The following is a 57,671-nucleotide window of genomic DNA, read 5'->3' on the forward strand; positions in this document are numbered from 1 at the left end:
GAATCTATCCTGATAAACATGGCATAGCTGAGAAAGTTGTTCCACTGTTTTACCATCTTGGGTACTTAAATATAATGGTGCTTTGCTGTCTACAAAAGCAAATAGTGCATTCGATTTACGATAGGCTGTAACCATTTCCAATGACATTATTATTCTCATATTCAAATTTTTAAATAGATTGAGTCGCCTGATTTTTGAATCGATTGGGTTAGTGGATATACCCTAAAATCTCAAGCTAACTTGAGGTCAAGTAATATTTATCTAATTACATCTAATATTTTTTGTCATGTATTAAATGCTTAGTTGTTGGATAACATAAAGAACCTTGGAGTACTTACGCATTCACAGGTCACCTGGATTTCAACCGCGAGCCGCTACATTTATTATTCCGGTGCCTTGTTATATATGATGAAATTATACTTAATTAGATGTATTTCATTTAATATCAATGCGATACATAATTAATTCTATTTAAAGAAGAGGGAATTATATATATTTAGATACCGACTAACTATCTGAATCCACAGATTAAACGATAGCTTACCAATTTACTATACAATAATTAAATGATATATAAGGAGCCACTTTATGAAAAATGAAAGAAGACTTTTTCTGAAAAAGGCGAGTGTGACTGGTGCAATATTTTCATTATTACCTCTGGTTCCGGCAGGAGTTTTCGCCTCTTCACATAGTCAACCAAAGAAAGAGGGTGATATTGATATAGGGGTTTGCGAGATGACCCCAGAGGAAATGTCAGGGCCATATTTTATAAATAACAAATTATTGAGAAGGAATATAACAGAGGATGAACCCGGAATACCTCTTTTATTGACAATGAAAGTCATTGATTCTGTAACCTGTAAACCTTTACATGATACCCTTATTGATATATGGCATTGTAATGCAATGGGAAAATATTCAGGTTGGAAATACATAAACCCAGACCTTGAGGCTCCATCTAGTGATATAGGGACGATTTCAAGAACTGATGAAAGCACATTTCTTCGTGGGGCACAAAGGACAGACAAAGAAGGCATAGTCAGGTTCACCACAATTTTCCCCGGTTTTTATGCCGGAAGAGCCATACATATTCATTTATCAGCAAGAAATGCGAACGTACAAAAAAGACAGGAAGATAAATTCTATTTTGTAGGTCAGTTATATTTCCCTGAGGGTATATCTAAAGAAGTCATGAATAACGATATGTATTCTCCAAGGGATGTTAATAGGCTTAAAAATGAAGATGACTCCATCTTTTCTGGAGTTAAAAACAGAGCTGCAATTTTGACAGTAAAAAAAATAGGTGATAATCCATTGGATGGATTACACGGAAAGATAGTTTTATCTATTAATAAAGACAATGTGTCCAAGAAAATAACCCCTAAAGACTTGGCTAAATACACTGTGTAGGTGTAATGACCTTATTCATGCGATAACCGCCAACATTTAATCTATTGATTTGTTGGTGTTTTTATTCATGTGTCAAAAACGGTCGTTTTCGGCACATCTGATAGGGTTTCCACTTTTTCGTGAAAGGTGGTTTAAGCGGGCGTGGGGTGGTTATTTGTAATATGGTGAGAGTGGTTCAGGTACATTTGAATAAACTAGCGGCGATGGGTTTACAATGAGTAAACCCACCGCCGTCATGAAAATAAAAATTTATTATAAAACAACTATCTTGCTGTGCCGTAAAATAAAGGCAATATCATCAATAATAAAATAATTATTTTAATGCTGATAATGCACTGTCATAGTCAGGTTCATTAGTGATTTCATCGACTAACTGACTATAAATAACTTGGTTATTTTCATCCAAAATAACAACGGCACGTGCAGTTAAACCACCCAATGGGCCTTCGGTTATTGCAACGCCGTAATCTTCCTGAAACTTTCCACCACGAAGTGTAGAAAGAGTAACAACGTTAGACAAACCTTCAGAACCACAGAAACGAGACTGAGCAAAAGGCAAATCTGCTGAAATGCACAATATAACAGTATTGTCCAACTCACTGGCAAGTTGATTGAATTTACGGACAGATGTGGCACAAACACCGGTATCGATGCTTGGGAAAATGTTAAGCACTTTACGTTTGCCTGCATATTGGCTCAATGCAACATCGGCAAGATCTTTAGCAACTAGAGTGAAGTCTTTCGCTGTCTGGCCTGCTTGTGGAAAATCTCCGTTAACGGTGATATCACTACCTTGGAACTTGACTGTTTGTGTCATGGTTTTCTCCCTCTATAAAATAAACTGCGCCGTCAGTGTAAAGGACCGCCAGTGTAAAGGAATAGTGCGATCTTGCCCACAAAAATAGACACAATATTCATGAAATCTTCAGGCTCCCGTTAATTAACAATGCCTTATAATATATTTTTAGGATAATTATTAGACTCATAAGGCAAAAGAATCATGCATCGTTTTTCGTTACTCTCCTCTGTATTACTGATGACCGGGCTTTCTTTTTCTGTTTCTGCCGCCCATGTTCCTGCCGGCACTCAACTTGACCCTCGGCAGGAATTGGTTCGTCAATTGAAAGATGAACCTGCATCGCTAGACCCGATAAAATCTTTCGGTTTAACTGAGGCACAAATATTGCGTGATCTGTTTGAAGGTCTGGTAAATCAAGATGCTCATGGTCAAACCATTCCGGGCGTTGCTACTGACTGGAAAACAACAGATAACAAAACATGGATATTTACACTTCGTCATGATGCCCGTTGGTCTAATGGTGACAGTGTCACAGCCTCTGATTTTGTTTATAGTTGGCAGAGATTGGTCAATCCTGCCAATGCCTCTTCTTTTTCCTGGTTTGCTGCCTTATCAGGTATTCAGAATGCACAAGAAATCATTGATGGAAAATTACCGCCGGAAAAATTGGGTGTAGAAGCCATCGATCCTTACACGTTAAAGGTGAGTCTGGATCGGCCTGTGCCTTATTTTCCCTGCATGACAACCAACTTTAGCCTCTATCCGGTCAATAAGCAGAGCGTCGAAAAATATGGCAATGATTGGACCCGGGTAGGGAACTTGGTTGGTAATGGTGCATTTATGTTAACGGGGCGGGTTGTGAATGAAAAAATTGTCCTGAAGCCAAACCCCTATTATTGGGATAACAAAAATACGGTACTGACAAAAGTTACCTTTATGCCCATCAATCAGGAATCTCATGCAACCAAACGCTATCTGGCGGGAGATCTGGATATTACGGAATCTTTCCCTAAGAACATGTACCAGAAATTGTTGCGGGAACTTCCGGGACAAGTTTTCACGCCGGATCAGTTGGGAACATACTACTATGCTTTTAACACAAAACGGGCACCAACAAATGATGTTCGGGTGAGACAAGCACTTTCCATGGCAATAGACAGGAACTTGATTGCGAAAAAAGTAGTGGGTACGGGAGAAAAATCGGCATGGCGTTTTACCCCTGATGTGACGGCAGGCTTCCGGCCAGAGAAAAGCCGGCAGGAAACATTCACTCAACAGGAACTCGATAATCAGGCGAAGGCATTGTTGAAAGCAGCCGGATATGGCCCTGAAAATCCATTAAAAATATCATTACTTTATAACAATCTGGAAAACAACCAGCGGATAGCGATCGCCATTAGCTCAGAATGGAAGAAAAAATTGGGCGTGGAGGTGAAATTAGTTAATCAGGAGTGGAAAACCTACGTTGATAACCGTAACACGGGTAATTTCGATGTGGTCAGGGCATCCTGGACCGGGGATTATAACGAACCATCAAGTTTCCTGTCTCTTTTGACATCCGCTCACAGTGGCAATATCGCGAAATTTCACAATGCTGATTATGATGCGTTGCTTAAAGGCGCAAGTTATGAAACTGACGATGTAATCAGGAACCGCGATTACAATCAGGCAGAAAAAATGATCGCAGAACAAGCGCCCATTGTTCCGATTTATCAATATACCAATGGTCGGTTGATCAAAACGTGGTTAAAAGGATACCCGATCACCAATCCTGAAGATGTGGCCTATAGTCATAACATGTATATCATCAAGCACTAAACTAAGTACCAAAAGATCAGTACGAACAAGGAGCAGATGTGGAAACGATCTATGGCTCAGTATTCAAAGGCTCAAATGCCATTTATTCCTGCCAGTTGAATGGCAAAGGGGGGATGGTGACATTTGGGGAAAATTCACTCGCCACCACAGAACAGCCATTTTGGCAACATCTTGACTATAAAAATCAGGATAGCCATCAATGGCTGATGAATACCACGTTGTTAACGCTTCCTGTCAAGGAAGGATTAATGAATGAAAGTATTCGTCCGAAGATGCTGCGCACGGGTGAAGGCACTTTGATTACGTTGAGATCGGTGAACCGTAATGATAATGCGCGGCCTGATCATTTAGTTTCGTTCCGCATCTATGTTAATGACAGAATTATTATCTCCAGTCGTCATCGGAAAATTCATTCCATTGATCAAGTTTTGGATGATTTACACAACGGCGTTGGTGCAAAAAGTACGGGTCATTGGTTGGTTGAAATCGCCGGAGCAATGACTGATGAAGTGAATGATTTTATCGAAGAGCTGCATGATAACCTGATTGAACTTGAGGATAATATTTTAGAGCAAAAAGTGCCGGGTCGTGGGGAGTTGGTATTGCTGCGCAAACAATTAATCGTCCTGCGCCGATATATGGCACCTCAACGTGATGTTTTCATTCGTTTAGCCAGTGAGCGGTTACCGTGGATGAGTGACGAAGAACGTCGCTTAATGCAGGAAATTGCCGATCGCTTGGGGCGAGGTTTGGATGATCTTGATAGTTGTATCGCCCGGACTGCGGTTCTTGCGGATGAAATAGCATCTATGATGGCAGATGCCATGAATCGTCGCTCTTACATAATGTCTCTGTTAGCAATGATATTCTTGCCAACAACTTTTTTGACAGGGTTATTTGGTGTCAATCTGGGTGGGATACCCGGCAATACCTATCAGTTTGGGTTCGGCTTATTCAGCCTTTTCTTATCTGTATTGATAGTCATTTTCGCTTGGTGGTTAAGGCGCAGTAAGTGGTTATAAGTGTTTATAAATCATGTAGTTATAAAGAATCTGGTTATAGATAATTGCTGTAGGAAAAAATAGAGTTCTGTCGCATTAAAGGGAGATCAGGTAATATGTGACCTTTTGCAGAGTGAGCCGTGTCTTTAATTCGAAAAGCTTTCAAACGTTTACATTATCCCGTTGATATCATCGCTCAGTGTGTCCGCTGGTACCTATTTTATGCGCTAAGCCTGCGCAATCTCGAAGAGATGATGACTGAGCGCGGTATTGAGGTCGACCATTCCACTCTGTATCGCTGGGTTATCAGGCTTACCCCATTGCTGGGTAAAGCTTTTCGTCGACATAAACGTCTTGAGGGTCGTCGCTGGCGCATGGACGAAACCTATATCAAAATCAAAGGACAATGGAAATATTTGTACCGAGCAGTCGATACGGCCGGGCAAACTATCGGCTTCCTGCTGACGGCTAAGCGGGATGCTCCCGCCGCGTTGCGCTTCTTTCGCAAGGCGATCCGCCATCACGGTGAGCCTGAGGTCGTGACCCTTGATAAAAGTGGAGCGAATACCACTGCACTGGCGACGCTCAACGCCGATAGACCCAAAGAGGAAACCATCACTATCCGACAGAGTAAATATCTGAACAACTTAGTGGAGCAAGATCACCGCAATATCAAACGTCGGATATGGCCAATGTTAGGTTTTAAATCGTTTCGCCGGGCCCAAACGATTTTAGCGGGGATAGAACTCGTTTCGATGCTGCGTAAAGGACAATACTCACAATCAGAAGATAAGGCATTGTTACCGGCAGAGACGTTTTATCGATTAGCTGCATAAAATACAACCAATCCCACATTGACTCAGATTTTCTCTGTTAATACGACAGAACCTTTGCAAGTTCGTTCACAACGGCTTCTATCGTCTTGCCGCAAATCTCTGGAGGAAATGGGAAGATTAAAAGGTGAGACAGAAACATTACGAACACAGTTAACAGAACTAATAGCAACACTGAAAAAATAAATATTAGGTTCGCAATCCATTTTTTATGGACTCACGCTAATTGAATATGAATTTTCATAAATGATACGAGCCAAGAAAGACGACTGGCCGTGATAGGCATGAATTGCGGCATCAATCAGGTTTTCAGGGTCGATTTGATCCCAGCGTATCGTAAACCCTGCATCATGAGCCAGTTGCCGAACATATTCCCGCAACGTGCGCCCGTTGCCTTCTCGGAAGGGATGCAAGACGTTCAATTCGCCCATGTAGAACCCGACACGGCGGGAAAATTCTTCCCTGTCAAGTCCCTTGAGATAATGCTCGTCGGCCAGTTGGCGCGTGAGCCGTTGCGCTTCCCTTTTGATGGTTCCATGATGGGCAAAGCGTGTATTGCCCTTTGAAATGTCGATGGTGCGCACCTGTCCCGCCCATTCGTACACGTCACCAAACAGTTTTTTATGAATGGCTTGCAGATGCTCAAGGGTATAGGCACATTCACTTGAAATTGTGAGCGGACGATAGGCGAGTTCGATAGAGCGTGTCGCCACATAGGCGGCTTCGGCCTTGTCGAGTTCGTCCTGATTGGTCAGGCCGAGCCTGTTTAACAAAACGCCCGTTTTCGGATCGGTGTAGGCGTCTTCAGTTATGTATTTCGACACGTCGCGTTCTTTCTTGCAATCGAAACAGTACATCGGAAAGCTCAAGATCGCCAGAGGCGAAGCGGTTCAGGTCTTCAAGGGTCTGAATGTCTGGCTCAATGCCTTCAAGCCGTTGGCTGGCTATGGCATTGGAAACATGGTGCTGGCGTTCTTCAATTTCACTTTGTGTCAACATGGTTCATTTCTCCTCACTGGCCTTGTTTTTGAGCGTGGCTTTTGCCTCGGTTTCCATCTGGCGAACCTGTCTTGCCAGCTCTGGCGGGAGCCAAACTTCCACGCGTTGCCAACCCGTTGGTATTTCAGAAGCCGCAGTCAGGACACGCGTAACAATCTCATTCACGCGCTGCCGTGTCAGGCCGTAAGTCCGTGCAACATTTGCTTGATCGTGACCGTGCACAAGCACCTGTTCTGCCACCTCAACGTTTTTTGGGGTCAAGCGTCCGAGCCGTGGCCTCAAGGCATGAAATTCTGTTTCATTCATCATGGTCTGTTCGGTGTTTTGATGTTTTCAAGGAAAAATGATAGGATGAATGTAAAGGGATGTCAAGGCTTTTAAAAAACAGAGCGAGTTTTCTTTAAAAACGCATAATCGTATTTCTTCAATTACGATCATACGCTTTTACGGCAATGTATCTTTCCTTAAAAGACGATGGATCATGAAAGTTTGCCTTGATTTCCGAGGGCGGGAGCGGGTGGCGGTCATTGACCGCCAAAAAAAGCAAAGGCCGAACGACCTTTTTCCTTAATGAAGCGCAATGGAAGACACATGGTAGAGAAGGAGTTGTTTACCCGTCATTCGTCGGTTGGTCGCGGTAACCCTTCCTTGGTTTGATATGGTCATCTTTCTCATACGATCCCAAAAAATCGGATAAATGCAAGTCCGACCGTTTTCGATTGCAAGCCGTTACATGTAGACATCCGGAACCGACCCCTTAATTGTAGTGGCTCGCAATTAATATTTCCTACTGGGTACAGTACTGGATGTAACCTTTCGCGAGGATAATTATCAGATATTGATACTGCTAGCACTAAATATGATGAAACAAGAAAGCACCAAATTAAGTATAAGAATGAAACGCAAATAGCATGAATGAAAAACCAATTTCTGGAGCAAGTCTTACAGGCCGAATTGTCCACTCAGGATACTATTTAATCATTCATGTGGTTGTCCTAAATTAGACCCAATTATTAATATAATTGGGTAATACTTATTATTAAATAACACATAATGAAATGTAATATTTAAAAAACCAATAAATAAAAACACATATTCATTGATACATCAATTACATAATTAGAAATTTACATCCCTCCCCAAAAAATATCATTTAACCCAATAGAAAGATAATGCAGGTTTTTTTAAAAAAAACGACTTCATTCCTAAATGAGAAAATGTTCATTAACAATAAATACATCCTAAATTTAAAAACTGGAGATTTATACTATGAATATGAATAGCAATCATGAAACAATACTTCTTAGTAAGAGCAAAATATTAAATGTTTAAGTAAAAGATAACAATGCAATAATTACTCTCACTAATCAAGAATTAGGAATTATCTCAAAAAATTTCACACTAAAATATGATTTTGATCACTCCTCTTTAGGAAATTATTCATTGGCTGTATATATGTCACTTTTAAATGCTTATCTACAAAAGAAATCTGTGCATGTAAATGTAACTGACCTGAATAGCAACACTATTGAAGATATTACTATTACCAATGATATTATTAACTAGTAAATAAAGATCATTTACTATTAACTGTATTGATGATTATCCACTCACAAAAACAAAAATAAAGGCGTTACCTTTGGTAATGCCTTTAGCAGTTTTCCCTTAAGGGAAAACTGCCCCCTAATACGCCGCCTTCTGCCGATACACAAAATCCAGTTTGCTTTTGGATATCTTCCCTGAAAATTTAGGGCATTTGATATAATCAATCAAACTGGCCTCGATCATGAAGCTTAAAGTTTTTGGCACTTCGGCATTCACTTTATGGAGCACGAGGTTTTCAAGCTTGCCCTCGTGATAGCTTTGGTCGTTCAGCTCGCGCCTGTAAATCTCAAGTTTGTTTTTAAATACCCATCTAAAATAAAAAAGCGCGATTTAGAGAATATAGAGACGCTTGAGAAAACGTCAATCGGTCAATCGGTTAATCGTTTCACTGTTCTTCTTCGGTTTTCTGTCGGATTGTTATATCGTTTACTCCCGCCAGAAATGTTTCCATATCGAGATCCCGATGGTACATGAACAAAATCGGGCTTTCCATTCCCTTCTTTTCAACCAGAATGTATTCGGGTAAGTCATTGGTCTTGATCAACGTTCTCAACATGCGGGTTTTTCGACTCGACGACCTCACGGTAAATCCATTGCGGGAGTTCGATTTCAACCATTACCAAACGCCCCGTATCTTCATAGGAGATGGTACGGTAATTGCTGATCAGTCCTTCGGCTTCGGCCTCGCGTATGGTTCTTTGCCCCTTGCCTTTTCTCGTAGGGGTCAAGGGCGGCTTCTATTTCGAGATATTGCCGTCCCCCTTTGCTGCGCCGACAGAATTTAATGATCTCGCTGACATGGGGGCGAAAGATGCGGCTAGGTATTGCTTCGTCCCGCCCGTCCAGATATAGCAAAATCAGCATAACATGGCATATTCAATATGCTCTGTAAACAGCTCATCAACTGAACATCTCTTTTGTCTTCTTATTGCTTTTGCTCCACCCCATTTGTGTTCTATCGGATTCAAATCAGGGCTATAAGCAGGAAGCCATTCCAGTTGACATTCGCTATCAACTATCGCTTGTATCGTGTCATTTCTTTTGTGGAAAGACGCATTATCCATGACTATCACGGCACCGTGCGGGAGCTATTGTTGAGAATGGCCCCAATCACGTTAATACGGCCTTTCGCATGCCAGTCGTGTGTACCAAAACAGCGCTGTCCTTTTTCAGCATACCCATGTGTACGTGGCATGGATTGAGCAAAACCACTTTCATCTAAGTAAACAATCGGTTTGCCTGCCTGTTCATAGCCATTGATCCGCTCGACAAACGCTTGACGAGCCTGAGGGTCAGCGCGAGGGTGTTCTAGCGTTTTTTTTATGCGTGAGCCGAAGTCGTTTCAAGGCGTAATGAATAGCCGACTGCGAGACACCTAAACGTTTTGCTCTTTCCCACTGATAATCGTCGGGAAATTTTTGGATATCCGCGATAAGCACCTCATCAGGAATTTTCATGGGAGGCTTATCACGCGTCATGCAAGGTTCTATTTTATGGCTCCACCGGAACAGGGTACGAATAGAAATCTCAAAATGGGCACGCGTTTGCTCGAAAGTCAACGAATGTTTATCTTTGTAAGCCAGGACTCTTTTTCGAAAATCTAAACTGTAACCCATTTCACTTTATGCCTTGTCATGTTGGATCTGGATATTATGCCATATTAGTGTGATTTAGCTATACATTCCAACCGAAAAAACCGAGCTTGAATTTACGAGATACTGATATTGCTATTTTTAAACAAATCTGAGGTTAGAATACCTTGAGACAAGTCCCTCCCCTATTACTAATGGCGAAGCCCTCCGGCTTTTAGGGTTTGGTACATTACGGATCTTTTTTTGTGTCTTTTTTATTTACAGGGGAAAACTGATCCTTATTGATCCGCAACGCTCGCCGCAGCATTGACTAGCGAAGTCTGTCAATGTGAGAAAGCGTCATTTCATCCGATGTTCAAATGAGCATCGTTCACACTTTACATTGATCTAGGTTACGTGGACAAAGCTTGCCTAGGCCTTGAAAAACCGGAAAATTCTGTCAAATGCCAACTTGAAGGGAACCAAGTCCAGATTCAGCGTTTAATTGCCCGTGTTGCCAAAAAAGTTGGCATGAAGCGGTCGACCAGAAAACGTGGGCTAGTACTACAGTCGTAATCGTTCTGTAATCATAAGGCTATTTCGCCGACGATAATGGCATTGTTGTGCGCGATACTGATGTCGTCGTCGCCAGGTTGACCAATATAAAATCTGCTTTAGGGTTTCTCCTGTTTTTCTCATCAGTTTTGACAGGAGCTTACGCAGTTCCGCTACACTCAGGGCTATCAGTCCCGCCGGCGTTTTTTTCTCCTGTATCCGCAAAGCCGCCAGAACCGCATGCGCCAATAATGACAGCGTAATATGCCGATACCAACTCTGCCACTGCCGGACTTCGTAATGATCCAGACCGCACTCGCCTTTTGTTTCCTCAAAACCGCTTTCGATTTCCCAGCAATGTCCGGCCACCTGAATCAGCGTCTTGAGATCGGCCTGCTCTTTAAGAGCATAGACAACATAGTAGGCCAGTTCCTGCTTCTCATCCCGGTTACGCCGGATCAGCAGATAATGGCCATAACGCCGTTCCTCTTCACTCACTTGTAAGCGACAGAACCAGTTTTTCTCATACTGAGCTTTATACAGAATAATTGACCATTATTATGCCGATGTTTAGTGTTAGCATCGGCTATTTTTTCTGTCCTCAGCCTTATACCCTTAACTGACCAAATCCTGTAGCGTTTGCCAGAACGGGCTTTGTAGCGCGAGCTGTCGCTGTTCCTCAAGCATATCTTCAAGTATTTCCGGGGTCGTCAATGGATTTGCCAGTACAACACGCAAAACGGTTGTTGGTTGTCGATTCCATTGCGCCGGGTTGATAGAGGTGCGGGAGACAAAGGTTTTTCCCGCAGTCCACTGCATAGCCTGAATGTTTTGGTTAAGTGCATTAAGCATATCATGCAGTTTTTGTTTCGCCGATTCCGGGCCTTCGCGTAATGCTTGTAACACCATTGATGGCACGTATCGGTAGGTCAGAAGACAAAGTTGGGGTTCGCTGATTAACTCGAAATCTTCCTGCTGGCGGATGAGATCCGCAAATTGCCGTGCTTTCTCGATGCTTGCATCTATCAGGTGAGCGAATCCCCGTCTGCCGAGCAGATGGAAGTTACTGTGCAGCATAAGCGACATCGCGCTGCGTGAGCCTTCTAAAGTATGGCGTCCGAGATCTTTCGAGTCCTTGCGGACAATATAATTAGCATGCTGGGCAATGGCGTCGGTCAGGGTAGGCTGACGGAACAGCACCACACCGGCTCCCATTGGCACATACATTTGTTTATGCGCATCAATCGTCACAGTATCGGCACGTTCGATACCATCGAATAAATGCCGATAGCGTTCTGACAACAAACTCGCTCCACCCCAAGCGGCATCAACATGAAAATGACACTGTTCCTGTTCAGCAATATCCGCCAGAACATTCAGCGGATCGATAGAACCGGTTTCTGTGGAACCGGCTATCCCGACAATAGCCATGGGCTTGATATTGCGTTGACGCAAATTCTGCAATTGCGTGAGCAGGGCATCAATACAGATCCGGCCATTTCTGTCGGTAGCGACTTTTACCAGCGCATCTTGTCCCAAACCGAGCACATCCACGGTTTTTTTCAGTGAATAGTGTCCCAATTCCGAAACCAGAATCGCGAGTCCGTTATAACCATAATGAATGAGTCCTCTGGCTAAACCTTCACGGGCAAGGCCGGCAAAATCGCCATTGGCTGGCATAAGCTGGTTTCGGCATGCCCACATGGCAGTCAAATTAGCCAGCGTTCCCCCAGAACAAAAGGTTGCCAGCGCATGATTGCCGTTATGGAGCCACTGTTGATAGAAATCGTCGTCGCGGTTGTATACCAATTTGTGCATCATACCCAGCACTTGACGCTCCAGCGCGGTTAAAACATGCGATGTTTCCAGTTTGACCAGATTCTGGTTGAGAGCTGTCAGGATTTTGCCAAGCGCAGGTAAGTGCTTAGGCAAAGCCGACGTCATGTGACCAACAAATGTTGGTGAGGATACGGGCACGACATGATTAAGCACGTCTTCGCTCAAATGCCGGACGTATGTCCCGCTATCAACCGGAAGTTCAGGAATAATCACCGAAGTAAACTGTTTTTCAAGCTCCGCCAATTCGTGTACTGGCTTGTTTAACTCGTGCTGACAATAAGTGACAGGGTCACCAGCAATACTGGTTTCCAGTTCGAGCAGTTCTTCCTCACCGGCATGGGGGATAAACTGGTCGAGCAGCGCTTGCCATTCTTGTCCATCAGGACAGGAAGTGTGAAGAGCACTCTTATCCGCCTCGTCGGGATTCAGACCGTCAAGAAAATACAGCATAGTTTTCCTCTTTAGCGTCACTAATAATATCGTTCATGTTTTGCTCATACATACGGTTCAGCAACTTCGCCCCGGTTTTAACCGCCCTGACTCAGGGCGGTTTGAATAAATCAGTAAGGTTTTCTCTTTCCGAACAAGAACGCAGAATTTGGGTTATTCGTGTAATCCAATGTCTGCCATAGCTGAGTCAGCCAGTGCTCAACCTGTGGTGTGGACAACATGGTCATATGATTGCCGGGAGCAAGCATCGTGTTCAGTTTAGCAACATGAGTACTCCACTGAGTTTCGCGGGTTTTTCTTTCATCGGTATCCCCGTTTTCTGCACTGATCAGGTGAACAAGTCCCTCATAACGTGTACGGGGAATATAGCGGGTGTTCAGGTTGGCCTGCATAACGCGGATGACTCCCTGTAGCAGTGATATCGGCGTTTTGACCGGGAAGAGACCGGCTTTCACCAAGGCACTGTGTAAAAATTGGATCTGTTCATCCGGCGCCAGATTATCAAAATCTTGTCTGGTGAGCGGAAGGGGCTGATTTAATATCATATCGTAGATATCGATCAACTCCATTATCGTTTCAATATAATTGGTTGACTTGCGGGCGCTGCCTTGCTGGTCAGGTTCATCAGTATCGATAAGAATGAGATCGGAGACTTGTTCCCCTTCAGCCTGCAATTGTAAAGCCATCTCAAAAGCGATCCAGCCGCCAAAAGAATGACCTAACAGATGATAAGGGCCATGAGGCTGGGTTTCACGGATAACCTGAATATAGGCACGGGCAGCGCCCTCAACGCTGGTATAAGGATAATTATGCTCGACGGTAAAGCCACGTGCCTGTAAAGCGTATATCGGGAGTGACGGTGGGAATGACAGCGCCAGTTCGAGCAAACTAGAAGGGCTGGCCCCCGCGCCGGGCATGCAGAATAGCGGCGATACCGATTTAGATCCCAGTTGAATGATAACGCGTGGGTCGAAAGCAGGAACGGCTCGCACGTGTTCGGTGATTGAATCCGCTATCTGATTGAGCAGAGGAGGATGCATCATGGAAAAATGCGTCCCACCGATCATGTGGCGTTCTGAATTCTGGCCGGAAATATCGTGCCAACCCCGCCAAATATCCCCGTTGTTTAACTCATCTGCTGTATAGAGATGGATAGGTAAGGATGATTTCGGCGCGATATAATCTTGCCCAAGCTGCGTAATCAGCTCAGCAGTATATAAACGAATGAGGACATCCTCTCGTGTGATATTAGCCGGCAACCATTGGTGTGCAATACAGTGATCAATCACCTGCTCCAATTTGCTGAATTGGTACAGTTCTGCCAATACCTGTTCGTCTTTAACACTTTCGTGAGTACGCAGTGAGTCAATGATGAACTCAATTTGTCTTGCTTCCTTATCTACAGGCTGGTCAGTAATCATTGACAGTTCATCACTCTTTTCAGAGGAACCGTTATTGGCATGATGATAAGAATCAATCAGTCCGAGGAACTCTACCGTTTCTCCGTCACTCGTAAGTTGTTGAGCTATTTCATAGGCAATCAAACCACCAATTGACCATCCGGCCAGACGATAAGGCCCTTGTGGTTGGAGACGACGGATTGCCTGAATGTGACTGGTCGCAAGTTCCTCAATTGACACAGGTGGATGCTCAAGTGTGTGAATGCCAAGCGCCTGCAACGCATAAACGGGGAGTTCTGGTGGCAGTAAAGTCGCCAGTGGTGAATAAACCAAAGGATCGCCGGAAGTTTCATGCACCAGAAATAGAGGTAGCAAAGAGCCTGCCGGACTTAATGGTACGGGGTTCGCATCAAATGGCGATACAGGTATAGCAGCTAGGTGTTCACTGGCAGCCAAGGCCAGTGAGCACAACGTCGGATGTGCGAACAAAGCGGTCAGCGGAACTTCCATGTCTTGTTCACGCATACGATTCAATAGTTGTACCGCGAGCAATGAGTGACCGCCAAGCTCAAAGAAATGATCATAGCGGCCGATTCGTTCCAGTCCCAATAAATCTTGCCAAATCTGAGCCAGCGTTGTCTCAGTTTTACCAATCGGGGCGGCATAGCCACGTACTACAATCGCGGACGAGTCTGGCGCAGGGAGCGCCTGACGATCAAGTTTACCGTTGGATGTCAATGGGAAAGCCTCTAACGTTACAAAGGCGCTGGGTATCATGTACTCAGCGAGATGTTGGGTGAGTTGCTGGCGCAGTTCGGCCGGCACTAATTTAATACCTGACTGAGGCAGCAAATAAGCGACCAACCGTTTCTGCCCCCCTGTTTTTTCATAACCTGTTTTCTCATAACTTGTTTTCTTATAAAAAGCATCTTCGCGGGCAATAACCACGGCTTCGCGCACACCGTGACATTGTGTGAGCCGGGTTTCTATTTCACCGAGTTCAATTCGGAAGCCACGCAGTTTGACCTGAAAATCATTGCGGCCGAGATATTCGATATTACCATCGGGTAGCCAACGGCCGAGATCGCCGGTCTTATACATGCGTGCATCCGAATCTGAAGAAAATGGATCGGCCAGAAAACGTTCGACGGTAAGTTCAGGGTAGTTCAGGTAGCCACGGGCAACCCCTGCACCAGCGATATGGATTTCACCTGTGACACCAAGGGGAACCGGTTGACCATACAGATCAAGGATATAAATCTGGGTATTGGCAATTGGACGTCCGATCGGAATAGAGCGGGTAACATTAACGGGTGATGCAATAGTATAAGTTGCAGCAAACGTTGTAGTTTCTGTTGGGCCGTATCCGTTAATGAGATGTGCGGGTTGTGACTCAGCTAACTGCACACGTTGGATTTTCTTCGGATCGAGAACATCGCCACCGACAAGCAGATAGCGTAACTGTCCAAATAAAGGGGTGAGCATATCGAGATACTCGTTGAATAAGCCTGCGGTTAACCATAGGGCGGTCACTTGCCCCTTGATAAGTGAATCACAAAAACGCACCGGATCAAGCAGTACGGATTGTGAAACCACATGCAAACGCCCACCGTTTAACAGGGCTGACCAAATTTCCCAGGTCGATGCGTCAAAAGCAATATTGGCACAATGGGCTACGCAGTCACTCACACCGATATCCGCATAAGCGTTATTGATAACCAACCGGTTAACACTGCGGTGCTCAACCATTACCCCTTTGGGTTGTCCTGTCGAGCCGGACGTGTAGATCACGTATGCCAGATGGCGTGAAGTCAGCCCCAACATTCGGGCTTCCGGATTGTGCTCCGGTTGTCCCTCCAGAGAAATGTCTTGTGCATCAAGTAATAACATAGACACAGTGTCATGCAGTCTGTCGCTCTGTGCTGCCTGAGTCAGTAATACTACGGGGGCAGCATCTTTGAGCATATATACCAGCCGTTCAGTGGGATAGGCCGGATCAAGCGGAACATAGGCCCCACCCGCTTTAAGGATGCCAAGTAAACCCACAATCATTTCGGGGCTGCGTTCGAGACAAATGGCGACCCGATCATCCGGGCGCACACCCAATGCAATCAGATGATGAGCCAGACGATTGGCGCGACGGTTGAGTTCGCCATAGCTAATGATTTGATCGCCAAACATCATCGCAATAGCGTCAGGGCGTTGTGCCGCCTGAGCCTCAAATAGCTGGTGGATCAAGGCATCCTGTGGAAAATGCGTCTGAGTGGCGTTGAAGTCCACCAACAATTGTTGTTGTTCTGATTTCGGTAGCATTGGCAGAGTGGCAATGGCTTGCGTTTCATCAGCCGCCATCGCTGTCAGTATATTTGTCAGATAACCAACCATACGCTCAACGGTAGTAGAGTCGAACAAATCAGCGGCATAGGCCAGAGCACCAGCCAAACCAGCTTCAGTTTCGGCTAATGATAATGTCAAATCAAAGTGAGTGCTATGGTGCATTTGTTCAAATGGTGTGAACTGTAGTTCAGGTAAAGCCAGTTCTTGAGCCGGCGTGTTATTTAAGGCCAGCATCACCTGAAAGATTGGGCTGTAACTGAGGCTGCGCTCAGGCTGTAGTGCTTCCACCACCTGCTCGAAAGGCAAATCCTGATGGGCATAGGCCGCGAGCGCCTGTTCCCGGACCTGTGCAAGCACATCAGCCACACTGAGTCCATCATGGAATTTGATACGCAGGGCCAGCGTGTTGACAAAGAAACCCATTATTCCTTCAAGTGCATGATGTGGGCGATTGGCCACCGGCGTACCAATCACAATATCATCCTGACCACTGAGTCGGGCAAGTACGATGCTCCATGCACTCAGCACAGTCATAAACAAGGTGGTGTTATGGCGTTGTCCCAGTCCTTTAAGTGATGCCAATAATGTGGCATCAAGATGGAAGGAAACCTGATCGCCAACATAAGTTTGTACCGATGGACGTGGGCGATCAGCAGGCAGTGTCAGTAACGCTGGTGCGCCCTCAAGTTGGGTACACCAGAAATCACGTTGTTCAGCGAGGGCCGCCCCTTGCAATTGTTCATGTTGCCAGACGGCATAATCAGCATACTGAACGGACAAGGGCGGCAAAGGATCATCGTGGTTATACAGGGCAGCACGGTAGAAGATACCCAGTTCGCGTACTAATACACCAATAGACCAGCCATCAGTGATAATGTGATGCAGGGTGAGCAGTAACACATGCTCCTCATCGGTCAGTTGCAGCAGTTGACCGCGAATAAGTGGCCCTTGAGCAAAATCAAAGGGCGTTTTCGCCTCAAGATCAGCAAGTTCAGTCACATGGCGGGTATGAAGAGCCGGATCAAGCTGACGCAGGTCATGGCAGGACAGGGCGAAGCCGATATCAGCAGGATCGATGTGTTGGCAGGGTTGACCTTCCACCAGAACAAAACGGGTACGCAAACTCTCATGGCGGGCAACCAGACGATCAAATGCGATGGTCAAAGCCTGACGATTGAGCGAACCGGTCAGGCGCAGTGCGGAAGGAAGATGGTAAGCCAGGCTCGCCGCCGGATCGAGTTGTCCCAGAAACCACAAACGCTGTTGGGCAAAAGACAAAGGTAATGGTTGGTTCCGGTCAGCAACAGGAATCATGGCCTGAGTGGTTGCAGCCGCGTCAGTAATGGTATGGGCCAAATCCATCAGGACAGGTTGGGCAAAGAGTTGTTGTAACGGCAACTCCCGGGCCAGCGCCTGACGTATACGTGCAACGAGCTGAACGGCCAGCAGGGAATGACCGCCGAGTTCAAAGAAATGGTCATGGCGTCCAACCCGTTCCAGTCCCAGCAACGCTTGCCAGATCTGCGCCAGAACGGTTTCGGTTTCACCGACAGGTGCTGCATAACCACGCGTCACTACGGCAGATGAATCCGGAGCAGGAAGCGCTTTACGGTCAAGTTTCCCGTTAGGTGTTAACGGGAAAGCCGCTAACATGACAAAAGCACTGGGCAGCATATATTCGGCAAGATGTCGGGTGAGTTGCTGACGCAGTTCAGCGGGAACCAGTTCAACCCCCTCCTGTGGACGCAGATAAGCGACCAGACGTTTCTGATCCGGCTCATGTTCGCGGGCAAGAACAACCGCATCACGCACCCCGTGACACCGCATCAGTTGGGCCTCGATTTCACCCAACTCAATACGGAAGCCGCGTATTTTGATCTGAAAGTCATTGCGGCCGAGGTATTCAAGATTGCCGTCAGGCAGCCAGCGTCCGAGGTCGCCGGTTTTGTACATACGGGCATCGGGGATCGTGGAGAACGGATCGGAAAGGAAACGACTGGCAGTGAGTTCAGGGCGGTTCAGATAACCACGGGCAACCCCCGCGCCAGCGATATGGATTTCCCCTGTTACGCCAAGGGGCACAGGCTGACCAAATTGGTCAAGAATATAGATTTGTGCGTTGGCTATCGGGCGACCGATGGGGGGCAACGTTGGCCAGTGGTCACTCTCTTTGCCCAATATATAGGATGTTGCAACATGGCTTTCCGTCGGGCCGTAGTGATTGTGTAACTGGCAGTTGCCAGCCCGTTGCAGGAAACGCTGAATGGCGGGTGTAATGCGCAATTGCTCACCGGCAGTAATAATATGAGCCAGACAGGAAAAGTCGTCATCACTGTTGCTGGCGGCTTCCGCAAGATGCTGGAGGGCGATGTAGGGCAGGAAAATACGATCTATTCGTTTTTGCTGAATTAACCGGAGGAGCTGCTGAGGCTCCCGACGCATGGTTTCATTAATCAGAACCAGACCGCCGCCTTCACACAGGGTGGTAAATATTTCCTGAAAAGCGACATCAAATCCCAGCGCGGCAAATTGCAGGGTCTTGCCGGTTCCAGCGGGATGTGAAGGCGCCTGACGATGCCATTGCAGCAGGTTTGACAAGGCCGCCAGCGGCATTTCTACTCCTTTGGGTAATCCGGTCGAGCCTGATGTGTAGATCACATAGGCCAGATGATGTGATGCCAGCTCCAATGACTGTGTGTCCGGGTTATGGGTTGGCTGTTCAGACAGACAGACTTGGGGGGCATCGAGTAACACGGTAGTGTATCCGGCGGCAGGCACGGCATGGTTCAATGTATCAGCAAGCGTTGTCTGGGTAAGTAAAGCTACCGGTGCTGAATCCCTGAGCATATACGCCAGTCGTTCGGTCGGGTAGGCGGGATCGAGCGGGACATAAGCACCACCGGCCTTGAGAATGGCGAGTAACCCCACTACCATCTCCGGACTGCGTTCAACACAAATCGCCACCCGTTCATCCGGCCTTACACCCAGCGCAATCAGATGATGCGCCAAACGGTTAGCGCGGCGGTTGAGTTCGCCATAGCTCATAGTTTGATCATCAAACATCACGGCTGTCGCATCAGGCTGCCGGGCGGCCTGAGTTTCAAACAGTGAGTGAACTAAGGTGTTTTGTGGTCTGTCGGTCTGAGTGGCATTGAAATTCACCAACAATTGTTGTTTTTCCGATTCCGGCAGCATCGGCAGAGCAGCAATCGCCTTCGTCTCATCAGAAGCCATCTCAGCCAGTATATTTGCCAGATAGCCAGTCATACGTTCGGCTGTTGTGAAATCAAACAGGTCAGCGGCATAAGCCAGAACGCCAACCAAACCAGACTCAGTTTCGGTCAGTGATAACGTTAAATCAAAATAGGCACCATGATGTGCCTGCTCAATTGATGCAAGCTGTAAACCGGGTAATACCAGCCGCTGGGCCGGCGTGTTATTTAAAGTCAGCATCACCTGAAAGATTGGGCTGTAACTGAGGCTACGCTCAGGTTGTAATGCTTCCACTATTTGCTCAAAAGGCAGATCCTGATGAGCATAGGCCGCGAGTGCCTGCTCCCGGACCTGTGCAAGCAAGTCAGCAACGCTGAGTTCGTTATTGAATCTGACACGCAAAGCCAGCGTATTGACAAAGAAACCAATCAATCCTTCAAGTTCATTATGTGGACGGTTGGCAACGGGTGTGCCGATAACAATGTCATCCTGACCACTGAGTCGGGCAAGTACAATGCTCCATGCACTCAGCACAGTCATAAATAAGGTGGCATTATGACGCTGTCCCAGTCCCTTAAGTGATGCTAATAATGTGGCATCAAGATGGAAGGAAACTTGGCCGCCAACATAAGTTTGTACTGATGGACGCGGGCGATCAGCAGGCAGTGTCAGTAAGGCCGGAGCACCCTCAAGCTGAGTACACCAGAAATTGCGTTGTGCAGTCAGTGTAGCTTCTTGCCGCCAGCCACGTTGCCAGACGGCATAATCGGCGTATTGAATGGGCAGCGGTGGTAAGGGAGCATCATGACCGTCAAGTGCAGCGCGGTAGAAAGCCCCCAGTTCGCGCACCAGCACACCAATAGACCAGCCATCAGTGATAATGTGATGCAGGGTGAGCAATAACACATGCTCCTCATCGGTCAGTTGCAGCAGTTGACCGCGAATAAGTGGACCCTGAACAAAATCGAAGGGGGTTTGGGCTTCAACATCGACAAGTTGAGCAACACGACTGGCGTGCAAATCGGGAGCAATCTGGCGCAGGTCATGACAGAACAGAGAAAAACCGATATCGGCAGGGTCGATGTGTTGGCAGGGTTGCCCTTCAACCGACACAAAGCGGGTACGCAAGCCTTCATGACGGGCAATCAGACGATCAAGGGCAGTAGTCAAAGCATGACGATCAAGCGAACCGGTCAGGCGCAGTGCCGCAGGGATGTGATAGGCCAGACTGGCTGCCGGATCGAGTTGTCCCAGAAACCACAGACGCTGTTGGGCAAATGACAGAGGCAGCGGCTGGCTGCGATCAGCGACGGGGATAATGGCTTGCGTCGTTGTGGCAGCCTCAGTAATTGTGTGAGCCAGCGCCATCAGGATCGGTCGGTCGAAGATCTTCTGTAATGGCAACTCTCGCGCCAACACTTGACGAATGCGTGCTACAAGCTGGACGGCCAGCAGGGAATGACCTCCGAGTTCGAAGAAATGGTCATTGCGGCCAATTTGCTCCAGTCCCAATAAGTCTTGCCAGATTTGTGCCAAAGAGGTTTCTGTTTCACCGACTGGCGCTGCATAGCTGCGTGTAACCACCGCAGATGAATCCGGGGCAGGGAGTGCCTTTCGATCAAGTTTACCATTGGGCGTTAATGGGAAAGCTTCAAGCATCATAAAAGCACTGGGTAACATATATTCAGCGAGGTGCAGGGCGAGTTGCTGACGCAGTTCAGCGGGAACCAGTTCAACGCCATCCTGTGGACGCAGATAGGCAACCAGCCGCTGCTGATTCGGTTCATCTTCTTCGCGGACAATTATTTCTTCTCGGACAACTATTTCTTCTTGGACAACAACGACAGCTTCACGTACTCCGTGACACCGCATCAGTTGGGCCTCGATTTCACCCAGTTCAATCCGGAAGCCGCGTAGTTTGACCTGAAAATCATTACGACCGAGATACTCGATATTGCCATCAGGCAGCCAACGGCCGAGATCGCCGGTTTTGTACATGCGGGCGTCCGGATTTGCAGAGAAAGGATCGTTAAAGAAACGTTCAGCGGTCAGTTCAGGACGATTCAAATAGCCACGGGCAACCCCTGCACCAGCAATATAGATTTCACCTGTTACGCCAAAAGGAACAAGCTGACCGTGAGTATCGAGAATATAGCTTTGGGTATTGGCGATGGGGCGGCCAATCACCGAAGCCTCGGGTATGCCGGGCGTCGCGCTGTATTCATACCATGTAGCATCACCATTAATTTCAGACGAACCATAAAAATTCAGCAGCCGAATCCAGGGGTATTCTGCCACGACCTGCCGTGCCAGTTCAGGGGCAAGCCGTTCTCCGCTGCAAATCAATGTCCTGATTGATTTCAGGTAATGACTATTATCATTACGATCCCGTATCAGGAGTTTCAATAGTGAAGGTACGACCACCAAAAGGTTAACATCAAAGTGCTGCAAGCCTTCACAGAAACGAACAGGGTCTTTCACTTCATGGTTGTTGAAAACCACCAGTTTACCGCCAGCCAGCAACGTGCCCAGTGTTTCCGTGATCGAATCGACAAAGCTGATGCTGGTTTTCAGCGCTGCGGTCAATGATGACGTTGCGATATCACGCACGAACCACAACAACCGGTTGCACAAAGCCCGGTGGCTACTCATCACGCCTTTGGGGACACCTGTTGAACCGGACGTATAAACAACATAGGCCAGATGGTGAGCGGTCAGATCCGTCACTTCCGGGTTATGTTCCGGCTGTGTTTCCATAAACGGTTCTTGGGGGTCGAGCATAACGATGGGTATAGAATCTGTAGACTCAGGGCCGATACATGTATTCAGATCGATAAATGTAGTATTCAGGCCCACCGTTTGCTGAATTGCTTGTTGGGTCAGCAGCACCACGGGTGCGGAATCCTCAAGCATATAAGCCAGCCGTTCAGTGGGATAAGCCGGATCAAGCGGCACATAAGCACCGCCGGCCTTGAGAATACCAAGCAGCCCCACCACCATCTCCAGACTGCGTTCGACACATATCGCTACCCGATCGTCCGGCCTTACACCCAGCGCAATTAAATGATGTGCTAAACGGTTGGCACGGCGATTCAGCGCTTCATAACTGAGTAATTGTTCTCCACATACCATTGCAATATCAGTGGGATGACGTGCTGCTTCAATTTCAAATAATTGATGGATTAAAACATCTTGTGGGAAGTCTGTCTGGGTAGCGTTGAAATCCACCAACAATTGCTGTTGCTCCGCGGCCGGCAAAATCGGCACTTGCAGAATGGGTTGTTGCGGATCATGGGCTAAGGCATCAATCAGCCCACTGATAGCAGTGGTTAGATATTGAGTCACGCGGACAGGATCGATCCCGGGCACAGTCTGAGCCATCAGATGGAAACCCAATCCCAGATCATCCACTGACAGGGTGATGGGATAGTTGGTTCGTTCCTCAGCAGCCAGAATACGCATCCCTGTCCACGCCGTGTCAGCGGCTTCGGTCTCACTGGCCTGACTGTGGCGATAATTCAGCAAGGCACTGAACAGCGGCATGGGTTGTGCCACACCACTGCATCGTTGTGCCAGCGCCAACGGTGCCTGTTCATGTTCCAGCAATGTTGTCAGATTGCGATAGGTGGCCTGTATGACTTCCCGCACACTGCGTCCTGTCAGGGAAATCCGCATCGGCAGGGTATTGATGAACATACCCAGTGTTCGTTTAACCCCTGAAATTCCCTGTAGGCGGCCCAATAATACCGAACCAAAGACCACATCATCGTGACCGCTGGTATGTGCCAACACCTGTGCCCAGGCGACATGGAACAGTACGCTGGGGCTGACACCCAGACGACGGGCCTGCGCGCGGATATTCTTCGCCAAAGCGGGATTGAGCGGGAGACGGGATTCGTTGATGGCGCTGCTATCGCTGTGTACTTTGAGTATCCCGAATGGTGCTGTTGGCTCAACAACATCGGCAAGTTGGGTGCGGAAATAGTCTTCATGCACTGTGCCTGGCACACTTAAAGTTTGGGCGATAAAGTTGCGATAAGGCAATGCAGCGGGCAGCATTGCGGTATTTCCCTGCAACACCTGAGCAATTTCAGCGAAGATCAACTCTAATGTCACATGGTCGCTGACCAGATGGTGAAAACGTAAGGATAACAGCCATTCACTTTGTACTGGATCGTGGGCAATATCCACAGCGAACAGCGGGGCGCGGCTCAGGTCAAGACGATTCCTGCGGGGATCGGTGTGAGCACATAATTGCGATGGAACGTCGTCCACTGTAACCGGAGTAAAGACGTTGATACACAATGGCGCATGACGCCAAACCACCTGAACAGGTTGGGCCAGCGCTTGCCAATAAGCAGAAGTACGCAGAATATCATGGCGGTCGATGATTTGTTGCAACGCGCCTGAAAAAGCATCGAGACGCTCACGGGTATCAAAGGCCAGCAAACTTTGCAGCAGATAATCATCACCTTGTGTCTGCAACAAGTGATGGAACAGAATTCCTTCCTGCAATGGTGCCAGCGGATAAATGTCCTGTATATTACTTACCCCGCCGGGAATAGTTTCAATAATGGCATTGATTTCCGCCTGAGACAGTGAAACCAGCGGCAACATATCAGGTGTGATGGTGGTGCCGTCTTCGCGGATAAGATTGGCGGGCACCACGAAAGCAGAAGTATTGTTCTGATATGTCAGAATAGCTTGCGCCAGTTCACTCAGGACAGGCGTGGCGAATACACTGCGCACATCAAGCCGCCAGCCGAGGTTGTGCAGTTGTTCAATCAGGCTGACGATCATCAGTGAGTGACCACCGAGTTCGAAGAAATGGTCATGACGACCGACTTGCTCCAGTCCCAGCAAATCCTGCCAGATCCGGGCCAACGCAATTTCTAACTCTCCGGTCGGCGCTTCATAGCCACGTGCCACCATGGCAGAGGAATCAGGTGCAGGAAGTGCCTGACGGTCGAGTTTGCCGTTGGGGGTCAATGGGAAAGTGTCGAGAACCATAAAGGCACTGGGCAGCATATACTCGGCAAGGTGCGAAGAGAGTTGCCGGCGTAATTCCGCAGGAACCAATTCAACCCCATCTTGCGCCAGCAGGTAAGCAACCAATCGCTTCTGGCCGACGGTTTTTTCAGCAGATATATCTTCGCGGGCCACAACGACAGCTTCGCGCACACCATGACACTGCATTAACTGCGCTTCGATTTCACCCAGTTCAATCCGGAAACCCCGCAATTTAACCTGAAAATCATTACGACCCAGATATTCGATATTGCCGCTGGGCAGCCAGCGTCCGAGGTCACCGGTTTTGTACATGCGTGCGTTCGGGTCAGAGGAGAACGGATCAATGAGGAAGCGTTCAGCGGTAAGTTCAGGACGATTTAAGTAACCCCGGGCGACACCTGCACCCGCGATATGAATTTCACCGGTAACACCAAGAGGAACGGGCTGACCGTAAGTGTCGAGGATATAGATTCGGGTATTAGCGATCGGGCGCCCGATATGAGTGCCAAAACCGGTTGCCCGATTCATGCGTGTCCATGTTGAATAGGTTGTTGTCTCTGAGGGACCATACAGATTGCACACGTTCTGTACGGAAGAACGGGCAAACAACTGCTCAACAATATGCGGTTTCAGGGCTTCACCCGCTAAATTGATGGTTTTGGTTACAGCAGGAATCGCATTGGCATCGATCAAATGTGCAATGGCTGATGGCACGGTATTGATTAGGCTGATCGACGGCTTTGTCGCCGTCAGCCCTGTGGTGATTAATGACAGGGCATCGGAAACAATATGAACCGTGCCACCGGAAATAAGTGGCGCAAGGCATTCATATACCGCCAGATCAAAATTAAGTGACGTAGCAAAAAGGGTGTTAGCCAGCTCCTCAGGGCTGAACGTCCGTTGTGCCCAGATCAGGAAATTCACCGTATTACGGTGGGCAATGGCGACCCCTTTTGGCCGTCCGGTGGAGCCAGAGGTGTAGATCACATAAGCCAGATGGTGCGATGTCAGGCCCAATACTCGGGCATCCGGATTGTCTGCCGCTTGTTTTTGAATAAATGGTTTTTGAATAAATGGTTTTTGAATGAACGGTTCTTGGTTATCGATGAATACCGTGGGTACGGTGCTCGTTAGTTTGTCTGAGAGTGTGGTTTGCGTCAGTATCACCACCGGAGCCGAGTCTTCAAGCATATACGCCAGTCGTTCAGCCGGATAAGCGGGATCAAGGGGGACATAGGCACCCCCAGACTTGAGAATAGCCAGCAAGCCTACCACCATGTCCAGATTACGTTCAGCACAAATCGCCACACGCTCATCCGGACGTACGCCTTGTGCAATCAAATGATAAGCCAGAAGATTAGCACGGTGATTCAGTTCGGCATAACTGAGTGATTTCTCTCCGCATACTATGGCGATGGCATTGGGCGTAAGCGCAGCTTGTGCCTCGAAGAGTTGATGAATCAGGGCATCCTGTGGGAAATCTGCCTGAGTGTTGTTGAACTCTACCAGCAGTTGTTGTCGTTCCGAAGCCGGCAGTATCGGCAGGGTGGCAATGGATTGTGTTGCATCCGTCACCATCGCGACCAGCACTTGTTTCAAATAGCCGACCATGCGTTCAATAGTGGCAGAATCGAATAAATCAACGGCGTATTCCAGTTCACCGAGCAAGCCAACCTCAGTTTCGGTCAGCGATAGCGTCAAATCAAAGTGGGTACTGTAGCGTATCTGTTCTGCGGGCGCGAGTTGCAGGCCAGATAGCGTTAGCGTTTTGGCGGGCGTGTTGTTTAAGGCCAGCATCACCTGAAAAACCGGGCTGTAGCTGAGGCTGCGTTCGGGTTGCAATGCTTCCACCACTTGCTCGAAGGGCAAATCCTGATGAGCATAAGCGGCAAGTGCCCGCTCGCGGACCTGCGTGAGCAAGTCGGCAACACTGGCGGTATCATTCAATGTGACACGCAAGGCCAGCGTATTAACAAAAAAACCCATCAATCCTTCAAGTTCTTGATTCGGACGGTTAGCGACCGGTGTACCAATCACAATATCGTCCTGACCGCTAAGCCGGGTAAGTACGATGCTCCAGGCCGACAGTATAGTCATAAACAAGGTAGTGTGATGGCGCTGCCCGAATAATTGAAGTGATTCCAGCAAGGCGGCATCGAACTGAACGGGGACTTGGCCTGCGGTATAAGTCTGTATAGCCGGGCGTGGTCGGTCAGTCGGCAGATCCAACAAAGCGGGTGCACCTTTGAGTTGCCCACACCAGAAATCACGTTGTTTAGTAAGGACATCACCTTGTAGCCAGTCACGCTGCCAGACAGCATAGTCGGCATACTGAATGGGCAGAGAGGGAAACGGATCACCCTGATTGTCGAGAGCAGCCCGATAGAGACTACCCAGTTCGTGAACCAGCACACCAATAGACCAGCCATCAGAAATAATATGATGCTGCGTGATCAGTAATACATGTTCTTCATCCGCCATTTGCAGCAAATGACCGCGGATCAGCGGGCCTTGAGTCAGGTCGAAAGGTTTCTGCGCCTCAAGGGAAGTCAGTTCGGCAAGGCGATGAGCCTGTGTTTCTGAATCCGATGAGCGCAGATCTTGACAGGATAACGCAAAGCCGACATCGGTAGGATCAATATGCTGGCAGGGCTGCCCCCCGATAAGCATAAAGCGGGTGCGAAGAATTTCGTGGCGGGCAATCAGGCGGCTGAGCGCGCCAGTCAGGGCATAATGATTAAGCTGCCCCGTCAGACGCAACGCAACAGGGATATGATAGGCCAGACTGGCGGCCGGATCGAGTTGGTTAAGGAACCACAGACGCTGCTGGGAGAAGGACAATGGCAAGGGAAGATCACGGGCAACTTGCCTGATTGGTGGCCGTTTCTGATACGTTTGATTCTGATCCTTCTGAGTTTGTAGTTGTTCTTTAATTTTCTTTTTTAAAACGGCACGTTTCAGATTATCGAGATTCATGTTGGTCCTTATCATTTGTTACTGTCTCCACCTAACACCGACATCAGTTCTTCTGCTGACATTAAATCCAGCGTGTTCCGGAGCGATTCAATATCGTTTTTCCCTATAGCATCCATTTGAGCTGTAAAGATAATTCCGGCCTGTTCCACCAGTTTGGGGGAAAGAAATAACGAAGAAATAGGGATATCAACCAGAAATTCGTCTTGTATGCGTGTTGCCAGTTGCACGATCATCAGTGAGTGACCGCCGAGTTCAAAAAAGTTATCGTGGCGTCCCACTCGTTCCAATCCCAGTAAGTCTTGCCAAATCTGAGCCAGAATGATTTCTTCTTCCTCGTTCGGCGCTTCATACTCGTGGGTTACGATGGCAGATAAATCGGGAAGAGGAAGCGCCTGACGGTCAAATTTGCCATTGGGCGTCAACGGAAAAGCGTCGAGCGTTACAAAAGCGCTGGGGAGCATATAGTCTGCAAGGTGCGAAGAGAGTTGTCGGCGCAGTTCAGCCGGAACCAGTTCAACGCCGGTCTGGGAACACAAATAAGCGACCAGCCGTTTTTGGTTCTGCTCATCTTCACGGATAAGGACAATAGCTTCCTGTACGCCATGACATTGCCTCAACCTGGCTTCGATTTCCCCAAGTTCAATACGGAAACCCCGCAGTTTGATCTGAAAATCATTGCGACCGAGATATTCGATATTGCCATCGGAACGCCAACAACCAAGATCACCCGTTTTGTACATACGGGCATCAGGATCTGAGGAGAAAGGATCGGTAAGGAAGCGTTCAGCCGTCAGTTCAGGGCGGTTTAAATAACCCCGGGCAACGCCTGCACCGGCAATATAAATTTCACCGGCAACGCCGACAGGCACCGGCTGGCCTTGTTTGTCCAGAATATAGGTTTGGGTATTTGATATCGGGCGCCCGATAGGGATTTTTCTTTCACCTTCACCGTATTGCTCTGCTATGAAAGGTATTTCATAAAAAGGTATTTCATAAGCAGTGGCAAACGTGGTTGTCTCCGTTGGCCCATATACATGCAGTAAATGTTGTGGCGGATGTTCAGCCCTGAGGCGAAGGGCGGCACGGGTATCCGTCTGTTCACCGCCGAAAAGCACATAACGCAAACCTGACAATGCAGGAGCAATTAAAGTCGCATATTGGTTAAACAGTGCCGTGGTGAGGAACAGCGCACTGACTCCTTCCGATGACAGGCACTGACCAAAATTGGCGGGCTGGAGTAATTTTTTTTCCGGGATCAACAGAATACGGGCTCCGTGGACTAAACCCGACCAGATTTCCCACGTCGCTGCATCAAATGACACATTGGCGCAATGGGCAATGCAGTCATCCGGCCCGATATCGGCAAAGCCATTATTAATGATCAGGCGGAGAACATTGCGGTGCTCAACCATTACCCCTTTCGGTTGTCCGGTTGAACCCGACGTATAAATCACGTAGGCCAAATGGCGTGATGTCAGCCCGGTTGCCTGCACATCCGGATTATTGACCGGGAATGATGCTTGGCTGTTGAGTTCATCAAACAGGATTGTCGGCAACGTGCTGGCGAGCTTATCGCGCCACTGGGTTTGGGTAAGTAAAGCCACCGGTGTGGCATCCTCAAGCATATAGTTCAGCCGTTCAGCCGGATAGGTGGGATCGAGTGGCAAATAAGCCCCGCCCGCCTTAAGAATAGCCAGCAAACCCACCACCATTTCCAGACTGCGCTCGAGGCAGATCGCAACGCGATCATCCGGACGCACACCCAGCGCAATCAAATGGTGCGCCAGACGATTGGCGCGTTGGTTCAGTTCGTCATAGCTCAGTGTCTGGCCTTCGCAGACCACGGCGGTGGCATGGGGGCGTTGTAATACCTGAGCCTCAAAAAGCGGGTGGATGAGGGCATCTTGCGGGAAGTCTCTCTGCGTGGCGTTGAAATCTACCAGCAATTGTTGCCGTTCTGTCTCTGGCAGGATCGGGATATTCAGAATCGATAGTTGCGGGTCATGAACCAAAGCCTCAATCAGCCCCCTAATCGCGGTTAGCAGATAATGGATGACACGGGACGGATCGATACTGGCTACCGTTTGGGTGCTTAAATGAAAACCAACACCCAAATCATCCACCGATAGGATAATCGGATAGTTAGTCCGTTCTTTGGTTGCGATGACGCGCATACCTGACCAAGTCGCATTAACCGCATTTTCTTCGCTGATTTGAGAATGGCGGTAATTGAGCAGGGTACTGAACAACGGCATGGGTTGCTCTACGCCACTACAGCTTTGTGCGAGCGTCAACGGGGCCTGTTCATGTTCCAGCAATGCCATCAAATTATGATAAGTGTCTCGCACAACATTCTGTACATTACGATCAGCAAGGGAAATGCGTATTGGCAACGTATTGATAAACATGCCCAGTATTTGGTTGGCCCCGGCGCCACCTTGTAAACGCCCCAGTAACACGGAGCCAAAAACGACATCATCACGACCGCTGGTTTGTGCCAGCACCTGTGCCCAGGCAACATGGAACAGGACGCTTGGGCTGACTTTCAGGCGTCGGGCCTGGGCGCGAATGGAGTCTGCCAATATCGGATCGAGAGGAAGGTGGGCTTCGGTAATCGATTCATCGTCGTCCGTTATATCGTTGCTCAGTGCTTGATTATTCGGTATTGAGAGCACACCAAATGGTGCCGTCGGCGCGTCAATATCGGCAAGCTGTGCACGGAAATAAGCTTCATGCTCTGTCGCTGGCACACTCAGGGTTTGGGCAATAAAATTACGATAGGGCAGCGCTGTGGGCAACGTGTCTGTATGCCCCTGTAATATGAGCGCAATTTCAGCAAAAATTAATTCCAGTGTCATATGGTCGCTGACCAAATGATGAAAACGCAAGGCCAACAACCATTCATCCTGCACTGAATCATAAGCAATATCAGCCGCAAACAGGGGGGCCCGGTTCAGATTAATACGGTGCCGGAGTGGGTCGGTATGAGTCCGTAGCTGCGCAGGAATATCGTTCTCTGTGGCAGGCGTAAAAACCTGAATGTCCAGCGGCGCCTGACGCCAAACCGCCTGAACGGGCTGTGCCAGTCCTTGCCAGTAAACCGCGGTGCGCAGAATATCGTGGCGGTCGATAACCTGCTGCAAGGCGGCTAAAAAGACATCAAGACGTTCGCGGTTATCGAAAGCCAGTAAACTTTGCAACAAATAAGTATCGCCTTGTGCCTGCATCAAATAGTGAAACAGAATACCTTCCTGTAACGGTGCCAGCGGATAAATATCCTGTACATTACTGGCTCCGCCGGGAATAGTTTCGATAATGGCATCAATCTGGGGTTGAGGCAGCGCAATCAGCGGCAACATATCAGGAACGATTGCAGTACAGCCCTCTGGAATGCGGTTAGGGGGCACGACAAAAGTGTCAGCGTCACGCTGGATAGTCAGTGCCATATCGGCGAGGATCGGTGTGGAGAACACATTACGGACATCAAGTTGCCAGCCAATGTTACGCAATTCCTCGATCAGACTGACGATCATTAATGAATGACCGCCGAGTTCAAAGAAATGGTCGTAACGGCCAACGTGTTCAAGCCCCAATAAATTTTGCCAGATCTGCGCCAGAGCGATTTCTGTTTCACCCGTCGGTGATTCATAGTTGCGTACTATGAAAGCGGACGCATCAGGAGCGGGAAGAGCGTCACGATCGGTTTTACCGTTAGGGGTCAGAGGGAAAGCCTCAAGTATGATAAAAGCACTGGGCAGCATGTATTCAGCGAGATGTTGGGCAAGCTGCTGGCGCAGTTCGGCGGGAACCAATTCAACACCTGTCTGGGGCTGTACATAGGCAACCAAACGTTTTTGTCCCCCCGTTTGTTCATGACCTGCTTGTTCATAAAAAGCCTCTTCGCGAGCGAGAACCACCGCTTTTTGCACGCCATGGCATTGAGTGAGCTGAGCTTCAATTTCCCCCAGTTCAATGCGGAAGCCACGAAGTTTGATCTGAAAGTCATTGCGACCGATATACTCGAGATTGCCGTCGGGCAGCCAGCGGCCCAGATCGCCGGTCTTGTACATGCGTGCATCCGGATCGGAGGAGAACGGATCGGTTAAGAAGCGCTCGGCAGTGAGTTCAGGGCGGTTCAGATAACCACGTGCAACGCCCGCGCCAGCGACATAAATTTCACCTGTCACGCCAAGAGGAACGGGCTGACCATGTGAATCAAGGACATAAATCTGAGTATTAGAGATCGGTTGGCCGATGGGGATTTTTCTTTCCTCTTCTGCTATGAGAGGAATTTCATAGGTAGTGGCAAACGTGGTTGTCTCCGTTGGGCCATACATATGCAGTAAGTGTTTTGGTGGATGTTCCGCCCTGAGGCGGATGGCTGGACGGGTATCCGTCTGCTCACCACCGAAAAAGACATAACGCAAACTCGACAGAGCAGGTGCTATCAAATTCGCATATTGGTTAAACAGTGCCGTGGTAAGGAATAGCACACTGACACCTTCCGATGACAAATACTGACCAAAGAGAGTTGGCTGTAGTAAGGCTTTTTCCGGAATCAACAGAATTCGGGCACCATGGACTAAACCCGACCACACTTCCCAGACCGCCGCATCAAATGAAATATTGGCACAATGGGCAATACAGTCATCTGGCCCGATATCGGCAAAACCATTATTGATAATCAGGCGAAGGACACTGCGATGCTCAACTATGACCCCTTTGGGCAATCCCGTTGAACCTGACGTGTAAATGATATATGCCCTATGGCGTGACGTCAGACCTAATGCCTGAGCGTCCGGATTGTGAACAGAGTCTGTTGTCAGATCCGCAAAAAGAACAGTATCTAAAAGCACAGTGGGCACAAAGTTGCCCAGCTTGCCGGCCCATTCAGTCTGGGTCAGTAAAGCCACGGGGGCTGCATCCTCAAGCATATAGGCCAGCCGCTCGGCGGGATAGTTGGGATCGAGCGGGACATAAGCTCCGCCGGCTTTAAGGATGGCAAGCAGACCCACCACCAACTCCAGACTGCGCTCAACACAGATTGCCACCGGATCATCGGGACGCACGCCTAACGCAATCAGATGATGAGCCAGACGATTGGCGTGGCGGTTCAGTTCATCATAGCTCAGTGTCTGACCTTCACAGACCACCGCAGTGGCATTGGGGCTCTTTAATGCCTGAGCCTCAACTAGCTGGTGGATCAGCCTATTTTGCGGAAAATCCGTCTGAGTGGCATTGAAATCAACCAGCAGTTGGTGCCGTTCTGACGCTGGCAGCATTGGCAGAGTGGTAACGCTTTGTGTCTCATCAACTGCCATTGCCGTTAACACGTTCGTCAAATAGCCGACCATGCGCTCAACGGTGGTAAAGTCGAACAAATCAGCAGCATATTCCAGATCACCGATTAAGCCGATCTCAGTTTCGTTCAGTGATAGCGTTAAATCAAAATGTGCACCACGACGTTCCTGTTCAATCGGTGTGAGTTGCAAACCCGGTAATGTCAACTCTTGGCCCGGGGTGTTATTTAATGCCAGCATCACCTGAAAGATGGGGCTATAACTAAGACTGCGCTCAGGCTGTAGTGCTTCCACAACCTGCTCAAAAGGCAGGTCCTGATTGGCATAGGCGGCAAGCGCCCGCTCCCGAACCTGTGCAAGCAGCTCCGCCACACTGATGTCGTTATTTAATGTGACACGTAAAGCCAGCGTGTTGACAAAGAAACCAATCAAGCCCTCAAGTTCATGATGAGGTCGGTTAGCGACTGGCGTACCAATCACAATATCATCCTGACCACTAAGCCGGGCGAGTACGATACCCCAGGCAGTCAGCACGGTCATGAACAGAGTAGAGTTATGGCGCTGCCCAAGCCCCTTAAGTGATGCCAATAAAGTGGCATCAAGATGAAAGGAAACTTTGCCGCCGATATAGGTCTGGACTGCCGGGCGTGGGCGGTCAGCGGGAAGCGTTAATAAAGCCGGAGCACCCTTGAGTTGATCACACCAGAAATCACGCTGTTCTGTGAGGGGAGTGCCTTGCAACCGGCTTCCTTGTAACTGTTTGTCTTGTAATTGATCGTGCTGCCAGACAGCATAGTCAGCATACTGAATGGGCAACGATGGTAAGGGCGCTTTGTGACCTTCAAGAGCGGCACGGTAGAAGGCACCCAGTTCCTGCACCAGAATACCGATGGACCAGCCATCAGTGATAATGTGATGCAGGGTGAGCAGTAACACATGCTCTTCGTCGGTCAATTGCAGCAGTTGACCGCGAATAAGCGGACCCTGAGTAAAATCGAAGGGGGTCTGAGCCTCAGTATCAATGAGTTCGGTAATACGGTCAGTATGCAAGGCCGGGTCTGACTGACGCAGGTCATGGCAAGACAGGGCAAAGCCAATATCGGCCGGTTCGATGTGCTGGCAGGGTTGGCCTTCGACCAGCACAAAACGAGTACGCAGGCTCTCATGGCGGGCGATTAGGTGGTCGAGTGATGTCACCAGCGCATGGCGGTCGAGTTGACCCCTGAGGCGCAGTATCACCGGCAGATGATAGGCCAGACTGGCCGCCGGATCGAGTTGACTGAGAAACCATAATCGTTGTTGTGCGAAAGATAACGGTAATGGTTGATTTCGATCCGCTTGTTTTATCAATGACGGTTGCTGCTGATTTCCACGGGTTTTCAATTGTTCTTCGAGTTTTTTCTCCAGAACCGCACGTTTCAAGTCATCGAGATTCATGTTAAGCCTTGTCATTATTCATTGTCCCCGCCTAAAATTGCCATTAGTTCTTCTGCTGACATTGAATCAAGATCGCTTTGCATTGATTCAATCTCGTTTTCTCCTACCTCGTTCAGTTGAGCCGAAAAGATGATGTTGGCCTGTTCCATCAATGTGGGCGAAATGAACAACGAGGTCAGAGGAATGTTGACCATAAATTGGTTTTTTATGCGTGTTATCAGCCGTACCACCATCAACGAGTGACCACCGAGTTCAAAGAAATTGTCGTGGCGACTAATACGCGCGAGTCCTAATAAGTCCCGCCAAATCTGTGCCAAGGCCGCTTCTATTCTTCCCTGTGGCGGCTCATAGTCATGTGTCACCACGGCAGACGCATCCGGGGCAGGAAGCGCCTGCCGGTCAAGCTTGCCATTCGGTGTCAACGGGAAGGTGTCAAGCATCACAAAGGCACTGGGCAGCATATAGTCGGCGAGCTGCTGCGTGAGCTGTTGGCGCAGATCGGCAGGAACCAGCTCAACACCCTCCTGAGGCTGTAAATAAGCGACCAGACGTTTCTGATCTGGCTCATCTTCGCGGGCAAGAACAATTTCACGAGCAAGAACAATCGCATCACGTACACCGTGACACTGCATTAACTGCGCCTCGATTTCGCCAGGTTCGATGCGGAAACCACGTAGTTTGATCTGAAAATCGTTGCGACCGAGATATTCGATATTTCCATCGGGCAGCCAGCGTCCGAGGTCGCCGGTTTTATACATGCGCGCATCCGGCTCTGAGGAGAACGGACAGCTAAGGAAACGTTCCGTGGTCAGTTCAGGACGATTCAGGTAACCGCGGGCAACTCCCATGCCGGCGATGTGAATTTCTCCGGTCACACCAAAGGGAACGGGTTGTCCATATTCGTCAAGAATATAGATTTGGGTATTGGCAATTGGCCGGCCGATGGGAATAGAGCGGGCAACATCGACAGGTGATGCAATCGCGTAAGTTGCGGCAAAGGTTGTCGTTTCCGTTGGGCCATATCCATTGATCAGGGCGGCTGGTTGTGACTCAGCCAACTGAACAGCCCGTATCTTTCTTGGATCAAGCACATCTCCACCCGCCAGCAGGTAACGCAATTGACCAAATACCGGCTCAAGATAGTGGTGATATTCGTTGAACAAACCGGCGGTCAACCAGAGCGCAGTGACCTTCCCCTTATTCAGTGAATCGCAGAAACGTACCGGATCAAGTAAGACGGATTGGGAAACGATATGCAGGCGTGCGCCATTGAGCAGGGCAGACCAAATTTCCCATGTTGATGCGTCGAAGGCAATATTGGCGCAATGAGCAACGCAATCATCGGGCCTGATATCCGTAAAGCCATTATCAATAATCAGGCGAAGGACATTACGATGCTCAATCATGACGCCTTTGGGAAGACCGGTAGAGCCTGAGGTATAAATCACGTATGCCAGATGGTGTGGCATCAGCCCCAATGTCTGTGCGTCTGGGTTACAGGTCGGTTGTTCCGCCAGTAGTGCTGCTTGCGTGTCGAGTACCACGATAGGGACAGAAACAGGCACAGAGATCACAGACTCAGAACGGGGTAACTTGTCGGCTTGTGTCGCTTGGGTCAACAAGACGACGGGAGCCGAATCTTCAAGCATATAAACCAACCGTTCGGTCGGATAGCTTGGATCAAGCGGAACATAAGCGCCGCCGGCCTTGAGGATAGCGAGCAGACCAACGATCAGCTCCGGGCTACGCTCGATACATATCGCGACCCGATCGTCGGGTTGTACACCCAGTGTCATCAGATAGTGGGCCAACTGATTAGCTCTGCGGTTCAGCTCACCGTAACTGAGAGTTTGCTCTTCAAATACGATGGCAGTGGCATCGGGATGATGCGCCGCGTGAGCTTCGAACAATTGATGTATCAGGGTATTGTGTGGCAGATCTACCTGAGTGGCATTGAAATCGACCAGTAATTGTTGCTGTTCTGTGGCGGGCAGGATTGATACATTTCGAATCAACTGTTGCGGGTCACGAGCCAGCGCATCAATCAAACCGCCAATCGCCGTAGCCAGATAATTGATAACCCGGGCGGGTTCGATACCCGCCACTGCTTGGGCAGTCAGTTGGAAACTGACACCTAAATCATCTACTGACAGAGTAATTGGATAGTTGGTTCTCTCTTCTGCGGCCAGAACGCGTATGCCTGCCCAGGTTGTATCAATTCCCTCAGCCTCGCTGGTCTGGCTGTGGCGGTAATTCAGCAACGTACTGAACAGCGGCATAGACTGTGGCACGCCGCTGCAACGTTGTGCCAATACCAATGGGGCCTGTTCGTGCTCCAACAGCATCATCAAATTGTGGTAAGTGTCCTGCACCACTTCCTGAACGGTGCGGTTGCTCAGGGAAACCCGCATCGGCAGGGTATTAATAAACATTCCCAGTACGCGTTCAGCCCCTGCTCCGCCCTGAAGCCGGCCCAATAATACAGAACCGAATACGACATCATTACGGCCGCTGGTTTGTGCCAGTACCTGAGCCCATGCCACATGGAACAGAACACTTGGACTGACTCCTGAACGGCGCGCTTGGGAACGTATGGTTTCTGCCTGTTCGGATGTAATAGAGAGACGCGCTTCCGTAACGCACTCGCTGTCAGTAGGGACTTTGAGCACACCAAACGGCGCAGTTGGCTCACTGATATCAGCAAGTTGCTCGCGGAAATACGCTTCATGATCGGAGGCAGGTACGCTCAGCGTCTGGGCGATAAAGTTGCGATAGGGCAGTACAGCGGGCAGCATATCCGTATTTCTCTGCAATATTTTTCCCTGCAATTTTCCTTGCAATATGAGCGCAACTTCCGCAAAAATCAGCTCCAGTGTCATATGGTCACTGACCAGATGATGGAAGCGCAGGGCCAGCAGCCATTCATCCTGTGCTATGCCGTGAGTAATAGTGCCGTGAGTAATAGTGCCGTGAGCGATATCTGCGATAAACAGCGGTGCGCGATTCAGATCGATACGGTGCCGACGTGGATCTGTGTGAGTCCTTAGTTGGGCAGCGACATCATCAGTTGTAGTTGGGTTGAAAACGTTAACCACCAACGGTGCCTGACGCCAGACAACCTGAACGGGTTGTGTCAGCTCTTGCCAGTAAACAGAGGTGCGCAGGATATCATGGCGGTCAATGACTTGTTGCAGGGCCGTCAGAAAAGTATCAAGGCGTTCACGGGTATCAAAAGCGAGCAAGCTTTGCAGCAGATAATTGTCACCTTGTGTCTGCAACAGGTGATGGAACAGAATACCTTCCTGCAATGGTGACAATGGATAGATATCCTGCACATTGACCGCGCCGCCGGGAACCGTCGCGACGATGGTATCGATCTCTGTCTGAGACAGTGAAACCAAAGGCAACATATCCGGCGTGATAGCCGTGCAATCCTGAGGAATACGATTAGGTGGCACAACAAAGGGGTCAACATTCCGCTGGACAGATCGTGCCATATCGACAAGAACAGGAGCGACAAACACGCTGCGAACGTCGAGTTGCCAACCGATGTTTCTCAGTTCTTCAATCAGGCTGACAATCATCAGAGAATGCCCGCCGAGCTCGAAGAAGTGATCATGCCGACCGACCCGCTCCAGCCCTAAGAGAGTTTGCCAGATTCGGGCGAGAGCGGTTTCCATTTCGCCAATCGGGGCTTCATAGCTGCGTACCACCATAGCGGATGAATCAGGCGCAGGCAGTGCGCGGCGGTCAAGTTTCCCATTCGGAGTCAGAGGGAAAGCATCGAGCGTCACAAAAGCACTGGGCAACATGTACTCAGCAAGGTGCTGTGTGAGTTGTTGACGTAATTCGGCGGGAACCAGTGAAACACCGGTCTGAGGCAGCAGATAAGCAACCAGACGTTTCTGATTGGGTTCGTCTTCGCGCGCCAGAACCACCGCTTCGCGCACACCGGAGCATTGCCCAAGCCTTGCCTCAATTTCGCCGAGTTCAATACGGAATCCGCGTAGCTTGACCTGAAAATCATTGCGGCCGAGGTATTCGATATTGCCATCGGACAGCCAACGCCCTAAGTCACCCGTTTTATACATACGGGTATCTGAAGCCGGTAAGAACGGATCGGCAAGGAAACGCTCTGCGGTCAGTTCCGGACGGTTCAGGTAGCCACGGGCAACCCCTGCACCGACGATATAGATCTCACCGGCCACCCCCAGAGGAGCCGGTTGACCATAAGCGTCGAGAATATATATCCGCAGATCGGACAGTGGCTGACCAATCAGGCTACCGCGCCCTGAGTTGATATCGGATTCTGTCAGTTCACGGTAGGTGGCATGCACGGTAATCTCGGTGATGCCATACATATTCACCAGACGAGTTTGCCGGGTAGGATTGTGGGCAACCCACAGGGCAAGCGTATGCAGTTCTAATGCTTCCCCTCCGAATATGATACAGCGCAGAGAATGCGGGGTAGCATCCTGAGCCGCAATCAACTGCCGGAAAGCACTGGGTGTTTGATTCAGGACAGTGACCCGTTCACGACACAGCAGTGAATAGAACATTTGTGGTGAGCGGGCGCAATCGGCGGAAATAACAACCAACCGACCACCGTAAGACAAGGCTCCCCACAATTCCCATACTGAGAAATCAAAAGCAAAGGAGTGGAACAGCGTCCATACATCGTTGTCATCAAACCGGAAGCGATCCTGTGTGGCGGCTAACAGGCGAATGACATTGGCGTGCCCGACCATGACACCTTTGGGTTTTCCGGTCGACCCCGACGTATAAATGACATAGGCCAAATGCCGTGATGTCAGCCCCAGTGTTTGAGGGTCTGGGTTATCGGTTCGCTGTGTTGTCAGGAACGATGCCTGATCATCAAGTAAAACCGTAGGCAAGGCGCTGGTGAGTTTGTCGGTTAACGTTGCCTGAGTCAGTATTACCACCGGTGCCGAATCCTCAAGCATATAGGCCAGCCGATCGGCAGGATAGGCCGGATCAAGCGGAACATAAGCCCCACCGGTTTTGAGGATAGCAAGTAAGCCAATCACCATTTCCAGACTGCGTTCGACACAGATCGCGACCCGATCATCAGGACGCACGCCCAGCGCAATCAGATGATGAGCCAGACGATTGGCCCGGCAGTTTAGCTCGCCATAACTGAGAGTCTGTTCCTCAAATACGACGGCAACGGCATCAGGGCGGTGCGCTGCCTGAGCTTCAACCCGTTGGTGGATCAGCGTGTCTTGCGGAAAATCAACCTGATGAGCATTGAACCCTTCCAGTAATTGTTGTTGCTCTGATAGGGGCAGCATCGGCAGAGTAGCAATGATTTGCGTCTCATCAGCCGCCATTGCTGTCAGTACATTTGCCAAATAACCCACCATGCGCTCAATGGTTGCAGAGTCAAACAGGTCAGTGGCATAGGCCAGTTCACCTTCCAGACCCGTGTCGGTTTCAGTTAATGACAACGTTAAATCGAAGTGAGCACTCTGGTGCACTTGTTCAATAGGGGTGAGTTGTAAGCCGGGTAACGCCAAATCTTGGGCCGGTGTGTTGTTGAAGGCTAACATCACCTGAAAGATCGGGCTGTAACTGAGACTGCGTTCAGGTTGTAGGGCTTCCACGACTTGCTCAAAGGGCAGATCCTGATGGGCATAGGCGGCAAATGCCTGTTCCCGGACCTGTGTGAGCAAATCGGCAACACGGGAGGAATCATTCAGCGTGACGCGCAGAGCGAGAGTATTGACGAAGAAACCGATCATTCCTTCAAGTTCTTGGCGCTGACGGTTAGCAACGGGTGTACCAATAACGATATCATCCTGACCACTGAGCCGGGCGAGTACGATACTCCACGCTGTCAGCACAACCATAAACAAAGTGCTGTTATGGCGCTGTCCCAGCCCTTTCAGCGAAGCCAATAAGTCAGCATCGAAATGAACAGGAACCCGGCCGCCGATGAAGGATTGCCCCGCCGGGCGAGGGCGCTCGGTCGGGAGTGCCAGCAAGGCCGGTGCACCTTTGAGCTGGGTACACCAGAAATCACGTTGTGCTGTAAGGGCAGCTTCTTGCAGCCCGTCACGTTGCCATACGGCATAGTCCGCATACTGAATGGGCAGTGGAGGTAATGGCACATCTTGTCCATTAAGGGCAGCACGGTAGAGAACTCCCATTTCATGCATCAGCACACCGATGGACCAGCCGTCAGAAATAATATGATGCTGGGTGATCAGTAATACATGCTCTTCATCCGCCAGTTGCAGCAAATGACCCCGGATCAGCGGGCCTTGGGTAAAGTCAAAAGGCGTCTGGGTTTCGAGGGACGCAAGTTCAGTAATACGGTTAATGTGTGCATCTGATGCCAGTGCACGTAGATCTTGGTAAGACAAAGCAAAGCCAATATCCGCAGGATCAATTTGCTGACAAGGTTGGCCTGCAACCAGTACAAAGCGGGTGCGTAGAATTTCCTGTCGGGCAACCAAATTGTCGAGTGCACGGGTCAACGCATGGCGATTAAGTTGACCGGTAAGACGCAATGCCACGGGGATATGATAAGCCAGGCTGGCTGCCGGATCGAGTTGACCGAGGAACCACAAGCGTTGCTGGGCGGAAGACAATGGCAGTGGCTGATTACGGTCAGCCACCGGGATTGCGGCCTGATTTGTTATCGAAGTAGCGGTAAGCACTCGGGCCAAATCGGTCAGAAGTGGTTGATCAAAAAGTTGTTGTAACGGTAACTCTCGTGCCAACACCTGACGTACACGCGCCGCGAGCTGGACAGCCAGCAGCGAATGCCCGCCCAGTTCAAAGAAATGGTCATAGCGACCAACGCGTTCCAGTCCCAGCAAATCTTGCCAAATCCGGGCCAGTGCAATTTCTGTCTCGCCAACAGGAACCTCGTAGCCACGTGTGACCACAGCCGATAAATCAGGGGCAGGGAGTGCCCGCCGATCAAGTTTGCCATTAGGGGTCAGCGGGAAAGCATCAAGCATGATAAAGGCACTGGGCAACATATATTCGGCAAGATGCCGGGCGAGTTGCTGGCGCAGTTCAGCCGGAACCAGTTTAACGCCGGTCTGGGAACACAAATAAGCGACCAAACGTTTTTGGTTCGGCTCATCTTCGCGAATCAGTACCACTGCTTCACGCACACCGTGGCATTGTCTGAGTCTTGCCTCGATTTCACCCAGTTCAATACGAAAACCACGCAGTTTGACCTGAAAATCATTGCGGCCGAGGTATTCAACATTGCCATCGGAAAGCCAACGACCGAGGTCACCGGTTTTATACATGCGGGCATCGTGATCGGAGGAGAACGGATCGGCAAGGAAGCGCTCGGCAGTCAGTTCAGGGCGATTCAGATAGCCACGGGCAACGCCGACACCCGCGATATAGATTTCGCCGGCAACCCCAAGAGGCGCAGGTTGGCCTTGCCTGTCCAGAATATAGATCCGGGTATTAGAGATCGGTTGACCGATAGGGATTTTAATTTCACCTTCGTCCCATTTATCTTCTATGAGAGGTATCTCATAGGTGGTGGCAAACGTGGTTGTCTCCGTTGGCCCGTAGACATTCAGTAAATGTTGTGGCGGATGTTCAGCTTTGAGGCGAATGGCTGAATGGGTATTAGTTTGTTCACCACCGAAAAGCACATAACGTAAGCCAGATAATGATGGCGCAATCAAATCCGCATATTGGTTAAACAGTGTTGTGGTGAGGAATAGCGCACTGACTTTTTCCGATATCAGGCACTGACCAAACCGGGCGGGTTGCAGCAGGGTTTTTTCCGGAATCAACAGAACCCGCGCCCCATGAGCCAGAGCAGACCACACTTCCCAGGTCGCGGCATCAAATGAAATATTGGCACAATGGGCAATGCAGTCATCAGGCCCGATATCAGCAAAGCGATTATTGATAATCAGACGAAGGACACTGCGGTGCTCGATCATCACGCCTTTTGGCTGACCGGTTGAACCCGACGTGTAAATCACACAGGCCAGATGACGTGATGTCAGGCCGCGAACCTGAACATCCGGATTGTCAGTCGGTTGTGTCATCAGGAACGGCGCCTGAGCATTGAGTTCATCACCCATGACATCATCGTTCAGTAAAGTATCAAGTAAGATCGTAGGTAACGCGCGGGTAAGCTTATCAATCCACTTAGTTTGGGTCAGTAAAGCCACAGGGGTTGCATCCCTGAGCATATAAGCCAGTCGTTCAACCGGATAGGTCGGATCGAGAGGGAGATAAGCTCCCCCTGCCTTGAGAATAGCCAGTAAGCCAATTACCATTTCCAGACTGCGTTCGATACAGATTGCTACGCGATCATCAGGACGTACGCCCAGCGTAATCAAATAATGAGCCAGACGATTAGCGCGTTGGTTCAGCTCGTCATAGCTCAGTGTCTGGCCTTCGTAAATCACAGCGGTAGCATTGGGGCGTTGTAATACCTGAGCCTCAAACCGCTGGTGGATCAGCGCATCCTGTGGAAAATCTGCCTGAGTTGTGTTGAAGTCCGCCAGCAGTTGTTGCCGTTCGGCTTCCGGTAAAACCGGCACATCCAAAATTAATTGTTGCGGATTGTGAACTAAAGCACCGACCAAGCCTTTGATCGCAGTCGCCAGATAGGTGGTGACTTGATCCGGCGAGATTTCAGTGATGGTCAGCGCAGTGAGTTGGAAACCGTTGCCTAAATCATCCACTGACAGAGTAATGGGATAATTAGTCCGCTCTTTGGCCGTGATCACGCGCATATCTGCCCATATTGTGTCAGTTTCATCTCCCTGACCGGTTTGACTATGGCGGTAATTCAGCAACGCACTGAACAGCGGCATCGGTTGTGCCACGCCACTGCAACGTTGTGCCAATGCCAGTGGTGCCTGCTCATGTTCCAGCAATGTTGTCAAGTTGCGATAGGCATCCTGCACAATTTCCTGCACATTGCGTCCGCTCAGGGAAATTCGCACAGGCAGGGTATTGATGAACATCCCCAGTGTTTGATTAGCTCCCGCGACACCTTGCAGGCGGCCCAAAAGTACGGAGCCGAAGACGACATCATCACGACCGCTGGTTTTTGCCAGTACCTGAGCCCAGGCGACATGGAATAATACGCTGGGGCTGACGCCCAGACGGCGTGCCTGAATGCGGACGGCTTCTGCCAGATCGGGACTGAGTGAAAGCGTGGCTTTTGCTACGGTTTCACTGTCTTCGGGTAACTCCCTGTGCTTTGAAATAGCTTTTGGCATGGTGAGAACACCAAACGGAGCCGTTGGTTCGTCGATATCGGCGAGTTGTTCGCGGAAGTAAGCTTCATGTACTGAAACCGGGACACTCAGGGTCTGGGCGATAAAGTTGCGATAGGGCACGGCAACAGGCAATGCCTCAGTATTTCCCTGTAGAATCTGGTCAATTTCCGCGAAGATAAGTTCCAGCGTCATATGGTCGCTGACGACATGATGAAAACGCAGGGCCAGCAGCCACTCATGTTGGGCCGAATCGTGAGCAATATCAGCCGCGAACAAGGGGGCTTGAGTCAGATCGATACGATGCCGGCGCGGATCAGTGTGAGCCCGTAACTGGGTGGTAACATCATCCCCCGTCGTCGGGGTGAACACATTGATGGGCAAAAGTGCCTGACGCCAAACCACCTGAACAGGTTTTGCCAGATCCTGCCAGCAGACTGCGGTGCGCAGGATATCATAGCGGTCGATAACTTGTTGCAAAGCACCCAGAAAAGCATCAAGGCGTTCGCGGGTATGAAAGGCAAGTAAGACTTGTAACAGATAGTCATCACCTTGTGTCTGTAACAGGTGATGGAACAAAATACCTTCCTGCAACGGAGCCAGCGGATAGATATCCTGAACATTACCCGCCCCATCAGGAGTATTATTGATGATGGCGTCAATCTCAGACTGGGACAGAGAAACCAGTGGCAACATATCGGGCGTGATAGCGGTACAGTTATCAGGGATTGGGTTAGGCGGTACAACAAAAGTGTTGGCATCACGCTGAGCCGCTTTTGCCATATCAGCAAGCACCGGCGCAGCGAACACACTGCGGACGTCAAGTTGCCGGCCGCTACCGCGCAATTCTTCGATGAGACTGACGATCATCAGCGAATGCCCGCCCAGTTCAAAGAAATGGTCGTGGCGACTGACGTGTTTCAGTCCTAATAGATTTTGCCAGATCTGAGCAAGAGCGATTTCTGCTTCACCGATTGGCGATTCATAGTGACTTGCGACAAAAGCGGACGCATCAGGCGCAGGAAGCGCCCGACGATCAAGTTTGCCATTAGGGGTCAGCGGAAAAGCCTCAAGTGTGACAAACGCGCTGGGCAGCATATACTCCGCAAGATGCAGGGAAAGTTGCTGGCGTAGTTCAACCGGAACCAGTTTAACGCCGGTCTGGGAACACAAATAAGCGACCAAACGTTTTTGGTTCGGCTCATCTTCGCGAATAAGGACAATAGCTTCACGCACGTCTTGGCATTGCACCAGTTTGGCTTCAATTTCGCCAAGTTCAATTCGGAAGCCACGCAATTTGACCTGAAAATCATTGCGTCCGAGGTATTCAACATTACCATCAGCACGCCAACGGCCAAGGTCACCGGTTTTGTACATACGGGCATCAGGTTCTGAAGAGAACGGATCAGTGAGGAAACGTTCCGCAGTCAGTTCGGGGCGGTTCAGATAGCCACGGGCAACACCCGCGCCAGCGATATAGATTTCGCCGGTTACTCCGACAGGAACAGGCTGACCTTGAGGATCAAGGAGATAAATTTGCGTGTTGGCAATCGGGCGACCAATAGGCGGCGCGCTTTGTTCCTGACTGTCACACAGATACATCGCCGCACAAACTGTGATTTCAGTAGGGCCATAAGCGTTCAGCATACGCCGTCCTTCTGACCAGCGTTGAACCTGTGAAGCTGGGCAGGCTTCACCACCCACGAGCAGCGTTTCCAGCGTTTCAGGTATGGCATCCATGGCTGCCAGTGCCGTTGGGGGCAGAAGTGTGTGTGTAATGGCCTGCGTTTCTAACACCTCCTGCAATGCAGGGCCGGGTAAAAGATGAGTACGGCGGGCAAGATGGAGGCGAGCGCCACCCAAAAGTGCCATGCAGCATTCCCAGATACTGGCATCGAAACTGTTTGAAGCAAATTGCAGGATACGGCTGTCTGGTGTGATCGCTAAGGTATCTTGCTGTGTCGTAATCAGGTTACTTAAGCTGCGATGTTCAACCATGACCCCTTTAGGCAATCCTGTGGAGCCGGAAGTATAGATGACATAAGCCAGATGGCGGGATGTCAGCCCTAATGCTTGAGTATCCGGATTGTGGGCTGGCTGTGAAACCAGTAGTGGGCTTTGGGTATCGAGCAGTAACACAGGGACTGAATCGGGCAGTTTGTCGGCCAGCGTTTCTTGTGTCAGCAACATTCTCGGTGCCGCGTCCTCAAGCATATAAGCCAACCGCTCAGGGGGATAGGCCGGATCAAGCGGCACATAAGCTCCCCCGGCTTTGAGGATAGCCATTAAGCCGACCACCATTTCCAGACTGCGCTCGACACACATCGCCACGCGGTCATCCGGGCGAACACCCAGTGTAAGCAAATAATGGGCCAGACGATTGGCGCGGCAGTTTAATTCGTTATAGCTGAGTGTTTGCTCCTCGAATACGACGGCAATCGCATCGGGATGATGTTGCACTTGGGCTTCAAACAGTTGGTGGATCAGTGCGTCTTGGGGGAAATCAGCCTGAGTGGTATTGAAATCCACCAGCAGTTGTTGCCGCTCCGATGCGGGTAACATGGGCAAAGTGGCAATGGATTGTGTTTCATCAGCCACCATTGCGGCTAACACATTGTTCAAGTAACCGACCATGCGCTCAATGGCTGCGGAATCGAACAAATCGGCCGCATAAACCAGATCACCCACCAAACCGGTTTCAGTTTCAGTCAGTGACAGGGTTAAATCAAAATGAGCACTATAATGCGCCTGTTCAATCGGAGTGAACTGGAGTTCCGGTAACGCCAGCGCTTGAGATGGCGTGTTGTTCAGGGCCAGCATGACCTGAAAGATTGGGCTATAGCTTAGGTTACGCTCAGGCTGTAGGGCTTCCACCACTTGTTCAAAGGGCAGATCCTGATGAGCATAGGCAGCGAGTGCCCGTTCACGAACTTGGGTAAGCAGGTCAGCGACACTGATGGAATTATTCAGCGTGACACGCAAGGCCAATGTATTGACGAAGAAACCCATTAACCCTTCAAGTTCATGATGAGGCCGGTTAGCGACCGGTGTGCCGATGACGATATCATCCTGACCGCTGAGGCGGGCAAGGACGAGACTCCAGCCAGTCAACACCGTCATAAACAGGGTGCTGTTATGGCGTTGCCCGAATCCTTTCAGTGATGCCAGTAGATCCCTGTCAAAATGGACAGGAACCCGGCCTCCGGCGAAGGATCGCACTGTCGGGCGCGGATGGTCAGTCGGCAGTGTCAGTAAGGCCGGAGCCTCTTCAAGCTGGGTACGCCAGAAATCGCGTTGTGTCGTCAGGGGCGTTTCTTGCAACCAGTGACGCTGCCAGACGGCATAGTCGGCGTATTGAATGGGCAGAGGCGGCAATGGATCGCTTTCACCCTCAAGGGCAGCACGATAGAGGGCGCTCAACTCACGCATCAGCACACTGATAGACCAACCATCAGAGATAATATGATGGTGGGTGAGCAATAAGGCATGCTCTTCGTCTGCCAGTTGTAGCAAGTAACCCCGGATCAGCGGGCCTTGAATAAAGTCAAAAGGCGTCCGGGTTTCAAGCAAGACAAGCTCAGTCATCCGGTGATGACGCTCTTCTGGTGCTAATGGGCGCAGGTCTTGGTAAGACAAGGTAAAGCCAATATCAACAGGATCGATTTGCTGGCAGGGTTGACCCGCAACCAGCACAAAGCGGGTACGTAATATTTCCTGTCGGGCAACCAGATTATCGAGTGCGAGGCTTAATGCCTGATGATTGAGCTGACCCGTGAGGCGTAATGCCACGGGAATATGATAGGCCAGACTGGCTGCCTGATCGAGTTGACTCAGAAACCATAACCGCTGTTGAGCGAAGGATAACGGTAGTGGCTGATTTCGATCAGCCACAGTAATCGTTAGCGGGGCGGTTGTTGAAGCGTCAGTCAGCGTTTGAGCCAAATCCATCAGAAGCGGTTGGTCAAAGAGTTGCTGTAGTGACAACTCTCGCGCCAGATCCTGACGTATATGCGCAACGAGTTGGACAGCCAGCAGTGAATGACCACCCAGTTCAAAGAAATGGTCATGGCGCCCAATCTGTTCCAGTCCCAGTAATTTTTGCCAAATCCGGGCCAGTGCAATCTCTGTCTCACCAACAGGCGCTTCATAGCCGCGTGCGACCACAGCCGATAAATCAGGGGCAGGGAGTGCCTGACGATCAAGTTTGCCATTAGGGGTCAGCGGGAAAGTCTTAAGCGTGACAAACGCGCTCGGTAGCATATATTCCGCAAGATGTCTGGCGAGCTGCTGACGCAGTTCGGCTGGTACTAACTCGACGCCATCCATCGGTTGCACATAGGCGACCAGACGTTTATCTTCACGGGCGATCACGACCGCTTCGCGCACACCATCACATTGCTCAAGTTTTGCCTCTATTTCGCCAGGTTCAATCCGGAAACCCCGCAGTTTGACCTGAAAATCGTTGCGACCGAGGTATTCGATATTGCCATCGGACAGCCAGCGCCCGAGGTCACCGGTTTTGTACATACGGGCATCCGGCTCTGAAGAGAACGGATCGACGAGGAAACGTTCTGCGGTCAGTTCGGGGTGGTTCAGATAACCCCGGGCAACGCCAGCTCCGGCAATATAGATTTCGCCGGCCGCACCGAGAGGAACCGGTTGCCCGTAGGGATCGAGGATATAGATCTGAGTATTCGCAATCGGGCTGCCAATGGGAATAGAACGAGTCACATCAACAGGTGAGGTAATCGCATAGGTTGCAGCAAACGTGGTGGTTTCCGTTGGGCCATATCCATTAATCAAACAGGCGGGCTGCGATCCAGCCAATTGAACATGCTGTATCTTTTTGGGATCGAGTACATCACCGCCGACAAGCAGATAACGCAATTGCCCAAACAGGGATTTGAGTGCATCAAGGTACTCATTGAATAAGCCAGCCGTTAACCAGAGCGCAGTGACTTGTCCCTTGATCAGGGAATCGCAGAAACGCACCGGATCAAGCAGTACGGATTGTGCAACGACATGCAGACGCCCACCATTGAGCAGGGCAGACCAGATTTCCCACGTTGATGCGTCAAAAGCAATATTGGCACAATGGGCAACGCAATCATCAGGGCCAATATCAGCAAAACCACTGTTGATGATGAGGCGAAGCACATTGCGGTGCTCGACCATTACGCCTTTAGGCAATCCGGTAGAACCTGACGTGTAAATCACGTAAGCCAAATGGCGTGATGTCAGATTCAGCGCCTGAATATCCGGATTATGCGTCGGTTGGGTTGCCAGAAACGATTCTTGTGCATCAAGCAACACAGCAGGGATGTGGTTGTTCAGTTTGTCCACATGGGGTGTTTGAGTCAGCAAGGCTACTGGCTCTGCATCCTCAAGCATATACACCAATCGTTCGGACGGATAAGTCGGATCAAGCGGCAGATAGGCCCCACCCGCCTTAAGGATGGCGAGCAAACCCACAATAAGTTGCGGACTACGTTCGACACAGATCGCCACCCGATCGTCAGGACGTACGCCCAGTGTAATTAAATGATGGGCCAGACGGTTAGCACGACGGTTCAGTTCGTCATAGCTTAATGACTCGCCGCCAAACACGACGGCAATCGCATCGGGATGATGTTGCACTTGGGTTTCGAACAGTTGGTGGATCAAGGCATTTTGTGGGAAATCCACCTGAGTGGCATTAAAGTCCACCAATAATTGCTGCTGCTCTGTAGCTGGCAGGATTGATAGCGTTTGAATCAACTGTTGTGGATGGTGAGCCAAAGCATCAACCAGACCACGAACAGCGGTCATCAGATAAGCGGTAATGCGTGTTGGATCAATACGGGTTACTGTTTGCGCTGTGAGGCGGAAACCGAAGTTCGTATCATCTACTGTCAACGTGACGGGATAGTTAGTCCGTTCTTCAATAGCGATAATACGCATACCTATCTGGGGCATCTCAATAACGTCCGTCTCATTAAGTTGAGTGTGACGGTAATTGAGTAACGCACTGAACAGTGGAATTGGCTGCACTACGGCGCTGCAACGCTGTGCCAGCGCCAGTGGTGCCTGCTCGTGTTCCAGTAGGGCCGTTAAATTGTGATAGGTGGCCTGTATCACATCCTGCACACGATGACCGGTGAGAGAAACCCGTACCGGCAGCGTATTGATAAACATCCCCAGTGTTCGGGACGCGCCCGCACCGCCCTGTAGACGGCCTGACAGCACAGAACCGAAAACAACCTCGTTGCAACCGCTGGTTTGTGCCAGCACTTGCGCCCAGGCGACATGGAATAATACGCTGGGGCTGACGCCCAGACGGCGGGCCTGAGCGCGGATCGCTTCTGCAAGAGCAGAATCGAGCGAGAGATGCGCTTCAACGATAGGCTCACTATTATCCTGTACTAAATCATCCTGTACTAAATCATCCTGCACTGAATCATCCTGCACTGAAAGTACACCGAAGGGCGCTGTCGGTGTGTCGATATCAGCAAGCTGTGTACGGAAATACGCTTCATGAACATCTGTCGGCACATTCAGCGTCTGGGCAATAAAGTTACGGTAAGGAAGCGCCGCAGGCAGTGCTTCGGTTTGCCCTTGTTGTATCTGGGCAATCTCAGCGAAAATCAGCTCCAGAGTCATATGGTCGCTGACCAGATGATGGAAGCGCAGGGCCAGCAGCCATCTGTCCTGCGCGGGATCATGGGCAATATCTGCGGCAAACAGCGGTGCCCGGCTGAGGTCGAGACGGCTTTCACGTGGGTTAGCATGGGCCTGTAACTGAGATGGCACGTCATCCGCCGTCGCTGGCGTGAACACATTGACATGCAGCGATGCCTGACGCCAAACTACCTGAACCGGTTTTACCAATCCTTGCCAGCAGGCGGCGGTACGCAGGATATCGTGGCGGTCAATGACTTGTTGCAGGCCGGACAGGAAAGCATCAAGGTCGCTGCGGGTATCAAAGGCGAGCATGCAATGTAACAGGTAGGTATCGCCTTGCGTTTGTAACAGGTGATGGAACAGAATACCTTCCTGTAGTGGTGCCAGAGGATAGATATCCTGTATATTGCCGGCCCCGCCGGGGGTTGCTGCGACGATCGCATCAATCTCAGTCTGGGAGAGTGATACCAAAGGCAGCATATCAGGTGTAATGGCGGTGCAACCGTCAGTAATACGGTTAGGCGGCACAAAGAAGGTATCAAAATCGCCCTGAATCGCCTGTGCCATTGCAGACAGTACGGGAGCAGAAAACACACTGCGGACGTCAAGTTGCCAGCCGAGGCTGTACAATCGTTCAATCAGGCTGACAATCATCAGTGAATGGCCGCCCAGTTCAAAGAAATGGTCATGACGGCCGACTTGCTCTAATCCCAACAGATCTTGCCAGATTTGCGTCAGCGCAGTTTCCGCCTCTCCGATCGGGGCTTCATAGCCGCGGGCGATAACAGCGAAGGCATCCGGAGCAGGAAGCGCCTGACGATCAAGTTTACCGTTAGGTGTTAACGGGAAAGCCGCTAACGTCACAAAGGCACTGGGCAACATATACTCAGCAAGGTGTTGGGCTAGTTGTTGGCGCAGTTCGTTGGGAAGTAACTCAACACCCTCCTGTGGACGTAAATAGGCGACTAATCGCTGCTGTCCGGACTCATCTTCACGGGAGATAACCACCGCTTCGCGTACACCGTGACACTGCATCAGTTGCACTTCGATTTCACCCAACTCAATACGGAAGCCGCGTATTTTGACCTGAAAGTCATTGCGACCAAGGTATTCGATATTGCCATCAGACAACCAGCGGCCGAGGTCACCGGTTTTGTACATACGGGCATCGGGATCTGAAGAGAACGGATCGGAAAGGAAGCGTTCGGTGGTCAACTCAGGGCGATTCAGATAACCGCGGGCAACCCCCACGCCGGCAATATGAATTTCACCGACAACGCCAAGTGGCACTGGTTGACCATACGCATCAAGGAGATAAATCCGGGTATTGGCAATCGGACGGCCGATATGGCTGTCAAATCCCGTTGCACGCTGCATTCGTGTCCACGTTGAATAGGTTGTCGTTTCAGAAGGGCCGTACAAATTGCATACATTCTGGACATTGGTGTGGGCAAATAAGTGTTCAACAACGTGTGGTTTCAGGGCTTCACCGGCTAAATTGACGGTTAGGACACTCATGGGCACCGCATTGACTTCAATCAGTCTTGCGATAGCCGATGGCACGGTGTTAATCAGGCTGATGGCCTGTTTTGTGATGGCTGATTCTGTGTTAACCAGCGACAACACATCAGGGACAAGGTGCACCGTACCGCCAGAGAGCAAAGGAGCAAAACATTCGTACACAGCCAAATCAAAATTCAGCGAAGTGGCAAACAACGTGTGTGCCAATTCCGCCGGACTGAACATGTGTTGTGCCCACGTCAGGAAATTCACGGTATTGCGGTGTTCGATAGCCACGCCTTTGGGCAGACCGGTAGAGCCTGATGTGTAAATGACATACGCCAAATGGCGTGAAGTCAGCCCCAGAACCTGCATATCGGGATTGTGGTCTGGCTGTTCTGACAGGAATGGTGTTCGGGTGTCGAGTATATTATCGAGCAGAACTTTGGGTACAGGGCTGGTCAGCTTGTTGGCAAGTGCCGTTTGGGTCAGTATTACTATCGGTGCTGAATCTTCCAGCATATACACCAGCCGTTCGGTGGGATAGGCCGGATCTAGCGGCACATAAGCCCCGCCAGCTTTGAGGATGGCGAGCAAACCCACCATCATTTCGAGACGGCGCTCGATACAAATGGTTACCCGATCATCCGGGCGTACCCCCAATGCAATCAGATGATGGGCCAGACGATTGGCGTGACGGTTTAATTCGTCATAACTGAGCGTTTGGTTTTCACATACAACGGCTGTTGCAGTAGGGCATTGAGCCGCCTGAGCTTCAAATAGCTGGTGGATCAGGGCATCTTGCGGGAAATCGGCGTGGGTGGCGTTGAAATCCACCAACAATTGTTGCCGCTCCGATTTTGACAACATCGGTAAACGCGCAATGGCTTGGGTTGTATCGGTTGCCATTGCTGTCAACACTCGTTGTAAATAGCCGACCATACGCTCAACGGTGGTGGAATCGAACAGATCAGACGCATATTCCAATCCGCCAATCAAGCCGGTGTCGGTTTCAGTTAACAACAACATCAAATCAAAGTGTGCGCTATGACTTACCTGTTCAATGCGAGAGATCTGTAAGCCGGGTGAAGTCTGCTCTTGAACCGGCGTATTGTCCAAGGCCAGCATCACCTGAAAAATGGGGCTGTAGCTGAGACTGCGTTCAGGCTGTAACGCCTCTACCACTTGCTCGAAGGGCAAATCCTGATGGGCATAGGCGGCGAGTGCCAGCTCCCGGACTTGGGTAAGCAGGTCAGCAACGCTGAGGTCATCATTGAGTCTGACACGCAAAGCCAGCGTATTGACAAAAAAGCCCATTAAGCCCTCAAGCTCACGGTGTGGGCGATTGGCGACCGGCGTACCAATCACAATATCATCCTGACCACTGAGTCGGGCAAGGACAATACTCCAGGCTGCCAGTACCGTCATAAATAAGGTGGTGTTATGACGTTGCCCAAGCGATTTCAGCGATGTCAGTACACTGGCATCAAGATGGAAGGGCACCTGACTGCCAACATAAGTTTGTACTGCCGGGCGTGGCCGATCAGTGGGAAGTGACAATAGGGCTGGTGCATTTTCGAGTTGTGTATACCAGAAATCCCGTTGTTCTGTAAGGTTGTTTCCCTGCAACCATTCACGCTGCCAGACAGCATAATCGACATATTGAATCGGCAAAGGTGGCAAGGGAGCGTCATAGCCATTGAGGACAGCGTGATAGAGAACATCAAGTTCGCGTACTAATACACCAATAGACCAGCCATCAGTAATAATGTGATGCAGGGTGAGCAATAACACATGTTCTTCGTCGGTCAATTGCAACAATTGACCACGAATAAGCGGACCCTGAGTAAAACCGAAAGGGGTTTGCGCCTCAAGGTCAGTGAGTTTAGTGATATGGCTGATGTGCAGAGCCGGATCGAGCTGACGCAGGTCATGGCTGGACAGGGCAAAACCAATATCAGCGGGATCGATGTGTTGGCAGGGTTGACCTTCCACCAGAACAAAACGAGTCCGTAAGCTCTCGTGGCGGGCAACCAGACGTTCCAGTGCGGTCGTCAGGGCGTGGGAGTTAAGTTCACCAGTCAGACGCAATGCCACGGGAATATGGTAAGCCAGACTTGCCGCCGGATCGAGCTGACTCAGGAACCACAAACGCTGTTGGGCAAAAGATAAAGGCAATGGCTGGCTGCGGTCAGCCACGGCAATCATGGCCTGAGTGGTTGTGGCCGCCTCGGTAATGGTATGCGCCAACGCCATCAGAACAGGCTGGGCAAAGAGCTGTTGTAGCGGCAACTCCCGAGCCAGCGTCTGACGTATGCGAGCTACGAGCTGGACAGCCAGCAGGGAATGACCGCCCAGTTCAAAGAAATGGTCATGACGGCCCACTCGCTCCAATCCCAGCAAGTCTTGCCAGATTTGCGCCAAAGCGATTTCCATTTCACCGACCGGTACTGCATAACCGCGCGTCACCACGGCAGATGAGTCCGGAGCAGGCAGTGCCTTACGGTCAAGTTTGCCGTTAGGCGTTAACGGGAAAGTCACTAACGTAACAAAAGCACTGGGCAGCATATATTCAGCCAGATGTTCGGCGAGTTGCTGACGCAGTTCAGCCGGAACCAGTTCAACCCCCTCCTGTGGACGCAGATAAGCGACCAGCCGCTTCTGGCCTCCGGTTTTTTCATAATTCCCGTTTTTTGCATAATTTCCGTTTCTTGCATAAGAAGTATCTTCACGGGCGATAACTATTGCTTCACGTACCCCATGACACCGCATCAGTTGCGCTTCGATTTCACCCAGTTCAATACGGAAGCCACGTAGCTTGACCTGAAAATCATTGCGGCCGAGGTATTCAATATTGCCATCAGACAGCCAGCGGCCGAGGTCGCCGGTTTTGTACATGCGGGCATTCGGATCGGCGGAAAACGGATCAGCAAGGAAACGTTCGGCAGTGAGTTCGGGACGGTTCAAATAACCACGGGCAACCCCCGCACCCGCGATATGGATTTCTCCTGTTATGCCAAGGGGCACTGGCTGACCATATTCGTCAAGAATATAAATTTGAGTATTCGCTATCGGGCGACCGATGGGAGGAAGCGTTGACCACTGTTCAATTTCTTTGCCCAAGGTATATGACGTTACGACATGGCTTTCTGTCGGGCCATAGTGATTGTGTAACTGGCAGTTACCCGCCCGTTGCAGGAAACGCTGAATGGCGGGTGTAATGCGTAATTGCTCACCGGCAGTAATAATATGAGCCAGATAAGCAAAATCGTCTTCACTGCCGCTGGCGGCTTCCGCAAGGTGCTGGAGGGCAATGTAGGGAAGAAAAATACGATTAACCTGTTTTTGCTGGATCAGCCGTAGGAACTGTTGAGGCTCCCGACGCATGGCTTCATTAATCAAAACCAGACAGCCGCCTTCACACAGGGTGGTAAAAATTTCCTGAAAAGCAACATCAAATCCCAGCGCAGCAAATTGCAGGGTTTTACCTGTGCCGGCGGGAGTTGAAGGGGAGTGACGGTGCCAATGCAGCAAGTTTGATAATGCTGCAAGCGGCATTTCTACCCCTTTGGGTAATCCGGTCGAACCTGACGTATAGATCACATAGGCCAAGTGGTGTGAGGCCAGCCCCAGAGCTTGAGTATCCGGGTTATGAGTCGGTTGTTCAGCCAGATAGGATGGCTGGGCATCAAGTAGCACGGTAGTGTATCCGGCAGTCGGTACGACGCCGTTCAGGGTTTCGGCAAGGGCCGTCTGGGTGAGTAACACTACCGGAGCCGAATCCCTGAGCATATACGCCAGCCGTTCGGCCGGATAGGCGGGGTCGAGCGGAACATAAGCACCACCGGCCTTGAGAATAGCGAGTAACCCCACCACCATCTCCAGACTGCGTTCAACACAAATCGCCACCCGTTCATCCGGGCGAACACCCAGCGCAATCAAATGATGCGCTAAACGGTTGGCGCGGCGATTGAGTTCGCCATAGCTGAGTGTTTGTTCTGCAAACATCACGGCTGTGGCATCAGGTTGTTGTGCAGCCTGCGTTTCAAACAGTGGATGAACTAAAGCATTTTGCGGGTAATCCGCCTGCGTAGCATTGAAATCCACCAACAATTGTTGGTGTTCTGCCAGTGGTAATATCGGTAGGTTGTGGACCTGAGTCTCCGGAGACGTAAGGGCACCTTCTATCAGTGTCATCAGGCGGGATTGGAGCGCGATGGCTTCGGCACGGCTCAGATAATCGGGTGAATAATCAAACTCAAGTGTGTAAGGTTTATGGGCATCCTTACTGTTGGCGAAGGCGTATTGATGGATTGCAACGACGAGAGGGAATGGGGCACCACGTTGTATTTTTGAGTATTCGAGAGTGGCGTTTGGCATACTGGCATTCACTTCGATCTGCTCAAATGACAGCATGATATCGAATAATTGAGTTTGCCCTGTCTTCTGTTGGGCCTGTATGTGTCGGTTCAGCTCGGCAATTGGCAAACGCTGACGTTTATAGCAACGACGCAATTCTGCTGCGGTTTTGCTCATCACATCGAGGAAAGTATCATGTGGTGTAACGGTAATACCGACGGGAATAACGGATGAAAACATCCCTACCATGCGTCTTTGTTTGACGTTTTTACGATTGTGCACGGGGATGCCAAGAACAATTTCCTCAACATGGCTAGTGCGGGAGAAGTAACAAGCCAGAACGGCATACATAAAATGCAGGACAGATAATCCTTGTGCGGCCACCATATCTTCGATTCGCTGATAAATCGCTTTGTCCAGTTGCCAAATTAAAGGCTCAGGGTGTTCGTGTTCTGTTATTTTGTTTGAATTTGATGGTTGAATTAATGCGGGCGGTAAATTTTTATAGCGTTCCAGCCAAAACTGCCGATCCTGTCTATAGCGTTGTGAGTTCAGGTAAGCGATGTCCTCATCAATAAAGCCGAGATAAGAAGGAGCCGCTTCGGTAAGTTCCTCACCTTTGGCTAAGAGGCTATAAGTGTTGGCTATCTCTTCGGGGATAAGTCCTAACGTTATCCCATCAGCAACGAGATGATGGCAACTGAACTGCCAGTACCAGCGGTTATCACTCACCCGCAGCAGCTCAAAGCGCCATAGTTCGCGATTCAAATCGAACGGACGTATTAGGGCTGCCCGAATGTGTTGCCCGGCAAGTTCTTCCGGATTGTCCTGACCAGAAAAATCATGAATTGTCACGGACACGGGCAAAACGTCTGTCAGTTCTTGCAGTGGTAGTTCCTGGGTATTAACGAGTCGTAAGCGCAATCCATCATGACGATCAACAACGGTCTCAAAGGCGCGCACTAACAGCGCTTCATCCAGCTCTCCCTCAATGAGAATAACTGAACCAAGATTGTAGCAGGTGCTGTCAGGGCGAAGGATCTGGTCAAGCCAGACGACTTGCTGGGGGGAGCTGAGGGGAAATTGGTGAGAGGGGGAGGAAGAACAATTCTCAAACGAAAGTTGATTTTCGTTGTTAATACGATTGCATGACATAGACATTACTTAACTCCTGCTCGCGAGTCTAATAAATCAGTCTAATGAATTAAGTGTGATTTATGTGACATTGCGACACGATGAAGATGTTAAAGGACTAACTATTTAATAACCATAACTGGTTACTTTATTTTTTTAATTTCTATTATGAAAGAGCAAAGATTCATCTATTTTTGATAGGTGTTTATAAAAATTCTAATATGGT

17 protein-coding genes and 1 pseudogene are annotated in these 57,671 nt (G+C 49.8%); 4 read left to right on the plus strand and 14 right to left on the minus strand.

What is annotated here, in order from left to right:
• Positions 1 to 588: 588 nt before the first annotated feature.
• Entirely contained in the window at positions 589 to 1,410 is an 822-nt protein-coding gene (locus tag AB204_RS11110) for an intradiol ring-cleavage dioxygenase (RefSeq protein WP_047963445.1), read from the plus strand.
• Positions 1,411 to 1,723: 313 nt separating this feature from the next.
• Here AB204_RS11110 and tpx read toward each other — a convergent pair whose 3' ends face one another.
• Positions 1,724 to 2,227 (minus strand): thiol peroxidase, encoded by a 504-nt coding sequence (tpx, locus tag AB204_RS11115; RefSeq protein WP_047963446.1) that lies wholly within the window; start codon positions 2,225 to 2,227, stop codon positions 1,724 to 1,726.
• 183 nt (positions 2,228 to 2,410) lie between these two features.
• On the opposite strand from tpx, the gene AB204_RS11120 reads away from it, so the two are divergent.
• The 3 genes from AB204_RS11120 to AB204_RS11130 all read left to right on the plus strand — a co-directional run bounded on the left by AB204_RS11120 (position 2,411) and on the right by AB204_RS11130 (position 5,864).
• Positions 2,411 to 4,027, plus strand: coding sequence for a peptide ABC transporter substrate-binding protein (locus AB204_RS11120; protein WP_047963447.1), 1,617 nt, complete (start codon positions 2,411 to 2,413; stop codon positions 4,025 to 4,027).
• 38 nt (positions 4,028 to 4,065) lie between these two features.
• Complete coding sequence (gene zntB, locus AB204_RS11125; RefSeq protein WP_047963448.1) at positions 4,066 to 5,049, plus strand: zinc transporter ZntB; 984 nt, start codon at positions 4,066 to 4,068, stop codon at positions 5,047 to 5,049.
• Positions 5,050 to 5,168: 119 nt separating this feature from the next.
• Complete coding sequence (locus AB204_RS11130; protein WP_047963449.1) at positions 5,169 to 5,864, plus strand: IS6 family transposase; 696 nt, start codon at positions 5,169 to 5,171, stop codon at positions 5,862 to 5,864.
• 206 nt (positions 5,865 to 6,070) lie between these two features.
• On the opposite strand, the gene AB204_RS11135 is transcribed toward AB204_RS11130, so the two are convergent.
• The 13 genes and pseudogenes from AB204_RS11135 to AB204_RS11190 form a co-directional block, all read right to left on the minus strand.
• Positions 6,071 to 6,685: a Fic/DOC family protein gene (locus tag AB204_RS11135; RefSeq protein WP_200898228.1), complete on the minus strand. Its 615-nt coding sequence runs from the start codon at positions 6,683 to 6,685 to the stop codon at positions 6,071 to 6,073.
• Positions 6,666 to 6,860, minus strand: a complete 195-nt coding sequence (locus tag AB204_RS11140) for an antitoxin VbhA family protein (RefSeq protein ID WP_047963451.1) — start codon at positions 6,858 to 6,860, stop codon at positions 6,666 to 6,668. Before AB204_RS11140 ends, AB204_RS11135 begins: the two co-directional genes overlap by 20 nt.
• A 3-nt stretch (positions 6,861 to 6,863) precedes the next feature.
• Positions 6,864 to 7,169, minus strand: a complete 306-nt coding sequence (locus tag AB204_RS20855) for a TrfB-related DNA-binding protein (protein WP_053067892.1) — start codon at positions 7,167 to 7,169, stop codon at positions 6,864 to 6,866.
• A gap of 1,681 nt (positions 7,170 to 8,850) precedes the next feature.
• Entirely contained in the window at positions 8,851 to 9,021 is a 171-nt protein-coding gene (locus AB204_RS22765; RefSeq protein WP_161796558.1) for a hypothetical protein, read from the minus strand.
• Entirely contained in the window at positions 8,993 to 9,193 is a 201-nt protein-coding gene (locus AB204_RS23200) for a replication initiator protein A (protein WP_047963453.1), read from the minus strand. The genes AB204_RS22765 and AB204_RS23200 overlap by 29 nt, the downstream gene beginning before the upstream one ends.
• Positions 9,194 to 9,322: 129 nt before the next feature.
• On the minus strand, positions 9,323 to 9,529 hold the full coding sequence (locus AB204_RS23485; RefSeq protein ID WP_235428073.1) for a transposase: 207 nt from the start codon (positions 9,527 to 9,529) through the stop codon (positions 9,323 to 9,325).
• A gap of 5 nt (positions 9,530 to 9,534) precedes the next feature.
• A complete protein-coding gene (locus AB204_RS24120; RefSeq protein WP_422645874.1) occupies positions 9,535 to 9,789 on the minus strand; it encodes a transposase in 255 nt (84 codons plus the stop codon).
• On the minus strand, positions 9,758 to 10,081 hold the full coding sequence (locus AB204_RS11165; RefSeq protein ID WP_047963454.1) for an IS630 transposase-related protein: 324 nt from the start codon (positions 10,079 to 10,081) through the stop codon (positions 9,758 to 9,760). Before AB204_RS11165 ends, AB204_RS24120 begins: the two co-directional genes overlap by 32 nt.
• Before the next feature lie 705 nt (positions 10,082 to 10,786).
• Positions 10,787 to 11,056 (minus strand): annotated as a pseudogene (locus AB204_RS23490) (IS701 family transposase); the annotation flags it as partial.
• A gap of 150 nt (positions 11,057 to 11,206) precedes the next feature.
• Positions 11,207 to 12,880, minus strand: coding sequence for a pyridoxal-dependent aspartate 1-decarboxylase PanP (gene panP / locus AB204_RS11175; RefSeq protein ID WP_047963455.1), 1,674 nt, complete (start codon positions 12,878 to 12,880; stop codon positions 11,207 to 11,209).
• Between the two features lie 110 nt (positions 12,881 to 12,990).
• A complete protein-coding gene (locus AB204_RS24125; protein ID WP_200898230.1) occupies positions 12,991 to 27,816 on the minus strand; it encodes a non-ribosomal peptide synthetase in 14,826 nt (4,941 codons plus the stop codon).
• 11 nt (positions 27,817 to 27,827) lie between these two features.
• On the minus strand, positions 27,828 to 34,553 hold the full coding sequence (locus AB204_RS11185) for a non-ribosomal peptide synthetase (RefSeq protein ID WP_053067893.1): 6,726 nt from the start codon (positions 34,551 to 34,553) through the stop codon (positions 27,828 to 27,830).
• Between the two features lie 14 nt (positions 34,554 to 34,567).
• On the minus strand, positions 34,568 to 57,472 hold the full coding sequence (locus AB204_RS11190) for a non-ribosomal peptide synthetase (RefSeq protein WP_053067894.1): 22,905 nt from the start codon (positions 57,470 to 57,472) through the stop codon (positions 34,568 to 34,570).
• Between the last annotated feature and the right edge of the window lie 199 nt (positions 57,473 to 57,671).

Origin of the sequence: Xenorhabdus khoisanae, assembly GCF_001037465.1 — a bacterium.
GTDB classification, from domain to species: domain Bacteria; phylum Pseudomonadota; class Gammaproteobacteria; order Enterobacterales; family Enterobacteriaceae; genus Xenorhabdus; species Xenorhabdus khoisanae.

Excerpts from the sequence above, each read along its gene's own strand:
- AB204_RS11110 (WP_047963445.1), top strand. The coding sequence starts at position 589 with ATGAAAAATGAAAGAAGACTTTTTCTGAAAAAGGCGAGTGTGACTGGT.
- AB204_RS23485 (WP_235428073.1), bottom strand. The coding sequence starts at position 9,529 with ATGGATAATGCGTCTTTCCACAAAAGAAATGACACGATACAAGCGATA.
- AB204_RS11120 (WP_047963447.1), top strand. The coding sequence starts at position 2,411 with ATGCATCGTTTTTCGTTACTCTCCTCTGTATTACTGATGACCGGGCTT.
- AB204_RS11165 (WP_047963454.1), bottom strand. The coding sequence starts at position 10,081 with ATGGGTTACAGTTTAGATTTTCGAAAAAGAGTCCTGGCTTACAAAGAT.
- tpx (WP_047963446.1), bottom strand. The coding sequence starts at position 2,227 with ATGACACAAACAGTCAAGTTCCAAGGTAGTGATATCACCGTTAACGGA.
- AB204_RS11140 (WP_047963451.1), bottom strand. The coding sequence starts at position 6,860 with ATGTTGACACAAAGTGAAATTGAAGAACGCCAGCACCATGTTTCCAAT.
- AB204_RS24125 (WP_200898230.1), bottom strand. The coding sequence starts at position 27,816 with ATGAATCTCGATAATCTGAAACGTGCCGTTTTAAAAAAGAAAATTAAA.
- AB204_RS22765 (WP_161796558.1), bottom strand. The coding sequence starts at position 9,021 with ATGTTGAGAACGTTGATCAAGACCAATGACTTACCCGAATACATTCTG.
- AB204_RS11185 (WP_053067893.1), bottom strand. The coding sequence starts at position 34,553 with ATGAATCTCGATGACTTGAAACGTGCGGTTCTGGAGAAAAAACTCGAA.
- AB204_RS20855 (WP_053067892.1), bottom strand. The coding sequence starts at position 7,169 with ATGATGAATGAAACAGAATTTCATGCCTTGAGGCCACGGCTCGGACGC.
- panP (WP_047963455.1), bottom strand. The coding sequence starts at position 12,880 with ATGCTGTATTTTCTTGACGGTCTGAATCCCGACGAGGCGGATAAGAGT.
- AB204_RS11190 (WP_053067894.1), bottom strand. The coding sequence starts at position 57,472 with ATGTCTATGTCATGCAATCGTATTAACAACGAAAATCAACTTTCGTTT.